Below are 52,751 nucleotides of genomic sequence, written 5' to 3' on the forward strand. Positions count from 1 at the left end.
CATCCACTGGAACACGAGAAGGAGGCAGGTTAAACTAAAGGGACTGACCCCGGAGGAGTTCCGGAATCAGTCCCTATGTGCGGCGTAGGCCGCTAATTAGCCCGTCCAAGAATTGGGATGCAGTTCAAATTGAACCTGGGGCTTACTAGCAGGCGTCAGACGCTCAGAGATAGGACTCTAGGCGTTGAACAGCTCGATGGAATCGCCTTCCTTGAGCGTGACCATGGCCTTCTTCCACGTACGGGTACGGCCAGCCGCACCGCGCATGCGCTTCGGCTTGGATTTCACGTTCAGGGTGTTCACCTTGGTCACCGTCACGTTGAAGATGGCCTCAACTGCCTGACGGATCTCAACCTTGTTGGAGGTCTTTGCGACCTCGAAGGTGTAGGTGTTCTTCTCCATCATGTCGTAGCTGTGCTCCGTGATGACGGGGCGGATGATAACCTCGCGAGGATCCTTCATTTATGCAAGCACCTCCTCGATGCGGGCCAGGGTGGACTCAGTCAGCACGAGCGTCTTGTTATCCAAGAAGTCGTAGGTGTTGATCATGCACACCGGGACGATGGTGACAGTCGGGATGTTGCGGAAGGACTTGTAGGTGTTGATGTCCTCATTGCCGATCACGAGCGTCGCACGACCTTCGATGCCGAGCGCCTTCAGGGCAGCAACGGCGTCCTTGGTGCAGGGCTTCTCGAAGTTCCAATCAGCGACAACCATGAGCTGGTTGTCGGCGAGCTTCGCGGAAAGCGCAGAGCGCATCGCGAGCTTGATCTCCTTCTTGTTCACCTTCATCTCGTAGGAGCGGGGGTGCGGACCGAACACGGTGCCGCCGCCAGCCCATTGAGGTGCGCGGATGGTGCCCTGACGAGCGCGGCCGGTGCCCTTCTGGCGCCACGGCTTCTTGCCGCCGCCACGAACCTCGCCGCGGGTCTTGGTGTCATGCGTGCCCTGGCGCCACGAAGCGCGCTGCGCGCGGACCGCAAGGTGCATGACCGGGACGTTCGGCTCGATGCCGAACACGGAAGGATTGAGCTCGGCAGTGCCGGTCTTCTCACCCTTCGCGTCCTTGATATCAATCGTTGCCATATGTAATGCAGCTCCTAATCTTCGTTACTAACTACGCCATGCGCACGCGCACGATGCCGTTCTTGCCGCCCGGGATACCACCCTTGACGAGGATGAGGTTCTGCTCCTCATCGATGCGAACGACCTCGAGGTTGCGGACGGTCACCGTATCGCAGCCCATGTGACCCGGCATGCGAACGCCCTTGAAGACGCGGGACGGGGTTGCGCACTGGCCAACCGAACCGGGGGCGCGATGGAAGTGCGCACCATGTCCGCCAGGACCACCGGCAAAGCCGTAGCGCTTGATGACGCCCGCGAAGCCCTTGCCTTTGGAAGTGCCGGTGACGTCGACCTTCTTCACGTCGGCAAATGCCGCGACGGTCTGCAGGTCGCCCGTCTTGTACTCGCTCGCGTCCTCGACGCGAACCTCGCGCAGGTAACGAACAGGCTCGGTGCCGAGCTTCTCGAAATGGCCCGCCATCGGCTTGTTGACCTTCTTCGGCTTGATTGCGCCGAAGCCCAACTGAACAGCTTCGTAACCGTCCGTAGCCTTCGTCTTCACCTGGCAGACCTTGTTCGGCTCAGCCTGGATAACGGTAACGGGAACGACGGTTTCGTTCTCAGCGAAGATCTGCGTCATGCCGATCTTCTTGCCAAAGATTGCATTAATCATTTAAAAGAGCCCCCTTACAGCTTGATCTCGATGTCGACGCCGGCCGGGAGATCGAGACGCATCAGGGAATCGACCGTGTTCGGGGTCGGCTCCAGGATGTCGATGAGGCGCTTGTGAGTGCGCATCTCGAACTGCTCGCGGGAATCCTTGTCGACGTGCGGGCCCTTGACGACGCAATACATGTTGCGCTCCGTCGGCAGCGGAATAGGACCGGACACCTTGGCACCCGTCTTCTGCGCGGTATCGACGATGAGCTTGGTGGACTGATCCACGATCTCATGATCGTACCCCTTCAAGCGGATGCGAATCTTCTGATTAGCCACTTATCTTACCTCCATTAAGCTTGTCGCAGCCGCGCTCTACGCGTTGCCGCCAGCCTTGCTGATAATCTCTTCGGACACGCTCTTCGGAACCGGCTCGTAGGACGCGAACTGCATCGTGTACGTCGCACGGCCCTGGGTGCCGGAGCGCAGGTCGGTTGCATAGCCGAACATCTCGCCCAGCGGAACCTTCGCGGAGATGACGACGGCGTTGCCACGTGCTTCCTGGCCGCAGATCATGCCGCGGCGGCTCGGGATGTCGCCCATGACGAAGCCCATGTACTCCTCGGGGGTTTCAACCTCGACGGACATGACCGGCTCGAGGATGACCGGGTCAGACTTGCGCAGCGCGTCCTTGATCGCCATGGAGCCTGCAACCTTGAATGCAGCCTCGGAAGAGTCGACGTCGTGGTAAGAACCATCGATGAGCTCGACGCGAACGTCCTCGACGGGATAGCCAGCCAGAACGCCCGTGTTGAGAGCTTCCTGGATGCCCTTGTCGATGGAAGGAATGTACTCCTTCGGCACGACGCCGCCGACGATCTTGTTCTCGAACTCGTAGCCCTTGCCGGCTTCCTGCGGATACATGTTGATGACCGCATGGCCGTACTGGCCGCGACCACCGGACTGGCGGACGAACTTGCCTTCGGCGTTGAGCACTTCGTGGCCCGGACGCTCGCGGTAGGCAACCTGCGGCTTACCAACGTTCGCCTCGACCTTGAACTCGCGCAGAAGACGGTCGACGATGATCTCGAGGTGAAGCTCGCCCATGCCGGCGATGATGGTCTGGCCGGTCTCATGGTTGGTCGACACACGGAACGTCGGGTCCTCTTCGGCCAGCTTCTGGAGTGCGATCTCCATCTTGGTCTGGTCGGCCTTGGTCTTCGGCTCGACAGCAACGTCGATGACGGGGTCGGCGAATTCCATGGACTCGAGGATGATCGGCGCGTCTTCCTCGCACAGCGTGTCGCCCGTGGTCGTGTTCTTCAGGCCAACGACGGCGACGATGTCGCCAGCGGAGCAGGCATCGATGTCGACGCGCTGGTTGGAGTGCATCTGAAGCAGGCGGCCGATGCGCTCTTTCTTATCCTTGGTGGCGTTGGACACGTAGGAACCAGCGTCCAGATGGCCGGAGTACACACGCAGGTAGGTGAGCTTGCCGACGAACGGGTCGGTCATGATCTTGAACGCGAGGGCCGCAAACGGGGCCTTCGGATCGCTCGGGCGCTCATCTTCCTCGCCGGTCTCGGGGTTGGTGCCCTTGATGGCGGGAACGTCGATCGGAGCCGGGAGGTAGTCGACAACGGCGTCGAGGAGTTCCTGCACGCCCTTGTTCTTGTAGGCGGAGCCCACGAACACGGGGTTGATCTTACAGGCGATGACGCCCTTGCGCAGGGCAGCCTTCAGCTCTTCGACGGAGACTTCCTCTTCCATGAGGACCTTCTCCATGAGGTCGTCGTCGCAGTCGGCGGCAGCCTCGAGGAGCTCCTGATGGTAAAGCTCGGCGTCCTCTTTGAACTCGGCGGGGATCTCGTCCATGGGCTCAGGGTAGGTCATGCCCTTGTCGTCGGCCTTGAAGTCCCATGCGGTCATGGTGACAAGGTCGATGACGCCCCAGAAGTTGTCCTCGGCGCCCATCGGGAGCTGTGCCGCGACGGCCTTGGCACCCAGGCGATCTTTCATGGTCTGAATCGCATGGAGGAAGTCAGCGCCAACGCGGTCGTACTTGTTGATGAAGGCGATGCGGGGAACGCCGTAGCGCTCCGCCTGACGCCAAACAGTCTCGGACTGCGGCTGGACGCCGGCAACGGCGTCGAACACGGCGACGGTGCCGTCGAGAACGCGCAGGGAGCGCTCAACCTCGGCGGTGAAGTCCACGTGGCCCGGGGTGTCGATAATCTGGAAGCGGTAGGTCTCGTCGTCCTTCTTCCAGAAGCAGGTGGTAGCAGCAGCGGTGATGGTCACGCCGCGCTCCTGCTCCTGCACCATCCAGTCCATCGTCGCGGCGCCATCATGCACCTCGCCGATCTTGTGGGTCTTGCCAGTGTAGTAAAGGATTCGCTCGGTAGTGGTCGTCTTACCGGCATCGATGTGGGCCATGATGCCGAAGTTACGGGTGAGCTTCAGGTCGTTAGTCTTAGCCATGTTCCCTCACGACCTAGAAGCGGTAGTGCGAGAACGCACGGTTGGACTCGGCCATCTTGTAGAGATCCTCACGCTTCTTGACGGAAGCGCCGGTGTTCTCGGCTGCGTCCATGATCTCGGCAGCGAGGCGCTGCTTCATGGTGTGCTCCTTGCGCTTGCGCGAGAAGTCGACGATCCAGCGGATGGCGAGCGTGGTGGCACGACGGGAGTTGACCTCCATCGGCACCTGGTAGGTTGCGCCGCCGACACGCTTCGGCTTGACTTCGAGCGTGGGGCGAACGTTGTCCATGGCCTTCTTGAAGACGGACAGGGGATCCTGGCCAGACTTCTCCTCGACAATGTCGAAAGCACCATAAACGATGCCCTCGGCGATGGACTTCTTGCCATCGAGCATGATCTTGTTGATCAGCTGGGTGACGAGACGATTGTTGAACTTTGCGTCCGGCTGAGTTTCACGACGGACTGCTGCTGCACGACGCGGCATTGGGTAACTCCTTCTTTCCTGCGCGCTTCGAGGGGGCTTTCCTAACCTCCCATTAGGCCTTTCTTTTCTGGCCCGCGCGACTTAGCGGTTTACTTATTTCGGGCGCTTGGCACCGTAGCGGCTGCGAGCCTGCTTGCGCTTGTCGACTGCAGCGCAGTCGAGAGCAGCGCGGATGACCTTGTAACGGACACCAGGAAGGTCCTTAACACGACCACCGCGGATAAGCACCATGGAGTGCTCCTGGAGGTTGTGACCTTCGCCGGGGATGTAGGCCGTTACTTCCATGCCGTTGACGAGGCGGACACGGCAAACCTTACGAAGAGCCGAGTTCGGCTTCTTCGGCGTGGTGGTGTACACACGGGTGCACACGCCACGCTTCTGCGGGTTGCCCTTGAGCGCCGGCGTCTTGGACTTGGCGACAGCCGTCTTGCGGCCCTTGCGGACCAACTGATTAATAGTAGGCAAGTTCCTTCTCCTTCTTTACTACCTGGCTTCGCGCAACCTGACCATGTGGCTGCGAAAACCATATGCCTGCTGGGATTGCCCCGCGTGCGAGGCGCTCCCCCATTTTCATGTACGCTCAGCTGGTGCGCACACGAAAATACACGCCGCAATGCGGCGCGAGTTGGTACTATACGGCTCGAACACCAGCTTGTCAAACGCCACGCACCCGGGTGTGTCTATTCCTTAAGGTAAACGGCGCACAGGGGTGGGACATCATGCGGATAGGTTGCTGTGAGCTGGCAAAACGCAACTTGAAGAAGCTGTCTCGCTGCCGCTTTCAGGGCGATCGCTGCACCGGTGACTCCTCGCTTGGGAGTCGTCTCCTTCTCTTCTCCACAATTAAGCAGCGCAACTTCTGGCGAGGCGGCACCTTTCTGCTTTTCTCGAGCAGCCCGGCAAAACTCGGACCCTTATGCGGAAAAGGGCGCCTGAGGGAAGGCGCCCTGTGAAATCGCGAGCCGTGATAGGGATGGAAGCAGCGACTCGCTGGAAGTATGCAGTTGGTTCGGGCGCGTACGCTCGCTCCAGAAAGGGCCTCGGCGCCTGCGTTACTGGCGGCCTGCTGCACGAACCCCTTCGATGTAGCCGTTTTCCGCGGCCGCCACCGCACGATCGCGGCTTGCGCGGCGTTCCTTGAGCGATTCGGCGGCATCGATGACGCCGCGCTCCTCGTCAAGCTTGCGATTGCGGAAATACACCGCCCAATTCACCGCAATGCACACCACGTTGATGAAGTACACGATGAGCACCCAGTTGATCGTGCCCGATACGAACTTCGCAGCGATGCCGGCAAAGTAGCCGAGCGTGATGAGCAGGATGAACTGCCAGCTCGTGCCCGCCGCCGTACGCGCCTTGTAATTCTTGTACGCATTCATCGGCCACGACAAGCCGAAACAAATGAGCATGACAGCTTCAAGCACTTCCGCCACGGTAATACCATCTCCCGAATCGAGCATTTTACAACTTGATTCATGGTAGGCTTTCTCTTGATAATGTCCAATATATCTTTAAGATGAAACCGATAAGTAATCCATTATCGAATTGGAGCACCCATGGAACTGCTTCAGCTGAAATACTTCCTCGCCGTAGCCGAAAGTGAGCACATGACCAACACGGCGAAGCAGCTCCACATCGCCCAGCCTGCGCTCACGCAGTCAATCCACCGCCTCGAGCAGGAGCTCGGCGTGAGCCTGTTCGAGCGTGCGGGGCGCGGCATCCGCCTCTCCCCCGCCGGCGCCTACGTTCGAGACCGCGTGAAGCCCGCGATGGAAACCCTCGAGAATGTGGTGCGCGACGTGCAGCTTTTCCAACAGGGCGAGCAGGGCGTAGTCCGCGTCGGCGTCCATGCGGCATCCGGGGTGGCCATTGACGGCATCGCCGCCTATAGCGAGCTCAACCCGCATGTCTCGTTCGAGATCACACAGGACGAGCGCGAGCGGCATCGCGATGTCATCGTGACGACCATCACGCCGCGCGGCTCGAGCACGGTGGAAAACGCCGTCGAGAAAACGCCCTTCTCCGAGCGCATCGGCATCGCCGTTCCCGCAGGCAGCGCGCTTGGGGAAACCGCCTCGCTTTCCGATTTCGCAAGCGAGCGGTTCATCGCGCTCGCCGGCTCACGCCGCTTCCGCGAGGTGTGCGACACCTTCTGCGCGCGCCGCGCCTTCACCCCGCACATCGCCTTCGAAAGCGACAACCCCCTCGTCGTGAAGAAGATGATTGGCCTCGGGCTTGGTGTGGGGTTTTGGCCCGACCACAGCTGGGGCGACCTCGACCCGAAGTCCTGCCGCCTCGTCCATCTGCAGGAAACCGAATTCACGCGCGATGTCATCGTGGCGAAAACGAGCCGCTGCACCCCAGATTCCGAAGCGCAACGATTCTACGAGTTCCTGCTCGACTACGTGGCGAAACGCTGGGAGGAGTAGCGCGAAAGCACTCGGCGGAGAAGCGGCGCGGCTATCCCTGCAGGTAGGGAGAGGGCGCACGTCCAGCGCACCTCTTCCACGACGGCTATCCCACAACAGGGACAACTTCAACAGCGCAGAAATCGCTCGAGCACGAAAAAGGCCCCGACGCCTGCGGATAAATCTCCGCAAAGCAACGGGGCCTTGATTGTTCGGGTGCGGCGAGAGTCCGCCTTCGCAGACGAGCTTGCCGATCTAGGCAGCGAGGATAGGCGCCGCGACCTGCTTCTTGCGGGAAAGAACGCCGGGCATCCAAGCACTTTCGCCATCGTTCAAGTTCACGCCGAACACGTCGGAGACGAACTGCGTATCGCCCTCGCAAATGAACTGCGAGCCCTCAGCGAGGATGTCAGTCGCGAAGAACAGCACGAACTGGTAGCCCTTTTCAGCGACGAGCGCTTTGATAGCCTCACGAATCTCGGCTTCGCGGCCGAGGACCGCCTTCAAGTCGACGGTCTCGAACTGGCCGATGTAGACCTTGTTGCCATTCTTGAGTTCGAATTCCTTCGCGTCGGCGTTCACCAGCTTGTCGATAGGAAGCTCGGCGGGGTTCGAACGGCACTTGAAGATGTCCATTCCGTATTCGACCGGATCGACGCCCAGGGTCTTGGCCGTACGCGCAATCATGTCGCGGTCGAAATCAGTCGTGGTGGGCGACTTCATGATGACGGTGTCGGTGAGCATCGCACCGAGCAGCAGTGCGGCGATGGACTCGGGAAGCTCCACACCCTCGATCTCGAATTCGCGCGCGACGATGGCGGCGGTGGAGCCGACGGGCTTCACGTTCACGCGAATCGGCTGCGCGGTGGTAAGGCCGCCCAGGCGGTGATGGTCGACAACTTCGACAAGGTCGTCAGTGTTCAAGCCGTCCACGGACTGGAGCATCTCGTTATGATCGACGAGGATGACCTTAGCGCCCTCGGGAACCGACTCGATAAGGCGGGGCTGCTCGATGCCGCGCTCGCCCATGATCCACTCGGTCTCGGGAGGAAGCGGCCCCAGGCGCACCGGCTCGAAGACGGCCTCCTCGCCCGCGCGGCGCGCGAGCTCGTTTTTCAGGTATGCATACCCGACAGCCGCGCTTATGGCGTCGTTATCAGGGTTTTTGTGACCGACGACGATGATCGATGACATGTTCTCTCTCCTTGTTTCTCCGCCGTGCAGCTCAAAGCGGCAGCGTACATCGTGATGCGCAACTAACCTGAGCGATCTCGGCGGGATGTTGAAAATGCCCGAACAGTATAACGCACGCCCCGCATCGCGCGAGCTCGGAAACGCAATCGCGCTAGGCATCGGCGTGAAAGGGATTGCAGGTCGCGAAGCCTCTGCGCTTGCGAGCTCGTGCCTTCCATCCCCTTTGCCCCAACGCAACTGATATATAGTGTTGATGGAATCGGCACGGCGATGCGCGACTCGAAACGGAAGTTGAGGATGCTTGTCGTGCGCATTATCTACGCAGCGTGCGCCATTGCACATATCGCGTATGCCACGAGCGGCTTCGCACACGCTGCGCGCAATGTGAGCGCATTCCGCGAGACGCGCGCGACAGCATCAAACTGAGGAGAAACAGGAGCGCATTCCCATGAAAACGCTTGGACTTCGCGATATCATCGGCCCGATCATGGTCGGACCTTCCTCCTCGCATACCGCAGGCGCGCTGCGCATCGCGCTTATGGCGAGAAACCTGTGCGGCTCGGCACCCCAAAAAGCGGTGTTTCGTCTTCTCGGATCGTTCGCGCACACCTACCAGGGGCACGGCACTGACAAGGCACTCGTTGCTGGCATGCTTGGGTTTGCCGCTGACGACCTGCGCGTTCGCGACTCCTTCCGCTGGGCCTCCGCAAAGGGGCTCGCATTCTCCTTCACCCCCGACCCTCAGGCCGACGATTTCGCGCACCCCAACACGATCGACGTCACCGTGACTGATGAATCAGGTTGCACGGTTTGCGTGCGCGGCGAGAGCATCGGCGGCGGCGCAGCCGTGATCACGCGCCTCGACGGCATCGACGTGCACATCACCGGCGAGCACACGAGCGTCGTCGTGCGGCAGCGAGACGAGGCAGGCGTGCTCGCCCATATCGCAAGGTGCCTATCGAACGAGGGCGTGAACATCGCAACGACTCGCATGTTCCGCGAAAGACGCGGCCAGGTGGCCTACACCGTGCTCGAATGCGACCAACGGGTGAGCGACAAGGTGCGCCGTGCGATCGCCGAGCACCCCGGCATCTTCGACGTGCGCGTGATTCCCGCCGACAGCACAGCTTCCGAGGGCGAAGGCGCGAAAGGCTGTCCCATCGACGAGGAGCAGGCGCTTATAAGCTTCGAAGCGCTCGATTTTGCGAGCGGGAAAGAGCTTTTGAACTGGTGCGACGCCCATGATTCAGCCATCTCGCAAGCCTTCTGCGCCCGAGAGGAGGCCCTGTGCGCGTCGCAAGGATGCATCGCCGACACGCAGGAATACCTCAAGCGCGCGCTCGATGTGATGCGCGCCTCGACGCTGCGACCGATCGAGGAGCCGGCCGAGTCCATGGGCGGCCTTCTGGGCAGCGAGGCGCAGCGGATGCGCACGTTCCATGCGTCGGGGAGAAGCGTCTGCGGCGATTTGACGGCGAAGGCGGCGACCTATGCGATGGCTGTGCTCGAAACGAACGCTTCGATGGGTCGAATCGTCGCCGCACCCACCGCGGGCAGCGCGGGCGTCGTCCCCGGCGTGCTCATGGCTCTCGGAGAAGAGCACGGGTTCACCGATGAAGACTTGGCTCGCGGGCTTTCCTGCGCGGCCGCCGTGGGATTCCTCATCACGAGAAACGCCACCGTGTCGGGCGCCGAGGGCGGCTGCCAGGCGGAGGTGGGCGCCGCATGCGCCATGGCGGCTGCGGCGACGTGCGAGCTTGCCGGGGGCACGCCCGCGCAGTGCCTGAACGCTGCCGCGAACGCGCTCACTAGCCTGATGGGGCTCGTCTGCGACCCCGTGGCAGGGCTTGTGGAAGTGCCTTGCCAGAAGCGCAACGCGGCAGGCGCCGCCGTGGCGCTCGTGAGCGCGGAGATTGCCCTTGCGGGCATCGGGAACCTCGTCGACTTCGACCAGACGGTCGATGCGATGTTCGCTGTGGGCAAAAGCCTCCCCTTCGAGCTGCGCGAAAGCGCCCTCGGGGGCCTCGCCGCCACCCCCGCCGCCTGCGCCTACTGCGAAAGCTGCATGAGCAGGAGCTAGAGGGCATTCCGCCGAATGCCAGATTCGGGATAGCGCCTTCAGATTCGCTTTCCCAAATCTGAAGGTGCACAGGCAAAATGCGAAGTTGGCCGCGGACAAGAGCGCCGCCGAAAGCAAGGCGCCAGAAAGCTAAGCCTATTTGTCCGAATAATGGCTTCTTGCCGAGTAAATGCGGATTGTATTTCCTTGCACGTCGTAGATAAGTCGATCTTTCTCATTGATTCTTCTAGACCACAAGCCAGACAAGCTGCCCTTAAGTTTTTCAGGCTTCCCCAGCCCCTCATAAGGGTTTTGCAGCGCATCTTCTATCAACTTGTTAATGCGTTTGAGCGTCCGCTTATCCTCGGCTTGCCACCAAAGATAATCTTCCCAGGCATCGTCGGACCACAGTTTAGGCATCCTCTACCTCGATGAGCTCGTGGTTTGCACCTCGTTCTTCGGCAAACTGCTTCATCCCTCGCTCAATCTTGCTCATCAGTCGCGCATTTGATTGGACTTCCAGGTTTTCAATGAGATTATCGTAGTCCATCGCATTCATGACGACCACGTTCGCGCTTGGATCTTTGCTCGTGACCAGCAGCGGAGTCGCGTCATCGCGCGTCTTATCCAAGTATGCCCGTAAATCCTTGCGAAACGTCGAGTACGCAACCGCTTCCATGGCGAGACCTCCATACTTGTACAGATTCTTGTACGATAATTATATTCTACGAAAGTACACAAACGATTGCAAGCGCAGAGACTTCATCTGGCGTTTTCCCAGAATACAAATGCACAACATACCAAGACGAATACTGCAAGGGAAGTCGGCAATCGGGGCAAAATCACTTCTTCCGCATGTATGCACCTCCACATCCGAGAAAAACTGCAATGCCATCACCGATAAAGCTTATTCAACATAACAAGAAAGGATCACCGTGGAAGCAATTAGATGCTAACTATGCGGCAGCATCTTTGAGATCCTTTATCGGAATGCAAACACTCATTTGCGTCGGTTTCCCTTTGCCTTAGTCCTGTTTCTTGAACTCCGGAATCTTGTCTGCCCCAAGCCCGTTGCAAGGCGATTTCCATTTCGGCATCATGGCCGAAGGCGGGAAAGCGAAGGCGGGCATGGCTCGGCATCGCTCAAGTACGTTGCCGAGCCTTTTCGGGCTTTTGCGTTTGGAGCGCATTGCCGCCCGCAAAGGCTACAACCCCAAGTTCTGCGCATCGTGCATATTCTACTTATGAAAGTTCTGCGCATCGTGCATAATGGGGGCATGGAAGTTCTGCGCATCGTGTTAGGAAAGCCATGCTCAAAAGAAAAGCATACGAAAAGCTCCTTGAGTGGAAACAACAACAGGCTGGGAAAACAGCCGTTCTCATAGAAGGCGCCCGCCGCGTCGGGAAAAGCACGCTTGCTAAGGAATTCGGCCTAAACGAATATAAATCATGTCTCGTGATCGACTTCTTCCAAGCCCCCGACGAGGTCAAGCAGTACTTTCGCGATTACAGCAACGATTTCGACGCCTTGTTCCTGTATCTTTCCGCCTATTATTCCGTCGAGCTGTTCGACCGCGAGAGCCTCGTCGTTTTCGATGAAGTGCAGATGTTCCCCTTCGCGCGGGGGCTTGTGAAGTACCTTGTCGCTGACGGCCGGTACGACTATGTTGAAACCGGGTCGCTCCTATCGATCAAACAGAATATCCAGGACATCGTCGTTCCGTCCGAGGAGCAGACGCTTGAGCTCGCGCCGTTCGATTTCGAGGAATTTCTCTGGGCTATGGGCGAGAAGCCCCTAGCGCAGCTCATCGGGTCAAGCTTTGACTCCCTCAAGCCCCTTCCCGACAACCTGCATCGTAAGGCGTCGGCCCTGTTCCGCGAATACATGCTGGTGGGAGGCATGCCCGAGCCTGTGAGGATATACACCGAGCAGCGAAAGTTCCAGCCAGTCGAGCAGGCGAAGCGGCAGATCATCGAGCTGTATCGCAACGACGTGGCGCGCTTCGCCCGCGGTTACGAATTCAAGGTCGTTTCGGTTTTGGACGGTATACCCGGGCAGCTATCCAAGCATGAAAAGAAGTTCACGCTCAGCTCCATCAGCAAAAATGCTCGCATGCGCACGTACGAAGAGGCGTTTTTCTGGCTTTCCGATGCGCGCATAGCGAACATTTGCTACGCCTCCACCGACCCGAGCGTCGGCCTGGGGTTGAGTGTGGAACAAACTTCCCTGAAGTGCTATATGGCAGACACGGGGTTGCTCGCGACGCTTGCACTGTCGACGGGAGCGACGGACGAAGAGGGCGTGTACCGGGCGGTGCTCAGGGGCGACGTGGGCCTCAACGAGGGAATGCTTGTCGAAAACGTGGTCGCGCAATGCCTTGTCGCCAATGGGCGCAAGCTGTTTTTCTATTCGCAGTCGGGGAAGAAGGAAAACCAGCAGCGCATGGAAATCGATTTCCTTATTGTACGACCGTACGTGAACGCGGCAGGAAAACCGCGGATAAGCCCTATCGAAGTGAAGTCGCCGCGGCAGTATGGCACCGTTTCGCTAGACAGGCTCAAAGAGACGTTCGATAAGAAAATCGGCACGCAGTACGTGTTGCACCCGAAACAGATGAAAATCGAAGGCGACCGGGTTTATCTGCCGCTGTATATGGCAGGGTGCTTGTAGCCGAGATGAACTAATCAAGCTCATCGAGTAAATCTTACCCTCATCACCATTATGAGCATACTTTTCCAAAAGCACCCCATTTCTCGTATCCAAGAAATGGGGTGCGGTTCAGCCTTCCCTAGCAGCCTCTTTGCTCGCGCTACCCAATCTTCACGATGGGGGCGTAGTCCTTTAAAAGCTTCTTCGTCTGGCCGGTTTTCGCGAAGCGGATATGGAGCGTGTCGCCGTCGACTTTCACGACCTTGCCGCGGCCGAACGTCTTATGGTCAACTGCGTCGCCGACGGAGAAGGTGACGCCCGCGGCCTCCTTCTTCCCCGCCTTCGGGTTGACGTAGCCGCCTGAACCGTGAACACTCGAGCCCGTATGCCCGCTTCGGCCTGCGCGGTCGCGGTCGCCGCGGCCCGCACTTCCCGATGCGCTCGAGCGCCCGAACACGCGACCGCCGCCCGCTTCCGTACCGCTTCCCGCGATACCGCGACGGCTTCCGCGTTTCTCCCAACCAGTGCCGGAAAAGCCCGCAGAGCCCAGCCCCGAGGTTTGGCGCAGCTCGGCAGGAATCTCGTGGATGAAGCGCGATACCGGGTTCGCCGACGTCTGGCCGAAAATCTGGCGCTGCTGCGCGCACGTGAGGTAGAGCACCTTTCGCGCACGGGTGATCGCAACGTAGGCAAGCCTGCGCTCCTCCTCGATTCCCGCAGCATCGTTCACGCTGTTCATATGCGGGAAAAGCGTCTCCTCCATGCCCGCCGTGAACACGCAGTCGAACTCGAGGCCCTTTGACGAGTGCACGGTCATGAGCGTGACAGCCTTGCCGTCTTCCCCCATGGTGTCCAAATCGGTGCGCAGGCGCACCCACTCGATGAAGTCAGCAAGGGAATCCCCGCGAAGCACGCGGACAGGTTCCGCGTCGCCGGCAACCGCGTCCCCTTCCGTCGGCGCAGCAAACTCCGCGTCGTCTTCCTCATGCGTCTGCGAGAACTCGTCGACGACGCCCATGAACTCCTGGATGTTCTCGATGCGCCCGCGCGCCTCATCGGTGTTCTCGTTGGTGAGCGCCGAGATGAGCCCCGCGCGATCGACGATCATCTCCACCACGCGGCGCAGCTCGCCTGAGTACTCCTGAGCCTCCTTGATAAGCTCCACGAACTCGCCCACCGCGCGGCGGGTCGAGGCGCGCAGCTCGGGGTCAAGCACGACAAGCTCAGCCCCCTGCATGAACGTCATGCCCATCTCGCGTGCAAACTGCTCGATGCGCTCGATGGTGGTCTTGCCGATTCCGCGGCGCGGCACGTTGATGACGCGCTTCGCGGCAATGTCGTCGGAGGGGTTCACGACCAGCGTGAGGTATGCCATGACGTCGCGAATCTCCGCGCGATCGAAGAACTTCGTGCCGCCGACGATGCGGTAGGGCACGCCCGCGCGCAAAAGCATGTCTTCAAGCATGCGCGATTGGGCGTTCGTGCGGTAAAAAACGGCAATCTGGTTGTACGACATGCCCGCCGAGCGGCGCTTCTCGATCTCGCCCGCGATCCAACGGCCCTCGTCGCGCTCGTCGGTTGCCATATAGACGTGGATCTTCTCGCCATCCTCGGCGGAGGTAAAGAGCTTTTTCGCCTTGCGGTGCTGGTTGTTCGCGATGACCGCGTTCGCGGCGGCGAGCACATTGCCCACGCTGCGGTAGTTCTGCTCGAGCTTCACCGTGTGGCAGTTGGGATAGTCCTGCTCGAACTCGAGGATGTTGCGGATGTCGGCACCGCGCCACGAATAAATGGACTGGTCGTCGTCGCCCACGACCATGATGTTTTTGTACTTCTGCGCCAAAAGCCCGGTGATAGCATACTGCGCATGGTTCGTGTCCTGATATTCATCCACCATGATGTAACGGAAGCGCTCCTGGTATGCCTCGAGCACATCGGGGTGGTTCTTCAGCAGCAGATACGCGTACACGAGCAGGTCATCGAAGTCGAAAGCGTTCGCGGCGCGCAGACGCTCCTGCAGTCGCGTGTAGATTCGGGCGGCCACCTTCCCCACCGGGTCGATCGCCTGCTTCTCGAAATCACCCGGCACAATGAGCTCGTTTTTCGCCTGGGAGATGCGCCCCATAAGGGCGTTTACGGGAAAGCGCTTCGGGTCGATGTCGAGCTCGGCCATGATTTCCTTGTACAGGCGCTTCTGATCGTCGGCATCGTAGATGGTGAAGCTCTTCGAGAAGCCGAGGCGCTCGGCGTCGGCGCGCAGCATGCGCACACACATGCTGTGGAAGGTAGAGACCCACATGCCGCGGCACCGCGGCCCGATGATGCCCTGAAGGCGCTCGCGCATCTCAGCGGCGGCCTTGTTGGTGAAGGTGATCGCAAGTATTTCCCACGGCGCCACGTCCAAGTCCTCCACGAGATGGGCGATGCGATAGGTGAGCACGCGCGTCTTACCCGAGCCTGCGCCCGCGAGTACCAAAAGCGGGCCTTCCGTGCACTGGACAGCTTCGGCCTGAGGGCCATTCAACGTGGCGATGTCTACGGGCATAGGTATCTTCTCCTGCGTACTGCGAACGGGAAATGCGCGGATGCGCAACGCGGCCGCGCAAGAAAAGCCTCGCGCGGCCGGCATCGATTCATGTGTCGTTCCGCATTGTATCGCAGTGCGACAAGACCCGTCTCGCTTACCGCAGTCGCTGCGCGAAAGCCACAGCATTTGTTCGATTACGGACGGTTTCGCATGGAGATAGCCGCGAGCAAAGCACCTTTGGAGTAAAGTGGGCGGTAGCAAACAAAAAGCAATCAAGCTAACTGCAAAGGAGCGCTTCATGGAAGAAGAAAAGCCAATCAAAATTATCCTGCTCACCGGGTATCTCGGAGCAGGTAAGACGACGCTGTTGAACCACATCCTCGCAAACGAGGAGGGCATCCGTGCCGCGGTCATCGTGAACGACATCGGCGAGGTGAACGTCGATGCCGCGCTCGTCGACTCGAACGGGTTCTCCGAAATGGACGGCGACCTTATCCCGCTCACGAACGGCTGTCTGTGCTGCACGCTTTCCGATGATCTGGCCAACCAGCTGACCGACATCGCGAACGCGGGCAAGTACGACTACATCATCATCGAGGCATCGGGCATCTGTGAGCCCATCCCCATCGCGTATATCATCTCAGACTTCTGCGACCAGACGAAAAACGAGGGCCACGCTCCGCTCGATTTGGACAACATCGTCGCTGTCGTGGATTGCGCGCGCATGTACGACGAGTTCAATGGCGGACGCGATCTTTTGGAGGAGGATATCGACGAAGACGATATTGAAAGCCTGCTCATCCAGCAGATTGAGTTCTGCTCGACGCTCATCCTGAACAAGGCCGACAAGGTAACGCCCGAACAGATGAGCGAGCTGAAGGCAATCGTTCACAGCTTGCAGAAAGAAGCGGTCATCGTGGAGGCGACGCGCGGCGACGTTCCCATGAGCGAGCTTCTCGACACGAACCGCTTCGACTTCGAGAAGGCGTACAACTCCGCCGCCTGGGTAGATGCGATGGAACATCCCGAGGAACATGACGACCCCGAGGTCCTCGAGTACGACATCGAGACCTTCATCTACAAGCGTCGCAAGCCCTTCGATCTCGACAAACTCAATGAATATGCGGAAGGATGGCCTACGAGCATCATCCGCGCGAAGGGAATCATGTGGGTGACCGAACATCCCGACACCGCATACGTGTTCGAGCAGGCGGGCCGCCAGATGACGATGGATGAAAGCAGCATGTTCGTCGACGCCGCCACTGAAGAAGAGCGCGAGCAGGCTATCAGCGAGTACCCCGAAATCATGGAAGACTGGGATCCGGAGGTAGGCGACCGCATGAACAAGATCTGCTTCATCGGACGACACATGGACAAGGAGGCCCTTATCGCTGGCCTCGATTCCTGCCTCGTCGATTGGCATAAGTAAACGAACAAAAAGGCCGACCCCCTCATCGGGAGTCGGCCTTTCCTTTTCAAGTGATGGCTGCGATAAGCCTACTTCACAGCACCAACAGCCTTGAGCTGAAGATCGTACCACTCCAGCTTGGTGCGGTGCGTTTCCAGCAGAGCCGTCGATTGGTCATCGCCCTTGCCCTCGAGCTGAGCGATAGCCTCACGAAGCTTCGCCGCTTTAGCGGTGAGTTCCTCGACATCGATGCTGTCGACGTCCTTGCCCATACGGGCGAGAACCGACAGGTTGTTGTCGAGCACCTGGGCGAATCCGCCGTACGTCACAAAGTAGCGCTTATCCTTGCCGGCCTCATCGAGCGTCAGCGTCAACACGCCAGGGCGGTTGGTACACACGAACATCTCATGACCGGCCATAACGCCGAGGTCGCCCTCACTGCCCGGGATCTGAGCGTACTCGATCTCGCCGTGGAACAACTCGCGGGTCGGAATAGCCACCGTGCAACGGAATTTAGGCATCGGCTTTTTCCTTCGACTCGTTGTAAGCAGCGTACACCTCGTCGATGGAGCCCTTCAAGCGGAAGAACTGCTCAGGGATCTCGTCGCACTTGCCGTCGAGGATGTCACCGAACGAACGGATGGTGTCCTCGAGCTTGACGTACTTGCCGTCGAGGCCGGTGAACTGCTTGGCCACGTGGAAGCACTGGCCGAAGAACTGCTGCGCCTTACGGGCACGGTTCACGATCAGCTTCTGCTCTTCGGAAAGCTCGTCCATACCGAGGATGGCGATGATGTCCTGGAGGTCCTTGTAGTTCTGCAGAAGCTCCTGGATGCCGACAGCCACGCGGTAGTGCTCCTCGCCGACGATCTGCGGGTCGAGCGCGCGGGAGGTGGACTCCAGCGGGTCGACAGCCGGGTAGATGCCGAGCTCAGCGATGGAACGGGAAAGAACCGTCTTCGCGTCGAGGTGCGTGAACGTGGTGGCCGGAGCCGGGTCGGTCAAGTCGTCAGCAGGAACGTAAACGGCCTGCACCGAAGTGATGGAACCGGTCGAGGTCGAGGTAATGCGCTCCTGAAGGTCGCCCATCTCAGTAGCCAGCGTCGGCTGATAGCCTACAGCAGAAGGCATACGGCCGAGAAGTGCGGAAACCTCAGAACCAGCCTGGGTGAAGCGGAAGATATTGTCCACGAACAGAAGCACGTCCTGGCCCTGATCGCGGAAGTACTCAGCTTCAGTCAGACCAGCGAGGCCGACGCGCAGACGCGCTCCCGGCGGTTCGTTCATCTGGCCGTAAACCAAGCAGGTCTTGTTGATAACGCCGGAGTCGCTCATCTCGAGGAACAGGTCGGTACCCTCACGGGTACGCTCGCCTACGCCGGTGAACACGGACGTGCCGCCGTGCTCCTGAGCGAGGTTGTTGATAAGCTCCTGGATGATAACGGTCTTGCCGACGCCTGCGCCGCCGAACAGGCCGGTCTTGCCGCCCTTGATGAACGGCTCGATGAGGTCGATGGCCTTGATGCCGGTCTCGAAGATCTCCGTCTTGGTGGACAGCTGATCATATTCGGGAGCCGGACGGTGAATCGGCATGTAGCCGGTCACATCGGGCATCGGCTTCTCGTCAACAGGCTCGCCCATGACGTTCCAGATGCGGCCCAGGGTCTCGTTGCCAACGGGCATCATGATCGGATGACCGGTGTCGAGCACCTCGAGGCCACGAACCAGACCGTCAGTCGAGCTCATAGCGACGGAGCGAACGAGGTTGCCAGGAAGATGCGTTTCAACTTCGAGAACGACATGCATGTCACCCGCGAGCGTCTTCGCGTCAACCGTAAGAGCGTTGTAGATTCCCGGCATGGATTCCGCGGGGAATTCCACGTCGACAACAGGACCGACGATACGCACAATGCGGCCGGTAGCGCCCTTGCTGGCCTCGAGCTCCTCTCTTGTAAGCAAATGTTCACTCATATTTAATCCTCCAAAGCCGCTGCGCCACCGACGATTTCCGAAATCTCGGTCGTAATGGCGCCCTGACGGACGCGGTTGTACAGTCTGGTCAACGTTTCGGCCATCTCGGTAGCGTTGTCGGTCGCCGACTTCATAGCCGTACGACGAGCGCCCTGCTCTGCTGCGGCCGAATCAATCAGCGCGTAGTAGAACGTGTTGCGCAGGTACGCCACCATGAGCTGGTGCATAACGGTTGCAGCATCGGGCTCGAAGTCCACATCGCCGGGGATCTTCTTCTCCCCATCACGATAAGGCTCGAGGACATCCTCTTCCTTCGGCTCCAAACCGAGAACATCGGCAAAGCTCATCATGTTGATCGGCAGAACCTGCTGCACGATGAGCGTCTGCTCGGCACCGTTTTTGGCATGATTGAACACGAGGGTAACCTCGTCAATCTGCCCGTTCTCGTAGCCGTGGTTGTAGCCTTCCCCGATGTAGGCGGAAATCTCTGCAGCCTCTTCGTAGGTAGGATCTGCAGACAGATCGCGGAACTCGAAGATCGGCTTAACGCCACGGTAGTTGAAGTAGCCGATGGCCTTCTTACCGCAAGCGATGACCTCAACCTCGATGCCCTGCTTTTCCTTCGCCTTGATAAGCTTCTCGGCTTCGCGGAGCACATTGCTGTTGAAACCGCCTGCAAGCCCACGATCCGACGTGACCACAACGACGACGGCACGCTTCACCTCGTCATGCGTGATCAGCAGAGGCTCGGAATCGAGCGGGGCGTATTTCGCCGTGCTGATCAGCATGTCGGAGATGCAGTTAGCCCAAGGAAGCGCATTGAACACACGGTCGGTGGCGCGACGGATTTTCGCCGCCGCGACCATCTCCATCGTGCGCGTAATCTGCTTCGTCGAGGTGACGGAGTTGATTCGCCTTTCTATGTCGTGAAGGTTGGGCATATGATACCTACCTTACACCGAAGGCGAAAACTGGGTCTTGAACGCCTCGATAGCGGCATTCAGCTCGGTCTTGGTCTCGTCGGTGAACTTCTTCTCGGTCTTGACGCTCTCAACGATGGCAGGCTTAGACGCATGCAGGTACTCGATGAGCTCGCCACGGAAGCGAACAACATCGGCAACCGGGATATCGTCGAGATAGCCGTTACCGCCAGCATAGATGGCGATAGCCTGATCGTAGAAGGGCATCGGGACGTAACGACCCTGCTTCAGAAGCTCGGTCATGTGAGCGCCGCGGTTCAGCTGATCCTGGGTCGCCTTGTCGAGGTCGCTGCCGAACTGCGTGAATGCCTGCAGCTCGCGGTAAGCGGCCAAGTCGAGGCGCAGGGTGCCTGCGACGGACTTCATAGCCTTGGTCTGAGCGGAGCCGCCAACGCGGGAAACCGAGATACCAACGTTGACTGCCGGTCGCTGGCCCTGGAAGAACAGGTCCGTGGACAGGAAGATCTGACCGTCGGTAATGGAAATCACGTTGGTCGGAATGTAAGCGGAGACGTCGCCAGCCTGGGTCTCGATGATCGGCAGAGCCGTCATGGAGCCGCAGCCGTACTCGTCGGACATCTTGACTGCACGCTCGAGCAGGCGAGAATGCAGGTAGAAGATGTCGCCAGGATATGCTTCGCGTCCCGGCGGGCGACGGAGGGTCAGCGACATCTGTCGGTAGGCCACCGCCTGCTTGGACAAGTCATCGTAGATGATGAGCACATGACGTCCCGGGTTCTCCGGGCCTGCGGGCTTGCCGTCTTCGCCGTTGTAGACGAAGTACTCGCCCATTGCAGCACCGGCCATAGGCGCGATGTACTGCAGCGGAGCGGAATCGGCAGCCGTTGCGGACACGATGATCGTGTATTTCATGGCGTCGTAGCGCTCGAGGGTCTCCATAACGCCAGCAACCGTGGAAGCCTTCTGACCGATCGCAACATAGATGCAGATCATGTCTTCGTCTTTTTGGTTGATGATGGCGTCGATGGCGATAGCAGTCTTACCGGTCTGGCGGTCGCCAATGATAAGTTCGCGCTGGCCACGTCCGATAGGAATCATGGAGTCGATAGCCATGATACCGGTCTGCATCGGCTCGTGAACAGGCTTGCGGCTGATAACGCCAGGAGCCTTGAACTCAACCGGGCGGGTGCCTTCGGCCTCGATCTCGCCCTTGCCGTCGATCGGCATGCCGAGCGGGTTCACGACGCGGCCGAGCAGGCCTTTGCCGGACGGAACCTCCATGATGCGGCCCGTGGTACGGACCTGATCATTTTCCTTGATTGCGGTGACGTCACCGAGAAGAACGGCGCCGACCTCATCCTCTTCGAGGTTCTGGGCCAAGCCGAACACGGTCTTACCGTTGGATCCGACGAACTCGAGAAGCTCGCCAGCCATCGCGTTCTTCAGACCGTCAACACGAGCGATGCCGTCGCCGACCTGGATGACGGTACCGACCTCGCGGGAATCAACGCTCACTTCAAGGGAGGCCAACTGCTTACGCAGCGCTTCGTCAATGGACTGTGCGGTAATTTCAGTCACTAGCATTCACCTCCATCTGTTTTCTTCTTCAGCACGATGCGCGCATTGTTGAGCTGGCTAGCCACGCTCGCGTCGATGCGCTTGTCGCCCGCGCTCATGATGATGCCGCCCAAAATGGACTTGTCGATGCGCTCGCGAAGAACGACCTTCATGCCCAGCTCGGATTCGGCTTTTTGCTTGATGATGTCGCGCAGATGGTCATCGAGCTCAACAACCGTAGTCACATCGAGGATGCACAGGTTGAGCTTGGTTTCCACCTGGTTTTCGTAGCTTGCACGGACCTGCGGGAGCAACTTGATCTCACCGCGCTCGGCCATGACGGCCAGAACCTCGGTGAAAGCAGGGTTGCACTGCGCAAAAGCCGCACGTGCAATCTGGGCCCTCTGTTCGGGCGTGTACGCCGCGTCTTCCAGGGCGCCTGAAAGATCGACATTCGTCCGCATCACGGAGACGATCTTCTCCGCCTGTTCGCGCACTTCGAGAACAGCGTCTTGGCCGCCGGAAGTGTTCGCGGCATCGAGGAGTACCGATGCGTACGCGGCGATCTTCTCTTTGGTGATGAGGCGGTTATTAGGCATTGAAACTGCCCGCCTCGGTCACGTAATGCTCGATGATCTTGCGGTGCTCATCGTCGTTCAGGTCGTGGCCGACAAGGCGAGAAGCCACGTCGACGGACAGATCGGCGATAGAACCCTGCAGCTCGGCGACAGCGGCCTTCTTCTCGGCCTCGATCGCTCCGCGAGCCTTTTCGATCATCTGGGCAGACTCAGCCTGGGCCTTGTTGGTGATGTCGGCCTTGACAGCCTCGCCCGTAGCCTTCGCATCCGCGATGATCTTCGCGGACTGAGCCTTAGCTTCCTCGAGCTGGCGCTTGTACTCGGCAAGCGTGCGCTCGGCTTCTGCCTGGGCTTCCTCAGACTTCTTAAGGGCTTCCTTGATGGCGCTCTCGCGCTTCGTGATGATGTTGTCAACCACGGGCCAACCGAACTTGGCCAGCACGATGAGAATGATGATGAAGGCAACGAGCATCGGAATGAACTCATTCATATCGGGAATGAGCACCGCGATGCCTTCTTTCTCCTCAGAGGCGAACGCGAGGGTGGGGAAAGCACATGCAAGGCTTGCTGCAGATGCAGCTGCGACACCGGCCTTTGCCAACTTCGTCTTCAGTTTTGCTTTCACTCATCCACCTTCTCTCTCAGCGTGTATTTCTAAAACGATACAGCCGATTTAGAAGATGAAGGTAAGAACGAAGCCGATAAGGGCGAGTGCCTCAGCCAGAGCGCCGAAGATAAGCGCGTTGGTGAAGAGCTTGCCGGCGAGCTCGGGCTGGCGAGCAGAGCCAACGCACAGGCCATAGCCGCAAAGACCAAGACCGATGCCTGGGCCGATGGTGCCGAGGCCGTAGCCGACAACCTTCAGGGCTGCGATAACGAGAGTAGCTTCCACTTTTCCTCCTTTTTTCGTTTCTGAGCCTTTTCTCAAAAACTGCTTTACTTATGTCTCTCGGCGTTTCTAACGGAAACGTCGTTGAAACCGAATTGGTGCGCCTTTCGGCGCGATGCGGGCGCGGCCCGCGCGGTTCTAGTGCTCGCTCTGAGCGAGGCCCACGTACACGGCCGTCAGCACGGAGAACACGTATGCCTGCAGGAAGGCAACGAGGCATTCGAGCGCGTACATGGCGACGAGGAACACGGCCCATGCAATCGCGGCGACGCCTGCGGGATTGGCGAACGAGATCAGATCGAGGATGAAGAACTGGGTCATGATCGCGAAGATGCCAAGGATCATGTGGCCGGCGAACATGTTGCCGTAAAGTCGAACGGCAAGGGTAAGCAGGCGGATGACCAGGGAGAAGAACTCGAAGAACCAGATAATCGGAACCATCGGCTTAGGAAGGCCCGACGGAGCGATGGACTTGATGTAGCCCCAGCCGCCCTTGGCCTTGATGCCGTAGAAGTTGAAGTACAGGAAAGAGAGCAATGCAAGTGCGAACGTGACGGACAGGGTGCCGGTCGGCGTCTTCGCGCCCGGGATAAGGCCGATCACGTTGGAGATGAGGATGAAGAAAAACATGGTCGCGATGAACGGGATGTGCTTCTTGTAGCCATGGCCGATAGCGCCCTCACCCATGTTGCGGCGAACTGCGTCGTAACCCCACTCCACAAGGCCCGCGAACTTGCCCTCGGGGACGACCTTGATCTTGCGCACGCCCACGAGCACGCCCACGAGCACGATCGCGCAGATGATGATCATCCAAAAGGTGTACTGGGTGATTCCGACGCCATTGCCGAAATCGAAGACGAGCGTCGAGTTGAACGACTCGCTGAGCTCCTCAATAGGAGCGGAGATATCGTTCAGGGGATTGCCCGTTAGTTCAAAAGCCATGTACCTCTCCTTTTTCCTTCTCTATCGACGCTTCGACAAAAACACGCCGAAGACAATAACCCCGACCACGAATGCGACAAGTTCCGCAACCGCATACGCGAGCGCGACGTCAGGCGCAACGAGCTTGCACACGACCATACCCGCGACGAGGATGACAAACGACGCGGCAATGGTCAAAAGGAAAGAGCCGAGAAGATTCAAAGACTTGGTCGGATCGACCGCGCGGATTTTCTTGATAGCCACGTTGAACGGGATGACGCTCACCAGTCCAACGAGCACCGCGACGATGATTGCTACTACCATGTCCTTCTTTCCTTGACCCTCTGCGCGCACTGCGCCCTTCTTAAAGCCTTCCGTATAATAGCCGAATGTGAAGGAGTCGCGAAGGCGCCGTAGGAAACACGTCCTTTTTTCGGGTGAGCGGTCATTTGCGCGCGCTTGGCCGAAAAGAGGGACCGCTCACTCTTGTGCCGCCTTGCCGAGACGCTTCGTGTGACTCGTATTTTGCGAGGTCAGTCCTTTACTTGTTCGCCGGCTCGAACACCCTAAGCTTGATTCCTGCCTCTTCGAGCATCGACATGGCGAGCTCGTCGGGATAGGGATTTTGGTAGATGATCTCCTCGATATCGGCGTTGATGATCATCTTCGCGCACACGACGCAGGGCTGGGTGTTGATGTAGATCGAGGCGCCCGCGATGTTGATTCCGTAGCGCGCTGCCTGGATGATAGCGTTCTGCTCGGCATGGAGTCCGCGGCAGATCTCATGGCGCTGCCCCGAGGGAACGCCGAGCTGCTGGCGTAAGCATCCGGTCTCGGCACAGTGCGCAAGTCCCGCCGGCACGCCGTTGTACCCCGTCGCAAGGATGCGGCGCTCCTTCACGATGACGGCCCCCACCCCGCGCCGCATGCACGTCGTGCGCGTGGCGACCTGGTTGGCAAGCGTCATGAAGTATTCGTCCCAGCTGGGTCTCTTATCTTGAGTCATTGGAAATCTATCCCTCATATGGCGAGAGCGCGGCAACGCTCAGTCGCTCGGCAGTCCTGCTCGACTTCCCTGTCCCCGACCGACGCTTCGCGCGTTCGGGGACGCGCCCGCTCGGGCGCATAGACAGGGAAATAACAGTCCACAGGACTGTTATTTAGTTCCGAAGATGCGGTCGCCGGCGTCGCCGAGGCCGGGGACGATGTAGGCCGCGGAGTTCAGCCCCTCGTCAATGGCGCACGTGTAGATGTGCACGTTGTCGTCGGCGGCGAGGACGGCGTCGATGCCCTCCGGCGCGGCGACGAGGACCATAAGCTTGATCTCGCCGGTGACGCCACGCGAGCGCAGATAGGTGACGGCCGAGATGATCGAACCGCCCGTCGCGAGCATCGGGTCGACCACAAGCACCGTGCGGTTGGCGATATCCTCGGGCATCTTGTCATAGTAGGGAACCGGCTCGTGAGTCTCCTCGTTGCGGTACATGCCCAGATGTCCCACGCGCGCCGCGGGAATCAAGTCGAGCACGCCGTCAACCATACCGAGGCCCGCGCGGAGGATGGGCACCACCGCGAGTTTCTTGCCCGACACCTGCTTGCAGCGCGCCGTGCAGATGGGGGTTTCGACGTCCACGTCGGCCAGCGGCAGATCGCGCGTCGCCTCGTAGCCCTCGAACAGGGCAAGCTCGCGCACGAGCTCGCGGAATTGCTTGCAGGAAGTCGCCTTGTCGCGCAGGATGGAAAGCTTATGCTGCACCATAGGGTGATCGACGAGGGTGACGCGGCTGTTGTCCATGGTTCCTTCTTTCGGCCGAAGTTCGCTTCCATAAAGAAAAGGGCCCGCGGTAAGCCGCGAGCCCTTCACCGTTTCATGCGATTCTACCAGCATTGGGTTGCCACGTGAGCCACAACCGATGTTTGCACAGGACAAGAATTCAAGAAAGCACCATCTCCCCCGCCCGCTTCGAAGGATCGAATCGCACATTCGCAATCATCCCCGCAACAGGGTCGAGAACTCATCGACCTGACGCACCGTAGCGCCCACCTGGCAAAAATCTCTAGTACTCCAAACCCGGGTAGAGCGGATGGGCCTCGAGCATCGCGTCGACCTTCTTCTTGATGTCGGCGAGCTTTGCGTCATCATCGGCGTTGAACACGGTGCCGGCAATGCACAGGCCGACCTCGTAGAAGTCGTCCTTTGTGAAGCCGCGCGTGGTGGCCGCAGCGGACCCGACGCGAATGCCGCTCGCCACGAAGGGGCTGCGCTGCTCGTTGGGGATGGTGTTCTTGTTCACCGTAAGGCCAACGCGCTCGAGCAGCTTCTCGGCGTCCTTGCCGGTGACGTCGGCGGGCGTGAGGTCCACGAGGCACAGGTGGTTGTCCGTGCCGCCCGACACCAGGCGCAGGCCGCCGTCGGTCATTCCCTGGCCGAGCGCCTTCGCGTTCTCGACGACATGGTCGATGTAGGTTTTGAACTCAGGCTTGAGCGCCTCACCGAACGCGACCGCCTTGCCGGCGATGACGTGCATGAGCGGGCCGCCCTGCGAGCCGGGGAACACCGCGGAGTTGATCTTCTTGAAGAGCTCCTCGGAGTTCGTCAGGATGAAGCCGCCGCGTGGGCCGCGCAGCGTCTTGTGGCTGGTCGACGTCGTGATGTCGGCATACGGCACGGGGCTGGGGTGCGCACCCGTGGCGACGAGGCCGGCGATGTGGGCCATGTCCACCATAAGGTAGGCGCCCACCTCATGCGCGATCTCGGCCATGCGCGGGAAGTCGATCGTGCGGGGATAGGCGGAAGCGCCGCCGACGATGACCTTCGGGCGAACCTCCTTCGCCTTTTCGAGAAGCGCGTCGTAGTCGATGACCTCGGTCTCGGGATCGACGCCGTAGGATTCCGCATGGTAGAGCTTGCCCGAAAAGTTCGCCGGGCTGCCGTGGGTAAGATGGCCGCCGTTGTCGAGGCCCATGCCCAAAATGGTGTCACCGGGCTTGATCAGCGCGAAGTACGCCGCCAGGTTCGCGTTCGCGCCGGAATGGGGCTGAACGTTCGCGAACTGCGCGCCGTAGAGTTTGCAGGCGCGATTGCGCGCGAGATCCTCCACGATGTCGACCTTCTCACAGCCGCCGTAGTAGCGCTTGCCGGGATAACCTTCCGCATACTTGTTGGTGAGCACGCTGCCCATGGCCTCCATGACAGCCGGGCTAGTGAAGTTCTCCGAAGCGATGAGTTCGACACTCGTGCGCTGACGTCCCAGCTCAGCGCGAAGAACGTCGGCGACCTCGGGATCGCTTTCACTTACATATTGCAACGTCATATAATTCGCCCCTTCCAGAGCCCGAAAAAAGTATGCGCCCACTCTAGCACAATGAGCAGGCGCAATTGTTACAACTTGGTTAGGGGAAGCTTGCGTTGGTCAAGGGAAATTTGACTCGGCTGGGAAGCGCGACCGCTACGCCGAGGGCGTCTCGAGCGCCATAATCTTCTCGACGCGGCCCGCGTGGCGGCCGCCGCCGAAATCGGTGGACAGGAACACGTCGAGGATGCGCTTGTTTTCCTCCACGTCGACGAAGCGACCCGACAGCGTCACGATGTTGGCGTCGTTGTGCTCGCGGCACAGCTCGGCGAACTGGGTGTTGATGGCGTTCACCGCGCGGATGCCGTTGATCTTGTTGGCGGCGACGGCCATGCCGATTCCCGTGCCGCACACGAGAACGCCGTACGTCGCCACGCCGCCTGCCACCTCGTGGGCGACCTTGGCGGCGAAGTCGGGGTAATCGACTCGGTCGTCGGAGTCGGGGCCCAGGTCGTGCACCTCGTAGCCCTTCTCTTCAAGATAGGCAGCCAAAAGTTGCTTCTGCTCGAAACCCGCGTGATCGCTTGCGATGCTGATAATCATGTTCCTACTCTCCCTTATGTCGTGAACTTGTCCTGTTTCGTCTTCGTATGCCCCACCGCGCGCCGCCATCCTTCCAAAAGCTCGGCGTGGCGCGTGTGGTCCATCTGCGGCTCGTAGATGTCGTCGGTCGCGCGCAACCCGCGCAGCTGGTCGGTGCTCTCCCAAAAGCCCGTCGACAAACCGGCCAGATACGCGGCGCCGGCGGCAGTGGTCTCCGCGTTCTGCGGACGATGAAGCGACGTGCGAAGCATATCGCATTGGAACTGCATGAGGAAGTCGTTTTTCGACGCGCCGCCGTCGACGTTGAGCTCGGAGAGCTTCACGCCCGAGTCGGCCTCCATCGCTACCACCAGGTCATGCACCTGGTAAGCGAGCGATTCGAGCGCCGCGCGGACGAAATGGGCGCGGGTCGAGCCGCGCGTGAGGCCGACGACCGTGCCGCGCGCCTCGGCGTCCCAATAGGGGGCGCCGAGGCCGGTGAAGGCGGGCACGATGTAGACGCCCTCCGTGCTATCGACGCTGCGGGCGATCTCGCAGGTGTCGGCCACGTCATCGATAAGGCCCATCTCGTCGCGCAGCCACTGCAGAAGAGCACCCGCCATAAACACGCTTCCCTCGAGCGCATATTCAGGACCCTTTGCATCAGGCGCACTCGCGGCAACGGTAGTGACCAGACCATTTTTCGACTCGCACGCCTCGTGTCCCGTGTTCATCAGAAGGAAGCAGCCCGTGCCGTAGGTGTTTTTCGCCTGGCCGGGCGAAAAACAGCACTGCCCGAACAGCGCCGCCTGCTGGTCACCCGCAATACCGCGGATGGGCACGCCGGGGAAGACGGCGGGATTTCTCGTCACGCCGAAGTCGCCCGACGAGGGGCGTACCTCGGGAAGCATCGAAGCGGGGATGTCGAACAGGTCAAGCAGCCACGGGTCCCATTTCATGTCGTGGATGTTGAAGAGCATGGTGCGGCTCGCGTTGGTGACGTCGGTGGCGTGCACCTCGCCCTGCGTGAGCGCCCATAAAAGCCACGAGTCGACCGTGCCGAACGCGAGCTTTCCCTGGAGCGCATCCTCGCGAGCGCCGGGGACGTTGTCGAGGATCCAGCGGATCTTGCTGGCAGAGAAGTACGCATCGGGCACAAGGCCCGTGCGACGCGTGACCTCCGCAGCGATTTCCGGGACCCCGCACAGCTCCTCGACGAGAGGCGCCGTTCGGCGGCACTGCCACACGATGGCATTCGCTACCGGCTGCCCGGTCTCGCGGTTCCACACGACCGTGGTCTCGCGCTGGTTGGTGATGCCGATGGAGTCGATGTCACGAGGTCCCAAATCGTTCGATACCAAAAGTTCCGTCAGCGCCCCGAGCTGCGACGAGAGGATATCGCGCGGATCGTGCTCGACCCAGCCCGGCTTGGGGAAAATCTGCGGGAAGGGGTTTTGCACCACGTCCGCGACGCGCCCCTCGCGGTCGATGAGCATCGCCCGGGAAGACGTAGTCCCCTGGTCAAGCGCGACAACGTAGGTTTTCGACATACTTATCTCCTCGAAGGGATATTTCCGGTGTTTCCAGCGCTTCCGGTGTTTCCAGCGCTTCCAATGCTGCCAGCCAACTGAGGAAACGCGAAATCAGCTGATATGGCGGTCGATCCAAGCGAGCACGTCGTCGTAGACCTGCTGCTTGCCGGGCTCGTTCAAGATCTCGTGGCGCATGCCCTGGTAGAGCTTCACCTCGACGTCTTTGATCCCCGCCTTCTTGAACAGGGCGGCCGTGCTTTTCACGCCGCGCCCCTTGTTCCCCACCGGGTCGAGCGCGCCGGCGACGAGCAGGATAGGCAGCTCGGAGGGAATCGCGAGCGCCGAATCGAGCGTTGCAACCTCGGCGGTAAGGCTCGTGAGCGTCGCGTAGGCGCCAGCCGTAAACGTCTGGCCGCACAGGTCGTCGGCAATATAGGCATCGACGATGGCGGGGTCAGTGGAAAGCCAATCGAAAGGTGTGCGCGCATCTTTGACGGCCTTCGAGAAGGCTCCGTCCGCAAGGTTATGGAGCAGCTTGCTGCGCGTGCGTTCCCCCTGCTTGGCGGCGACTCGGCAGGCAAGCGAGTGTCCCATCTTCAACTTCACGACGGGCTCGTTGCCTGTGCCGCAAATCACGGCGCCCGAAAGGCCTTCCGCATGGCGGGACAGGTACGCCCGTGTGACGAAGCTTCCCATGGAATGCCCAAAGATGAAGTAGGGCGTCTTGCGCGAGAAGCGGGCGCTCACCGTTTTCCGCATCTCGTGAACGTCCTCGATGAGGGCGTCCTTCCCGCAATCGAGGGGCATGTGTCCCAAATCCATCGGGTCGGCGACCGAGCGGCCGTGCCCAATGTGGTCGTGGGCGCATACCGCGAAACCGGCGCTCACGAGGAAGCGAGCGAAATCCTCGTAGCGACCGATGTGCTCGGACATGCCGTGGACGATCTGCACGATTGCGCGAGGAGTGGCACCCGATGAGCCATGCGAGGCAACAGGCTGCCACAACACCCCTTTTATCTGGGAAGACTTGTCGAACGACCTGAACCCTACCGATGATTTCTCAACTGGTTTGGACACGAGACTCCCCCTTATGCCAAAGCGATTTTCCCGTCGCACCTCAGTATAGCGGGAAAGCCCCGCGCGCGGACAGGCAACCCTACGAAAGTGACTTGATGTCCGCGATGGTGATGGCACCTTCGCGTACGATCACGGGATGGTCCTGCGTGCAATCGACGACCGTTGAGGCGACGCCGCTCTTGGCGCCGTCTTCCCCGTCCGAAAGCACCGCGGAAACCTGGGAGCAAAGGCCCTCGTCGAGGTCGCCGAAGGAGCCAGCTGGGCGCTTTCCCGATACGTTTGCCGAGGTCGTTGCAAGGGGACACCCTACTGCGTCGATCAGCTCGAGCGCGCAGGCGTTGTTCGGCATGCGAAGTCCGATCGTGTCGGTGCTCGAGCGAAACGCCTCGGGTACCTCGTCCGACGCCTTGACGATCAGCGTAAGGGGGCCCGGCCAAAACGTCCGGGCGAGCACAAAGGCGAACTCGGGGACGCAGCGGCCGAAGCGCGCGAGGTCGTCTTGCTGGGAGACGAGCCACGAGATGGGCTTTGCCTTCTCGCGGCGCTTCAAGCTGTACAGAATATCGGGAGACGCGGCGTGGCGAATAGAAACGCCCAGGCCATACACCGTTTCCGTGGGGAAGATCACGGGCTGTCCCTTTTTGAGGACAGACGCCGTGACCGCAATCGAATCGGAAAGACGCGCCATGGAACCACCTTTTCAAGCACTTGTCGTTCGCCGTGCGCGCGGTGTGCGCAGCGACGTGCCGTAAATTGTAGCACTCACAGCACGGCAAGGGCGCGAGCAGGCCGCCGAGCGCAGGGCCGAGATGGCAACGAGCCGCGGACACGTGCGAGCGAGCAGGTGCGGGCGCGGGAGGCAAGGTTGGCAGCGGACCGCAAGCACGAGGGGCGCTAGCGGGAAGAGAACTCGGCCGCAATCGCCTCGGCGACGCGCAGGCCATCGACGGCGGCGCTCATGATACCGCCCGCATAACCCGCGCCTTCGCCGCACGGATAGACGCGAGTGGCCGGCTCCTCGTCCGAATCGGGCAAATCGCTTGCCAGTCGCGCCTGAAAGTTCTGCCCACGAACCATTCGGATGGGGCTTGAGCTGCGCGTTTCGGGGCCGGTAAGCACAGCGCCGGGATCGGCGAACCCATGCAGCTTCGCATCGAGCAACGGTAAACCCTGCGCGAGCGCGTCGCAGATGAATTCGGGAAGACACTCGCGCAGATCGCACCAAACAACGCCGCGCGGATAGCTCGGGCGCACGACCAGGCGGCTATGCGATTCAGGCGCACCAACGCGGCGATGAGACCCGGGGACGACCGTGCGGCAGCGAGCCTCGGACGCAGCCGCAACCGTATCGCTCGGCTGCCTGCCTTCAGGTTGCCCACTCGAAGATGTAGCACCTGCGAGGAAATCCCCCACCGTCTGCGCGGGTGCGGCATAGGGCGCCCCGCCGTTGCGGCAAGCAAGCTCGAACGCTGCACGCTCGACCTCGCGTTGCAGGCGGACACCTTCCATGACGTCGTCCCCCGGCAAATCGTCGGGCCGCACGTCGGCAAGCAGCGCGCTGTTGGAATTCTCGCCATCGCGCGCGAAGCGGCTCATGCCGTTCACGACGACACCGCCCTCCTCGCTTGCCGCCGCGACGACTTCCCCACCTGGGCACATGCAGAAGGTGTATACACCACGGGTCGCGTTCTCGCTTGTAGCATCCGTGCGAATGCCGTTCGCGCGAGCGGGGACGCGCACCGCCATCTTGTAATCGGCGGCGCCGAGCGCCGTGTGCTTCGCAGCCGCACCGTATTGCGCACGGTTGATGAGCGTCTGGGGATGTTCGATGCGCACGCCCATCGAGAAGGGCTTGCGTTCGAGCGCGAACCCCCGATCGCGGGCGAGCTCGAAGACGTCGCGCGCCGAGTGCCCGCACGCGACAATGACGCGCGAGGCCTTGACCGCTTCGCGAGCGCCCGTGCGGGAGTCCTCCAGCACGGCCGAGCAGACCGCACCGCCCGACAGCTCGATATCAGCCAAGCGGGTAAGGAAACGCACCTCGCCACCTGCGGAGATAATACGCTCGCGAATGCTCTTCACGACGGCGGGCAGCTTGTCGGTACCGATATGGGGCTTCGCCTGCCAAAGAATCTCGTCAGGCGCACCCGCCTGGACGAACGCCTCGAGCACGTGGCGGATATGCGGGCTTTTCGTGCCCGTAGTCAGCTTGCCGTCGGAAAACGTGCCAGCGCCGCCTTCCCCGAACTGCACGTTCGCCGCCGCATCGAGCGGGCCGCCCGCGTCGAATGACTCGATAGCCGCCGTGCGCTCATCAACTGCGGCCCCGCGCTCGACCACGAGCGGGCGCAGCCCCGCTTCCGCCAGGAACAATGCGCAGAACAGCCCCGCCGGGCCCGTTCCTGCGACCACGATGCGCCCATCCGACGATGTCGCGAGCGAGCGCAAATCGGGAATCGTAAGCGGCGCAGGCGGGTCGTACGCACGAACATTTACCCCGCGAGCGGGGGAAAGCGCGTCGTAGACCACGCCTTGCGCAAGGCGGACGGCATAGGTGGCGTTGAAATGCACGTTCGACTTCTTCCGCGCATCGACGCTACGCTTCACAAGGGAAAACGAGGCAATATCCTCGGGCGCAACCCCGAGCGCGGAGGCGATGGCGGTGCGCGAGAGGCTCTCCGCATGGGAACCCTCCGCGGGCGCGGGGGAGGCTGCGGGCGTGGCGGGGGCCGGGTGATTTGTCTCAGTCGAAAGTGGGACAGGGGTCAGGCGATTTACCTCGCTCGCGGGGCTCTCCAATCCCGCATCGAGCAGAAGTGCGACGTTCGACACCTCGATGAACTTCGCTCCCTCGAGCGCACTTGCGTCGAAGGAGGCGCCACGATGCGAGGGGCGACCGGTACGTTGGCGGGAAGAGGCTTGCGATTTGGTCTTTCCCCCGCGATGGGGACGGCCTGCCGCCTTCTTGCCACCGCCTGGCCCCTTGCTGCCGGTGGACAGCTTGGCACCGCTCATCTTCTTGTTGCCGCCTACCCTCTTGCCAGTGCTCGCGCCCTTGTCGCCGCGAGCATCCTTCGAGCTCATTCGCCTTCCCCTTCCCCATCGGCCGACACGACACTGCGAGCAGCAGACACGCCCGCGAGCAGGCCAGATGACCATGCCCAATGCAAGTTGTAGCCCCCGCAGGGAGCATCCACGTCAAGCGCCTCGCCAGCTGCGAACAGGCCCGACGCGCACACGGCTTCCATCGTTTGCGAATCGAACGCCGCAACCGAAAGCCCGCCACGCGAGACCTGGCACTGCTTCGCGTCGCCGATGCCTCGAACCGTCAGGCACAAGCCGCCGATGACACGCGAGAGCGCAAGGACATCCTTCTTGGAGAGCGGGCGCGCAGGATCGATTCCCGCGCACTTGCAAAGCACCTGTGCCACCTGAGGAAGCATCGCGCCGCGCAGCACGTTCTCGGCTGTAATCTGGCCGTTCTCGCCCAGGCGGGCCGAGAGGTGCTTGCGCCGCGCGAACAGCCACGCATCTCGCTCGGCGGCGGGCATATGCGGCAGGAAGTCGATCGAGAGCACGTCCCCCTCGCAGGCCAGACGTGACAGGTTGAACACGCACACGCCCGACACGCCGTAGTCGCGGAACAAAAGCTCGCCTTCCTCGCGCGCGACGAGGCTTCCCGAGCGCTCGAGCGAGACGGCGCACTTCACGCGGATGTTGTTCAGCTGCCGCGTGATGCGCGAATCGGTGGCAAGCGGCCCTAGGACTGGACGCGTCGGCTCAACGTGAATGCCCGCGGGGAAATCGACGCCCGACACCGCGCGTCCACCAACGCAGACGACGACGGCATCGGCATGCTCGATGGAGCCGTCGGAAAAGCGCAGGTGAAGGAGGCCTTTTGCACGGGTCGGCGCATCGATGCGCGACAGCGTGCGGCCGAAGGCGAACCGCACCTGCGCGGCCGCGGCGCCAGCGCGCAGCACATCGAGCACCGAGGACGCCTTGTTGGCTGCTGGGTACATGCGACCCTCGCCCTCTTCGCGCCACATAAGGCCCAAGTCGGAGAAGAATCGCTGCACGGGCGCTTCGAAAGCGCCCGCAGGTTGGGCGCGCCCTTGCGCGGAGGCTCCGTAGGCTCCTACAGGTTGAACGCTCCCCCACTCGGAGACCTCAGAAAGGCGCGCGAGCGAGCGCAGCGCAGCCTCCACGAAGTCGGCGTTGCGGTAGCACGCAGGGTCGATGTGGGCGTTCGAGAAGTTGCAACGGCCGTTCCCCGTCGCGAGGATCGAGCGGCCCACGCGCTCGGGGTCGGCCTCGAAGAGCACGATTTCGCACTCGTCCGCCGCGCCGAGCCGCGCAAGTTCGTTTCCAGCGGCGATGGCTGCAGCCAATCCGGCCGCGCCACCGCCTATGATGGCAATCTTTTTCATGATGTAAGAGTATAGGCGATGCGGGGCGCCGCTTTCCGCTGACTTCTCTTCGCCTCGCAAACAACAAGGGCACCCGACGGCGCCCCTGGGAAAATCTATCAACGCGTTTGCAGCCGCGCCTACTTCGAGGAGATCATGGGAATTTCCCGCGTGTCTTCTTCCTCGATGTTGCCCTCGTAGACGTAGTGTTTCGTCTCGCGGCAGATCAACCCCGAAAGCAGCAGTATAGCGATGATGTTGGGAATGGCCATGAGCGCGTTGCCAATGTCGGAGATGGTCCACACCACGTTGCCCACGCCGATCGCGCCGAGGAACGCGACGAGAACGTACACGATGTGGTACGGCAGGATGGCGCGCTTACCGAACAGGTAGGCGGCGCAGCGGTTGCCGTAGTATGACCAGCCAAGGATCGTGGAGTACGAGAACGACACCATGCCGATGACGAGAATCGGCGTTCCGACATAGGGAATGGTGGCGAACGCAGTGGAGGCGAGCTGCGCGCCGGTGTAGAACGTCGGATCGGCGAGCACCTCCGCCTGGATTTCGGGGTGCGCGATCATCGTCGACACGAGCACGATGCCCGTGAGCGCGCAGATGACGACCGTGGACCAAAACGTGCCGGTCATGGCGATAAGCGCCTGCTCGGCAGGGTTTTTCGTCTTGGCAGCCGCCGCGATGATGGGGGCGGAGCCAAGGCCCGACTCGTTGGAGAACAGGCCGCGGGCGCAGCCGAATTGCAGCGCCATCAGAAGACCGGAGCCGACCGCGCCGCCGAACGCGGCCTTCGGCGTGAAGGCGCACTCGAAGATGAGGCCGATCGCGCTGCCGAGGGCAGGCGCGTTCATCAGCAGAATCACGATGCACCCGCCGGCGTAGGCGACCGCCATGACGGGAACGAGCTTCTCGCACACATGCGAGATGGACTGCACGCCGCCGAAGATGACGATGCCCACCAGCACGACGATGGCGATGCCGACCGCCCAGTCGGGGATGCCGGGAATCGAGGACGTGATGATGCCGGTCATGGACGTCGCCTGCACCGCCGAGCCCGTGCCGATGGTGGCGACGACGGCGAACGCGGCGAACGCAATGCCGCCGAGCTTCGCCCACCAAGGGCGCGTGCCGTCTTTGCGCGTGAAGGCGCGTTCCCACACGTACATGGCGCCGCCGAGCATATTGCCCGCATGGTCGCGCACGCGGTAGCGCACCGAGGCGTAGACCTCTACATACTTCGTGGCCATGCCGAACACGCCCGTGATCCACATCCAGAAGACGGCGCCCGGGCCGCCTGCCAGGATTGCCGTGGCGACGCCGACAATCGACCCCGTGCCGATGGTCGCGGCAAGCGCCGTCGCAAGCGCGCCGAAGTTGGAGATATCGCCCTCGCCCTTCGACGTGCCGCCACCCCACGACATGCGAAGCGCCTGAGGCAGCTTGCGCTGGATGAAGCCCGTGCGAACGGTGAGGAAGATATGGGTGCCGAGCAGAAGCGCAATCATCGCAGGCCCCCACACGACTGAGTCAATGGTGTTCAAGATTTCAATCATAGTGAGTTGGTATTGTAAGGGAAATGCATACGCTCGCGCAGGCGCATCCCCCGAACGGCAAAGAGAAAACATCGCAAGGCACGCGATAATTACCCACGCGACACTATCGGGCGCCCTGCGATTCTCGTCATCCGCTACAAGCACAGGAGCGAAGGCCCGCACACCTCCGCTCCGTCCTCGCTACCAAAACGCTAAGTTCCTCCTCATTACCACCCGAAGTCGTCAACGGGGGCAAACGCCACTTCGATGCGATACTTCTCGCGCCATACCTGAACACCCGAGCTCTTATCACGCGCTACCAGATAATATGCTTCCTTCGAGTTAAACGAGCAGCCCGCCTTCAAGCTGAAGCGCACCTTGATCACGCGGTCCTGCGGGTTGTCGGAAGTAAGATCGGCGTGAGCCTTCACCACATCAGACACTTCGTTTCCTGATGAATCGAGGAAAACGAGCTCATATTCGCACGGCAAAACCTTGCCCGCAGCAGGCTCCTCCTGCAAAAGGCTCACGTTAAAGAGCGAATTGGTTATGCGCCGCGATTCCGAAAGCACACGAATCGTCGCGGCTTGGGTATCCTGGAAGCCCTTCGCACCCGAACGAACTCGACGGAACGATAGCACGGGAACGCACAGCTCTTGCAGCGTCAGCCCCCCGTGCACGTAGTTGCGCGTACCACCCGGCTGCTTGATGCGGATAGCGCGATGCGGCGCAAGCCCCGTGTATCTGCCGCCCGAAACGTCGCTCATGTTCATTTCCACAAACAGCGTGCTTGCCGGATCCCCTATCGAGTCAGCCCATTCGGCGTCGTCCGCGTGAGCCACGATATGGCGCTTACCTGCAACGACAGGCGACAGCGGCATATCGCCCTTGTCGAGACTTCCGCATTCGCGCAGTTCACCGCGCGTATACAAGAAGCCATGATCGGCCGTTATCGTCACCTGGCAGCCCTGCACTTCAGACGTGAGGCGCCTTGCAAGCGCGCAAAGAGAATCTATCTCGTCGGCACACGCCTTGAACACGTCGTCTTCCGTCGCGATTTTTTCGCCTGTGGAATCGATCTTGTTGTGGTACAGGTACACCACGGATGCACCTTTGACGAGCGCCTTTCGCTCCTCGGCAGGCAAATCGAGGAAGTCCTCGACGCGCAGGGCCCGTGCATCGGCAGCAGTGGCGCGCAGAACCGCCTCGCGCTGCGAGGTGGTGGCGGTGGGCATGCCGTTCGCGAACACCGTCCCCGTCTCCCAATCGAGCGACAAGTCTCGCTGCGGCAACAGCGCCGCCATGCCGAATTCGGTAACCGAGGGGAACACTGCCTGCATGCTGGATAGCGCGACGACGCTGCCCCTTTCACGCTCGAGCACACGTGCCATCTGAGCCGCGACCTCAAATCGCAGCGCATCGGAAATGACAACGACCGCATTTTTCGCACTGCCCTTGCACGAAGGGAGCACCTCCCAGTAAAACCGCCGTTCACGAGGCACGCCTTCGATGTAGCCCGCGCTTGCCCATTGCGAGGACGCTGCGTTCTCCCAGCACGCGTTCACACCTTCGATGTACCAATTTGAGTACAGGTTCTCCGCCCAGCCGACCACGCTGCGCAGCGGCCCTTCGAGCGCAGGGCGCGGCTTGGTTTTGCACAGCTCGAAGGAATGGCACAGGTGGCGATAGAAGCTGTCGGCGCGGTACCAGTCGGTCTCGTAGGCGCGCCACACTTCCTTCGCCTGAGCTACATGGAAACCTCCCGCATGCTCGCGCCGAAAATCGCATAGGCTCGCAGCAGCATCAAGCGCATCGAAATAGCACGCCACGTAGTTATGCCAGGCCAAATCCTTGCGGCGGGCGCACACTCGATGCGCCTCTTCAGCGCGGTCGGCACCATCCGCCAGCGAAACCATGAGGCCACCAAGAATCGCCTCATTTATGCAAGGAAACACGTCACAATCGACGATGTCGTCAAGCGGCAGACCCGCAAAACGCGCCGGCAAGCCGCACGACTCCTCTACGATTCGCGCCACTTCATAGAGATCGGCCGCACCCTCGCTTCTGTCCCAGTCCCTCACGATGGACAAACAGAACGGCGCATGCTGTTTCGATATACAGCGCTCAAGCCCCGAAAGCGCACCATCGGGAAGCACGAACGACGCCGCCGATACGAGAACGTGCGAAGCAAGCGCCTCGAGCGAAGATGTTTCGTCAAGCGCCCCCGTAAAACCCGTCTTGCGCGCAACAAAATTTGAAAGAGCCTCGTCAGCACCATATTTAGCGAAGGGATCGAACGCGTCTGCCGGGTTTTCCCTGCACTTCAGCAGCGAGCGCATATATCCGCGCACGATAAATCCGACCGAAGCATCCTCAGGACCCGCCGCGCCAAGCAACGCCGCAAGCACACCCACCTCGACGTCTTCAGCCGACGAAGGCTCGGGCATGCAGTCGTGAAACTTCTTAATGCGCACCTTCGAGGCGAAATAGCCTTGGAATCCCCGCAGGGCATCGCGCACCGCGTCGGCATTCGACGCCCCGAGCTCTGTGGCCAAAAGCGAGAAGCGGTCGGCCTGGAACGACTCCGCGTACAACTCGACGTCGGCCAGCCAATCGCCCTCGACTTTGCCCTTGCCCCGTTTCCGGTACAGCAAGATGTCGTTCTCCGCATCGTCGCGGGCGATGAGCTTCTTGACAAGAAACATAACACCCTCTTCGGCCTTGAGAAACCGAAGATTGCGCGGGAAACCGCCCCCGGCAGGCATGACCCCGTCCGCAACGCCCGCGCCGTCGAAGCCCTCCGCTGCCAGCTTGTTGAAGTCTTCCTCGAACTCGCCGTCGGGGTCGTGCCACACCACCACGCGCCGCGCGTCGAAATCGCCCAAAGGACGCGCGAACCGCAGCTTCAACTGTTCGTTTATATCTAACTGATTCATCGTTCCATCTCGTGTTTTAAAGGGACTCGTCGTTTATGCCTGGCGCAATTTCGCAAATTCGGCTTTCGCTTCTTCATGCTCAGCGCGCACCGAATCAATCAAAGCCGCCTGACTGCGGCAACTTTCAAGCTGAGCCTGGCATTGAGCCAGCTCCGCCTTTCTCGCCTTCTTCTTGCTAAAGGAGAAGAAGCTCATTTTATCTATCTCGCTGGAAAGCATCTTCGCCTGCTGCTCAAGTCCGGGGATCTTCGCCCTCGCATTTTCCAATTCCTGAATTTTTGCTTCAAGAGCATCAATTTCCTGCTCTTTTTCATTTTTTGCGGCCAAACGAGCAACAGCGTCATCGAGTTGCCTCAATTGCTGCTTGAATTCCGATATCCCTGCGGGTAGCGCCACACCCCGCAGCGTGCCGATGCTCTGATTGTTCGTCTCGATACTATCGCTCATCAGCTCTAAGATATCGTTTATCTCAACCAAAAATCTCTTCGAACCCTCGAGCGCTTCTTTGGGAATCATCCTTTCAAGAATAGTCTTATAGCGAGAAGCCAGCTCAAAGAGGATGACATTGTACCTACCGGCCTCCTCGCGAATTGCCTCAAGAGTAGATGCGCTATCGGAAGACATCCCGATCAGCGCATCGATTTGCTCCTGCCGCGATCGAAGAATTGAGGGGACAACACATTCCTTCCCTCGGTCGACAAGCTCGCGCGCAACGCCATCGTTGGGAATAAAGTCTATTCCCCATTTTTTTATATCGTCAATGTACCCACGGGGGACTACGTCCTCCAAACGAAGCAGCTTCGCTTCCCCTTTAGGGAAAAGCGCTTCAAGACGGTCTCGTAGTGCTGTTTTTTCGGGCATGTCGTCGAGAATACCTTCTTCGGTCACTATTTTCGCTTCATCGTCGGCGAAAAGAGCTGCGCTTGGGAAAGCACCCTCGAAGATGTTCTTCAACACATCATATGCCTCATGACCGGTCGCTTCTGTCTCTCCGAAGCAATCGTTGGCCGCATAAATATCGAGCAACTTGCCGTAGTACGGGACAAACTTCTCGCCATATTCCGCAAGCATGCGTGCGCCGGCTATCGTCGCATCGCGCGCATCAACCTCTTCGCCATCGAGTTGGAAGACATATCTATTCTGACCAGCGGTAAATAACTTCTGGAAGAAGTTTGGGATGGGCGAAGCAATTCGACTCGCCAAATCCGTGAATTCATCTTTGGTGAGCTTCTCCCCGAAAGCCGCCTTGAGACCCCTTTCCGCATCTGATTCAAAAGGCTTGTCCAACTCGACAGTTGCCGCTATGTGTTTCACCACTTCGCGAATAGCATCAATGTCGATATTTTCATCCATGGAGAGGCAGACACGTAGATAGTCGGAATGATCAAGAGAGTACGGGCGAATATTGAACTCGAGTCCATTTATGCCCGTGCCGGAATTGTACTGGACAATGAAACATTTGGTGTTTTGAGCATCGACTTCGCAATCCCACATAGTTTTTTGCGCAAAAGCAGCAAAGGGCGAAGTGGGGTCAGTCATCTGATTGGCCATTTCGACATAATGCGCCTGGCAGAACATAGCCCACCGCAATGGTGCCGTCATAAAGGCGGATGTCTGACCGAGCTTGGCGGCGCGATCGCCCGAGTCAACGTAAATAATGCGGTTTGAAAGCTCAATGTCGTCGTTGGAAACGTGTTCAGGGACGGCTACGAACGGGCGCTTCTGCCCAAAGAGGCCGTCGCGCTCGTAGTTTTCGACCACGTGCCACCCATCAGGGATGGCAACGTCAAAATGCTTGCCCCGTGCCACCCGGCCCTCGTCAAAAGTTAGCGAAGCGGCATCGACCGAATGCTCGTCGGGCGTCATGTCGTTGATTGCCTTCAACAGATCATCCGGGTCAATGCTCATGTCGCCTTGTTCTGCCCGTTCGAGCTTGTCGAGAAATTCCTGAGGGAACGTGGCTACGCCCACGAGCTGCGCCGCCGTTACCGCAAGACGCGCAAGGGAAAGCTTATCTTCGCGAGTTGGCCCGTCCGACTCGGGCTCGGGAGCAGGCTCGGAAGCAGACTCTATCTCGGGCTCGGATTCGGAAGCAGGCTCGATCTCGGGTTTGGAATCGGGCTCGAGCTCGGATTCGGGCTCGGGAGCAGGCTCAATCTCGGACTCAGATTTGAGCTCGGACTCGGATTCGAGCTCGGGAACAGAGCCAGACGTCGAGTCGTCCCCTGAATCTTCCACAAGCGCGGCACCTTCGAAAGAAAGCTTCTCGTATTCGCGTTTGCGCCAATCGTCACCGCCGAGCATGTCATCGTCAGTAAGCACACCGTTTTTATAGAGCAGGTTGATCATGGTTTGCGTGGTGAGCTTATGCGGATAATCGAACCGGACGCAGATGAGCACACACCCATAATAATCTTGCGAAATGCTTTCAATCCATGCACCGACAAGGCCAGCAACGGGAGAGTCTTTCCATGCGTCTTCCCCGTAATCAGCATATTCGTCAAAGGGACTTGGGTCAGAATCCCTCCAACGCAGATTTCCCACTCTTCGATTAATCAGCCGATATCCGTCTGGCGTCCCAAACGCTATAAAGGGATCCGACGCCGAGCAACTCAGCGACGTCCCCGCTTTCACTGCATGCTGCTCAAGTTCGCTCTTGTGGATCATTGCGTGAAAATATGACTTGCGAATTTCAACCGCGTAATCAGCATCGATCGCCGCTACGCGTTCGGGCAACACAAGTTGTTCCTCGTTTTCGCGCGTTAGAGTCTTCGGCCCACCGACCTTTTTCCATAGCGATACAAGTTCTTTCAACTTGGCATTGCGCACGCAGAAAGGAGCAGTTTCCTTAAGTTGATTGCGCAAAGCAGTTTCGCTCATCTTGATCACGCCATTTTGTTTAAGACAGGAAAGAAATGTCTCCTCGTGATTGGCTTTCCACTTCCTTTGAGCTTCTTTTAATTCAGTGCTTTTATCTGGATTTGCAGCTATCAGTTCATCGACCGAAGCCGGCTTTTCGTCATTAGGAAGCGAAGAGTATGTTTCTTTGAGCCAGGATAGAATTTCGTCTTGGTTGACGCCGGGTGTACCCGATTGAACAAGAATGCCTCGTTCCTGCAACAGTTTTCGAGGCGTGAGACCATACCAATCACCGCTCACTCTACCCAAAAACGTAAGGGCATCCGAATAGTCGGGATAGGTTTTTTGCAATGAAGCCATCGTCTTCGCGAAGATCCCGTCTTCCTTGATTCTCCCCGCAAGTTCCTCGAGCGCTTCATCCATCTCGTCACGCGTGAATTTTCGCGCAGCTTCCCGTTTTTCGCCCGCTAGCAAGCCTTCGCCGATAAGAACATTCTTGAACACATCCCCAAAATCCCTCTGAGAATTGTTTTGGAGCGTTTTCAACTTGCCTTTTAAGTCAGGGTTTTCTTCTATGAGCTGAGAGGGATTAGCACAAAGAGTCTTCCCATCGTAGCGGCGATGGAGCTCGGCAAGCACTTCTTTGGCATCAGTTGTGAAAGGATGGCCAGCCTTATTCGCCTCGAAACCGTAAGCAGTAAAAAAGTCATCACGAGACTGATAGCCTATTTCCTTATACGCCTTCCCTATGCGTTCTGACAATTTTTTGTGGTCGTTAGTAATTCGGACAACCTTGCCATCGGGATAATATTCCTTGAGCTGCTCTATGATGCGATCCACTTTGGCCGCAAGCTTCGGGTCCTCAATTTTAATGGGCTCCATGGTTAATCCTCCTCGCTCACAGCACTGCTCAGCGAACGCTTTTCGGGGTCGAGCTTCAAAAGGGATCGCATTTCTTCCAAAACAGCGGGAAGGTCGATTGGATCTAACTCCAGTCGAACATCAAGATGAGCCTGCTTTCGCCAATCCCCTCGCGAACTTTGCGTTTCCACATTCACCACGGTTGCACGAATATGGGGTAGCAAGCATGCAAATACCGCCCGCTTGTCCTCCGACGGGTTCCGATAGCCTCCGACGTTTCCAAGCGACCTTCCCTCTTTATCGAAAAGCTCAATCCCCGCATACTTGAAATAGGGACTATTCCAATCAGATTTCAGGCATACTTCAGAGCCGGAAATACAGTGCTCAATATTTTGATTACGTCCGAGGTACTTGGCCCCCGTCACTTCGCATTTGAAGGGAAATGTCGAAAGGACACCGATGACGTAATCGCTAATTTTCTCAAATTCATCTTCATTCGGATTGTCCCAATTGAACAGGGGTGCATTCAATTTCTCAAGCCAGCTGTCGACGTCATCATAGTCATCTTCATAGGGCTCTTCCCACGACCCCCAATCGTTCCACTGGGAAACGGCACAGTTGAACGCAAGGTGCGCTAAACCATCAATCTCATCTCTGTTTTCCGCACGACCTTTTTTTAAAAGCTCCCACAGTTCATGGCTATCAATGCTGTCGTCCTCCCCTTCTTCCGCGGCATCATGCAAAAGCGCCCGGCCATGATGGACGCCGCTGAAAACGGAAATAGTTTCATAGCCATCGTATTCGTCTGCATCAAGGAAGGCGACGCCGTACTCACCTTCGGGAAGGCCCAGAAAGAAGGAATCAATGTCGCTAGAATTCGGTTCCCATGCCGTGCTGTAGTAAAGTTGAATTACCCATCTATCGCCATATCGGGAAAGTTCGACGCTCGCTTCTTCGCTCATTGGTCGACCCGAAGGACGAACTCCAAACTTAAAATCAGCATCCTGAAAGCGAGAAGAAAAGACCCTTTCTAGTGCTTCAACCTGAGAAGCGTAGCCTGAGGCGGAACTCGTCGACGATTCCCATCCAAGCGAATTATCTGAAGAAAGGTCCTCATCTACGGGCGCGCCCGAAAAGGCGAGCCAATAATAGCAAGTGAGCGCTGATTCAATAGCTTGATACATTCCTTCGGCAGATCGCAACCCCAGAATGTCATGGAAATCAAGCCCCGTCTCTTCCGAATTCGCCGCAAGGTTCGCCGCAAAGTTCAGGAGCACCTTTTTCATGTTTTCGGTATCAGCGGCAATCGCGAGATCGTTGGTATGATAATTCGCCATAGTCAGCCCCTCCTTTTCCGATAAATCAGCTACTTGATTTTCGCTAGCACGTCCTGGAACTTCGCGTAGTTCACTTTCACGCCATCGTCGAGGTCTATCTCGATCATCTGATCGGCGAGATGGTGCACCTTCTCCTCGAACTCGCTTGCCTCGCGCAACTGGTCGTTCAGCTTGGAGATGCGTTTCTCCAGCTTCACACGGTTGCCCTTTTCCGCCGTGGCAAGCGCATCTTCCGCATACGACACCTGCGCACGGTAGCGTTCCTGCTGCTGATGCACGTAATCGGTGCGCACGCGCGCGAGCAGGTCGGGCTGATAGCGGTGCATGTAGATGAGCGCCTTGAAGCCGTTCTTCTTGCCCGAGTCGAACTGCCAGTAAATCGGACGTTTTTTGTATGTCTGGCAGTGGTCCTTGAAGAATTCCTTCAGAAAATACGAGCGAATGACATCACGCGACGTGCCCTTGCCGCCGAGCGCATCGGCCACAAACCGCAGGTTCTCCTCAAGCGTCTCGGCGCCGTAGGCAACACGCATGAATTCCACGAAGCGGCCCACGATGTCGTCTTCGAAGTACTCCTCGTCGGTGATGGGGATGACGTTGTCGGCGTCGGGCATGAAGGAAACGCTCGCCGGGTCGGGCATCTTCTGCAGGTAGTCCTCAACCGTGTCGCCCTGATCCGCCAGCACCAGCCCGTCCACGTCGAGCGAATAGCGCCCGAACATGCAGCCGACCGCGTAACTGATCAGGCTGGTTATCTCGTCGCGCTTGGTGCGCACGTACTTGTTGCCCTTGTAGCTTTCGGGAATCTCCTCCGCCGTGTCGAAGATGCGCGCCACCGAGACGTATTTGTCCTCGACTTCAATAGGAACCTCACCGACCATGTTGTATATCTCGGCGAAGATGCGGTTGAGCTCCTCCTCATTCGCACGCAACTGCTCGAACCGTTCGTTGACCTCGGCTTTTCGCGCCGCGTACTTATCTGCCAAAAGTGTCGCCATCAGTGATTGCCTCCTCTTTATGCTGCCAGTTTACATTGAATTTCGAACATTTGTTTGTTACAATTACGACTTGAAAGGAAGTGCTCGGCATGGTATAAAATAAGCGGTTTCCTCGAATAGAGGGACCTCCGAGCGTCGGGGGGTTTCCCCCCCGACATTTTTATTTTAAAGGGGGTCGGCTCATGAGGGAGCTGTCTATTTTCATAGACGAATCTGGCGATGCGGCATTTCGATCCGATTTTTACCTTGTCACTTTGGTGTTCCATAGGCAGGATGAGCCCATTCAGCCCAATATCGCCCAGTACGAATGCACCCTCACGAAAGAGTTGCTCGATACAATCCCCTTTCATTTCAACCCACTGCTTAATGGGCAGGACGACTACAAATGGAAAGACATTCGCAGCAGGAAGCGTCAACTTCATGCATTCAGAATATTCGCGGAACATCTTCCCATCGCTTACGCCGCATTCGTTTTCGAGAAGCGCAGTCGCGTCACAAATACTGCCCAACTGACGCGAGCAATAGAAGCCGACGTGAAGGGCCTCCTTCGATCGAAGCAAGCCTATCTGCAAGACTTTGACCAGGTGAAAATCTACTACGATGACGGGCAGAGCATCGTAACGAAGGCGCTTCACCTCGCTATCGAGGGCGCCATCTCGAGTCAGGCGGCCGTATACAAAGACGCCTCCCCCAAACTGTACCGGCTCGCGCAGGTCGCCGATTATCTGTGCGGAATCGAGTTGACGGCTGCCAAGTACGAGCGGCACCTGGAAACGCGAACCGACGTCGAGTTTTTCGGAAGTATCCGAAATTTCAAGAAGAACTACCTCAAAAAGATTCGCAGAAAGCGACTCAACTGAGGTTTTCGCTTCTTTATAGAGAAGTGTCGTCATCGGTGATTGCCCTTCTATCCCATTCTCTCTTCATATCGCTCTCGACGTATCAGATAATCGCGATACTCCGACTGACAAGCTTTCCTTATCGCCTTCAGCTCTCCTTCGATTGCGGGGAGAGCGTCACGCTTCGCATGCGCGTCTTTGAGAAGCCCCTCCTTTTGCGAAAGCTCGCTTTCAATTACCGACAAGCGCTCCTTCAGGGGTTTTCTCGCTTTGAAATCGAACAATCCCAGTTGTTTGATCTGCTTTTGCAGTTCTTCCTTCTCCACAAGAAACGAACGCCTCTCCTTTTCGAACTGCTCAATGCGCCCCGACTTTTCCTTGGCGTCGGCAAGCGCGGCACTCGCGTTGAGCAGTCTTTGACCCCAATCGACGCCATCCTGGCACCAAAGGAACCACATGCCGTTATCCGATTTGATTGTCTTTTGCTCATCCAGCAGCTCGGCCATCTGCGCAGCCTCACCCATCGGAAGATATCTTTGGTACTCATTCGTAATCGTCCGCGAAGGATCCGACATGAGCTGAAGCATTTTGTCGTATTTTACGGAGCCTCCATTCGAGTTGGGCTGCCGCCATTTCGCGTTACGCGTGCGGTTTAGATCATCAAAAATCTCCTGCTCCGTGAGGCCGCCTCCGCGCTCGAGAAGGTGATAGCAAACCCGTTCCCTCGGCCCGCCATCGAATGTTGTGCTTTTATCCCCTTTTCGACCCTTCTCAAACTGTTCTACGACTTTTTCATGCTGATCAAGCGCATACTGCTCAGCTCCCGCCTCGACCGCGGCCTGGCGCGCCGCTTCGCGCGCTTCCTCGTCCTTCCGCCTGTCTTCTTCGGTATACGTCTTCTTTTCCGCAATCTGCAGTGCGAGTTTCTGAAGCAGCGCCCGATTGGGCTCCACTTGGACGCTCGGTTTTCCCTTACTTGACGAGGCATCTTTGGCGGCCAACTTGTCTGCCGCCTTCTTTTTCTTCAGTTCCTCCTCAATCTCGTAAGGCAGCCAGACCGGAGGGCAGTGGCGCACGCGCTTCAGCAAAGGATTCTTCTGCCTCCCTGCAACGTGGCCAACCACTCTCGGGAAATACATGTCAGCGTCCATGCTCTTGCGTTCCGAGAAGGCAATGGTAAAGGGTTTGCCAGCAAGCGACCGACTGAGCTGGCGCATGTCCCAAATCAGTCTCGCCACCAAGTTGTAGAAGCAGGGGATCCCCGCGGTGAGGCGGTTGTCGCAGCGAACCGCGTAATCGCCGTCATTTGCGTTGCAAATGGTAATGGCCTGAGCGTATGCAGCAAGATTGGCCAGCGTGATTCCCGTCAAGTCGCCTTCCGGCAAAGCTTTGCTGATTCCAGGAGCTATCGCGATGCGCGGAATGATAAGGCCCTCGTCTTCTTCAACCTTGGCCAAAAGCGCAGCGAAATGGTTCGCCAAGTCGGAGGTGTCGCTGAACTCCCCTTCTTCGACCACTGTTTTCAGATCATCCAGCTTCGGCTCATTTGCATGAATGCCCTGGATGGAGTGGTGCTTACCGTCCCAAGCGATATCGTCCTCTTGGAAGAACAGCAGGTCGTCGGAGAGCAGCGACATCATCAAAACCGGCAGATCTTGCGTGTCAGTACTTCTTTCGAAGTCCAACTTGCCCTCTTTGCGTTTCTCTGGAGCATGTCGCTCGGCCTTCGCTTCAGAATCGGCGCCCTGCTTTTCAGAAAGGCTGGGCGCACTCTCACTTGCCGGCGTGTTAGGCGATCCACTGGGAAGATTGATCGAGGGACATTGGTCCACCGTCATCGAAAGGGGGTTCTCCTGCCTTCCCGCCACGCTGCTGACCGTCATCGGAAAAAGAACGTCCGCATCGAAGTTTCGGCTCCCTACGAAAGCGACGGTGAAGGGCTTGCCGGCGAGCGACAAGCTGAGCTGCCGCATGTCCCAAATGAGTCGCGCCATCAAGTTGAAGAAGCAGGGGATTCCCACGGCGAGGCGGCTATCATAGAGAACTCCATAATTGCCATCATCGGTATTGCGAACGATGATGGCGCGCGCGAATGCGGCCAGGTTGGCCAGCGTGATCCCCGTCAAGTCGCCTTCCGACAGGCTGTTGCTGATTTCCGGGGCGATTGCGCCGCGCGGGACGACAAGTCCCTCGTCGTCCTCAAGCTTGACGAGGAACGCGACGAAGTGCTTTACCAGGTCGGAGATGTCGTCGAACCCCCCTTCCTCGGCCACCGCACTCAGCTCATCAAGCTTTGGCGCGTTCGCCTGGATACCCCGTATGGAGTGGCGTTTACCGTCCCAAGCGATTTCGCCCTCCCGGAAGAACAGGTAGTCATCGGAGAGCAGCGACAACATCAAAACTGGCAGATCCTGCACGATGGATCCCCTTTCTTGTTATCCTCGTAGCCTGAATTTTGCAGTTGATTAGGCCCGTTTACCCCTTCTGAGCTGGGGAAACGGGCCTTTTTCTCTTACATTTTCTTGTTCGGACTGGGAATCTGCAGCTTTGCCTGCGAGAGCGCGGCCTTGATATCCTTCAGCCGCATGTTCTGCCGGGTCAGGTCGACCCCGGCCATCCTGCACAGGTCGTCGCTGGCGTCGGTCCTATGGTCGAAGCGCCACCAGTTGCCCTCGAGGTGCGTGCCGCACATGGCGGCCAGCTCGTCGGCGATCACCCGGGCTGAGTACTTCCCGCCCGTCGCGGCCTGGATGATCCTCAGGATGCAGAGTGCGACGTAGCAGGTGAGGAAGTGCGCCTCGATGTGCTCCTCGCGTGAGACGTACACCGGCCGAGTCTCGAGATCGCTCTTCGTGACCTTGAAGGACTCCTCGATCTTCCAAAGGCCCCTGTAGGCCTCGATAATTTCACCGTCGCTCATGTCGGTCTCGCTGGTGACGATGCAGTAGTAGCCGTCGCAGGCCTCCTCGGCCGCCAGGCGCTCCTCGTCGAACTCCAGCACGTCTGCTGCCCCGACGAGCTCGCCGGTCTTGGCGTCGACCCTCATCCCCTTGACGTACTTGGCCGCGCCGAAGTGGGTGGCCGCGGTGTAGGCGCCGGGATTCGACACCAGCTTCCTCGCCTTGTCGATCGCCGCCTGGCGCTCCTTGCGGGCGCGCCTCTGGTACTTCTCGGACCAGAAGGCGACGTACTTGACGTCGACCCTGACTTTCTTCTTTTTGCCGTCGTCTCCCTCGACGGTCACAGTCTTGTAGCCCTGCTTGCTCTTGACCTTGTAGGTGACGCGGCCCTCCCCGTCGCAGGTGCAGGCGTAGCCGGCCTCCGAGAGCACCCACTTCTTGAGCTTGGCGCCGGACTTGGTGCCGCGGATCGACTGCGAGTAGACGAAGCCGTCGCCGCGGGCGGTCAGGGCGGCGATGTTGGTCGAGCAGTTGTTGCCCTTGTCGCCGACGGCGACGACGCGCTGGCACCTGTAGTCGCGCTTCATGCCCTCGAGGACGTCGAGCATCGTGCAGGCGTCGGGGGTGTTGCCGGGGAAGAGCTTGTAGCCGATCGGGATGCCACCCGAGTCCTGGAGCAGGCCCATCTGCACGATGGGGCTCTTGCGATGCTCCTTGGACACCCCCTTCTGGCGCAGCCCGTCCGGCTCGTCGACCTCGAAGTAGTAGTTGGTGACGTCGTAGAACACGCAGGTGGTGTCGCGGATCCCCATCTTGTCCACGGCGCGGTTGACAGCCGAGACGATCCTGCCGCGGCAGGCGCGCAGCACGTCGAGGGCGCGGTAGGTGTCGCCGAGCTCGAACTCCGTCCTGAAGAAGTAGCGGTCTTTGTTCTCCCAGGCGTGCTTCTTCGATCCTGGGCCCAGGATGCGCTCGACGACGAGCAGCCTCATGACGGCGTTGGCGTCGTAGTCGGCCTTGGACCCCCTGGTGGCGTTGCGGATGACGGTCTCGACGCCCAGGGCGCTGTAGACGGCCAGCAGCACCGCCGAGCCGATATTCTTCCTGGCCTCGGCCCGCTTGTCGATCTTCTGCTGAGGGTGGATCTCGATGGTGACGGTCTGGGCCTCGGCCTTCTTGGCGGCGTTGCGCTCCCTGCAGACCTGCTTGAAGTGGGCGACGGGGTCCGGCCCGTACTCGCCCACCAGGTCGTCGACGTAGCCCAGGGACTCGACGGTCCTGTGCCTGACCTTGCCGCCCTCGCGGTAGCCCTCGACGATCGAGAGATAGGTCCCTCCCTTGCGCCCCGACTTGTGCAGATACACCCTCTGACCTGGCCTTTCGCTGTTTTTGCAGATACCAGATTCTACCACAAACAACAACAGACAGCAACAAAAAAAGATTATCAAACTTGACACAAAAATAGCCGCTGAGCTGCGGCTTTGATCAGGAAACGGCTAGGAGTGCTGCAAAATTATGGAGGTCGGAGATGTCGTCGAACCCCCCTTCCTCGGCCACCGCACTCAGCTCATCAAGCTTTGGCGCGTTCGCCTGGATACCCCGTATGGAGTGGCGTTTACCGTCCCAAGCGATTTCGCCCTCCCGGAAGAACAGGTAGTCATCGGAGAGCAGCGACAACATCAAAACTGGCAGATCCTGCACGATGGATCCCCTTTCTTGTTATCCTCGTAGCCCTTTAACATCGAACGTTTGTTTGCTATAATTTCATCTTGAAAGAGCGCCCTGGCCTGTGATATAAACTAGATAGCGTTCCGCAATGGAAGGCTGTCGAAGTAGCCGGGGGCTGTCCCCCGGCATTTTTTTATTTCGGCAGAAGGGCTCACAATGAACGAACTCTCTATCTTCATCGACGAGTCCGGTGATGTTGGACCTGGATCCGAACGTTATCTGGTCACCCTCGTTTTCCATAATCAGGCTGTCGATATCTATGAGAATATTGAACGATACGAGCAATCCATCAGAAACTCCGGGCTTGCGAAGACTGCATTTCACTTCACGCCCATCATAAGAGGACATGACCAGTATTCGCTGATGGAATATCGAACCAGAAGAAAGCTCTTCACTGCGTTTGCTATCTTTACTGAGAAAATTGACTTCAAATATGGAACATTTGCTTACTTGAAGCGCGAATTCCCGACCCAGGAGACCCTTGAAAACAAAATACGTCGAGATATCAATCTGGCAATACGCAACAATCTCGAATTCTTCCAATCGTTCGACGCCGTTAAGATTTACTACGACAACGGCCAAAAAATAGTCAAACGCGCGATTCACAGCGCAATCGAGGGCACGATTTCCAAAGAAGCCATCGTCTACCGCGACATCTCGCCGGCATCGTATTACTTGTCCCAAGTCGCCGATTACGTATGCGGCATTGAATTGACAGCGATCAGATATCAAACGCATGCAGCAGGCAATACCGAAGAGCGTTTCTTCGGCGAATGGATTAACTTCAAGAAAAACTATTTGAAGAAGATTCGCAGAAAACGAATCGGCTAGATTCCGATGGACGCAGCTTGTGATATAAGACCTTTGGCGAGCCCGCAAGGGGGAGCTATCAAACGTCGGAGGTATTTTCTCTGGCATTAGACCTTGCCTGGTCATGCATGCAAGGCCGAGATACCTAGCATGCCATTTGGGTATGGCTGTACTGTAAGGGGCAGCTTCCAAGAGCTGGGGGCTGCCCCCCAGCAGGGGCTGGCGCACAAGCCCTAGCGTCAAGCGCCGAGCAGCATGCGCAGCGCGCTTGGTGCGGATTGCGCCCCTATAATTCATCGCAACAATGACAGCATAATAACGCTTGCTCACTTCAGCATTAAGAGCCTTCGATTCGTCGATCGTAGAAGAATTGACAGCAAAAATAGTCATAGCGAAAACCTCACACCCACCAAGGCTTTTCGTAGTATTTAGCGACAGTGGAATTTGTCGCAGACGCAAAATCTGATAGCAATTCAAATAAACTCCGAGCGAATGCGTTTTCACCGCGAATGGCATTAACATCTAAATTGATCCACTGCTTTTGAACCCCCAAGAAACACACAAGCAATTCGCTATAGCCTGATTGATTGCAATCAAATAACCGAACTTGCCCAAACACTGGCTCAAGTTTGGATTCAATTTCAGCTTTGCTCTCTTTAATCTCCTTAATGCAGCGCCTTTTGCGTACGCTAGGACAATTGGAGAAAACAGGGATTCGGCTAAAGCAATCGAACAAATAAGAAAAACACTCGATTTCATCATCAAAACGAGGACCCATTTCCCGAAAAGATCTATCGCAGCCCCTATAAGTATTTGCCACTTCTAACAGGTTTTTTTCGAATCGCGCGATGTATCTCGATGAAGAAGACCCAGGATTATTCGCATAGAGATCGCATTTCCCTTCATCGCAGTGTTCAATCGCGCAGATTAAAGTATTTCTTGCGACATGAGACGCGGGAAAAACCGAAGAGGCGCTTTTGCCAAGAAGCTCATTCGACTCTTTTTCCTCGAAATATGCAACCAACAAACTAGGGACATTGACACCGTCTCCGATTCTCTCAATATTACATTGTTTAAGCTCAGCTACAGCTGAGATAAGAGGCTCAGCCGTTATCAGCAATCTATTTGGCTAGTAGCCTTTTGCGGTACCGTCAGTCAGCGAAAGACGGTACCGCAAATCGGCTAATCACGGTACTGGCTAGCCGCTCTCCTCGTCCTTCTTACGCTTCGCGAAGTACTCGCGCATGTTCGGC

Annotated in this window: 46 protein-coding genes; 7 read left to right on the forward strand and 39 right to left on the reverse strand. The window is 58.9% G+C overall.

Annotated features, from left to right (window positions below):
- Positions 1-88: IS3 family transposase (locus F8C90_RS06775; protein ID WP_158049762.1), on the forward strand; the 88-nt coding region annotated here is incomplete at its 5' end.
- Positions 89-177: 89 nt separating this feature from the next.
- On the opposite strand, the gene rplW is transcribed toward F8C90_RS06775, so the two are convergent.
- From rplW to F8C90_RS06815, 8 genes are all read right to left on the reverse strand, one after another.
- Positions 178-462, reverse strand: a complete 285-nt coding sequence (rplW, locus tag F8C90_RS06780) for a 50S ribosomal protein L23 (RefSeq protein ID WP_158049763.1) — start codon at positions 460-462, stop codon at positions 178-180.
- Positions 463-1,086, reverse strand: coding sequence for a 50S ribosomal protein L4 (gene rplD / locus F8C90_RS06785; protein WP_158049764.1), 624 nt, complete (start codon positions 1,084-1,086; stop codon positions 463-465).
- A 31-nt stretch (positions 1,087-1,117) separates the two neighbouring features.
- On the reverse strand, positions 1,118-1,738 hold the full coding sequence (rplC, locus tag F8C90_RS06790; RefSeq protein WP_158049765.1) for a 50S ribosomal protein L3: 621 nt from the start codon (positions 1,736-1,738) through the stop codon (positions 1,118-1,120).
- A 14-nt stretch (positions 1,739-1,752) separates the two neighbouring features.
- On the reverse strand, positions 1,753-2,061 hold the full coding sequence (gene rpsJ / locus F8C90_RS06795) for a 30S ribosomal protein S10 (RefSeq protein ID WP_158049766.1): 309 nt from the start codon (positions 2,059-2,061) through the stop codon (positions 1,753-1,755).
- A gap of 36 nt (positions 2,062-2,097) precedes the next feature.
- Positions 2,098-4,203 carry an elongation factor G gene (gene fusA / locus F8C90_RS06800; protein ID WP_158049767.1) on the reverse strand — a complete coding sequence of 702 codons (2,106 nt, stop codon included), beginning with the start codon at positions 4,201-4,203 and terminating at the stop codon, positions 2,098-2,100.
- A 13-nt stretch (positions 4,204-4,216) separates the two neighbouring features.
- Positions 4,217-4,687: a 30S ribosomal protein S7 gene (rpsG, locus tag F8C90_RS06805; RefSeq protein WP_158049768.1), complete on the reverse strand. Its 471-nt coding sequence runs from the start codon at positions 4,685-4,687 to the stop codon at positions 4,217-4,219.
- 93 nt (positions 4,688-4,780) lie between these two features.
- Positions 4,781-5,152, reverse strand: coding sequence for a 30S ribosomal protein S12 (gene rpsL, locus F8C90_RS06810; RefSeq protein WP_158049769.1), 372 nt, complete (start codon positions 5,150-5,152; stop codon positions 4,781-4,783).
- Between the two features lie 587 nt (positions 5,153-5,739).
- Positions 5,740-6,147, reverse strand: a complete 408-nt coding sequence (locus F8C90_RS06815) for a hypothetical protein (RefSeq protein WP_246155838.1) — start codon at positions 6,145-6,147, stop codon at positions 5,740-5,742.
- Between the two features lie 96 nt (positions 6,148-6,243).
- Here F8C90_RS06815 and F8C90_RS06820 point away from each other — a divergent pair, with 96 nt between their 5' ends.
- Complete coding sequence (locus F8C90_RS06820; protein WP_158049770.1) at positions 6,244-7,116, forward strand: LysR family transcriptional regulator; 873 nt, start codon at positions 6,244-6,246, stop codon at positions 7,114-7,116.
- A gap of 234 nt (positions 7,117-7,350) precedes the next feature.
- Here F8C90_RS06820 and F8C90_RS06825 read toward each other — a convergent pair whose 3' ends face one another.
- Positions 7,351-8,289 (reverse strand): manganese-dependent inorganic pyrophosphatase, encoded by a 939-nt coding sequence (locus tag F8C90_RS06825; protein ID WP_158049771.1) that lies wholly within the window; start codon positions 8,287-8,289, stop codon positions 7,351-7,353.
- Between the two features lie 448 nt (positions 8,290-8,737).
- On the opposite strand from F8C90_RS06825, the gene sdaAA reads away from it, so the two are divergent.
- Positions 8,738-10,369, forward strand: a complete 1,632-nt coding sequence (gene sdaAA, locus F8C90_RS06830; protein ID WP_158049772.1) for an L-serine ammonia-lyase, iron-sulfur-dependent, subunit alpha — start codon at positions 8,738-8,740, stop codon at positions 10,367-10,369.
- 135 nt (positions 10,370-10,504) lie between these two features.
- Here the strand turns inward: sdaAA and F8C90_RS06835 are convergent, their stop codons facing one another.
- On the reverse strand, positions 10,505-10,768 hold the full coding sequence (locus F8C90_RS06835) for a Txe/YoeB family addiction module toxin (RefSeq protein WP_158049773.1): 264 nt from the start codon (positions 10,766-10,768) through the stop codon (positions 10,505-10,507).
- Positions 10,761-11,027 carry a type II toxin-antitoxin system Phd/YefM family antitoxin gene (locus F8C90_RS06840; RefSeq protein ID WP_158049774.1) on the reverse strand — a complete coding sequence of 89 codons (267 nt, stop codon included), beginning with the start codon at positions 11,025-11,027 and terminating at the stop codon, positions 10,761-10,763. Before F8C90_RS06840 ends, F8C90_RS06835 begins: the two co-directional genes overlap by 8 nt.
- 630 nt (positions 11,028-11,657) lie before the next feature.
- Here F8C90_RS06840 and F8C90_RS06845 point away from each other — a divergent pair.
- On the forward strand, positions 11,658-13,019 hold the full coding sequence (locus F8C90_RS06845) for an ATP-binding protein (protein WP_158049775.1): 1,362 nt from the start codon (positions 11,658-11,660) through the stop codon (positions 13,017-13,019).
- A gap of 139 nt (positions 13,020-13,158) precedes the next feature.
- On the opposite strand, the gene F8C90_RS06850 is transcribed toward F8C90_RS06845, so the two are convergent.
- Positions 13,159-15,543, reverse strand: coding sequence for an ATP-dependent helicase (locus F8C90_RS06850; RefSeq protein WP_158049776.1), 2,385 nt, complete (start codon positions 15,541-15,543; stop codon positions 13,159-13,161).
- A gap of 280 nt (positions 15,544-15,823) precedes the next feature.
- Here F8C90_RS06850 and F8C90_RS06855 point away from each other — a divergent pair, with 280 nt between their 5' ends.
- Positions 15,824-16,954 (forward strand): CobW family GTP-binding protein, encoded by a 1,131-nt coding sequence (locus F8C90_RS06855; RefSeq protein ID WP_158049777.1) that lies wholly within the window; start codon positions 15,824-15,826, stop codon positions 16,952-16,954.
- A 68-nt stretch (positions 16,955-17,022) separates the two neighbouring features.
- Here F8C90_RS06855 and F8C90_RS06860 read toward each other — a convergent pair whose 3' ends face one another.
- From F8C90_RS06860 to F8C90_RS06970, 23 genes are all read right to left on the reverse strand, one after another.
- A complete protein-coding gene (locus F8C90_RS06860) occupies positions 17,023-17,454 on the reverse strand; it encodes a F0F1 ATP synthase subunit delta/epsilon (protein ID WP_158049778.1) in 432 nt (143 codons plus the stop codon).
- Complete coding sequence (gene atpD / locus F8C90_RS06865; protein WP_158049779.1) at positions 17,447-18,904, reverse strand: F0F1 ATP synthase subunit beta; 1,458 nt, start codon at positions 18,902-18,904, stop codon at positions 17,447-17,449. The genes F8C90_RS06860 and atpD overlap by 8 nt, the downstream gene beginning before the upstream one ends.
- 2 nt (positions 18,905-18,906) lie before the next feature.
- A complete protein-coding gene (gene atpG, locus F8C90_RS06870; protein ID WP_158049780.1) occupies positions 18,907-19,845 on the reverse strand; it encodes an ATP synthase F1 subunit gamma in 939 nt (312 codons plus the stop codon).
- A 12-nt stretch (positions 19,846-19,857) separates the two neighbouring features.
- Positions 19,858-21,429 carry a F0F1 ATP synthase subunit alpha gene (gene atpA / locus F8C90_RS06875; protein ID WP_211361052.1) on the reverse strand — a complete coding sequence of 524 codons (1,572 nt, stop codon included), beginning with the start codon at positions 21,427-21,429 and terminating at the stop codon, positions 19,858-19,860.
- Entirely contained in the window at positions 21,423-22,001 is a 579-nt protein-coding gene (gene atpH, locus F8C90_RS06880) for an ATP synthase F1 subunit delta (protein WP_158049782.1), read from the reverse strand. The genes atpA and atpH overlap by 7 nt, the downstream gene beginning before the upstream one ends.
- On the reverse strand, positions 21,994-22,605 hold the full coding sequence (atpF, locus tag F8C90_RS06885; protein ID WP_158049783.1) for a F0F1 ATP synthase subunit B: 612 nt from the start codon (positions 22,603-22,605) through the stop codon (positions 21,994-21,996). The genes atpH and atpF overlap by 8 nt, the downstream gene beginning before the upstream one ends.
- 48 nt (positions 22,606-22,653) lie before the next feature.
- Complete coding sequence (locus F8C90_RS06890) at positions 22,654-22,872, reverse strand: ATP synthase subunit c family protein (protein WP_158049784.1); 219 nt, start codon at positions 22,870-22,872, stop codon at positions 22,654-22,656.
- A 135-nt stretch (positions 22,873-23,007) separates the two neighbouring features.
- Complete coding sequence (gene atpB, locus F8C90_RS06895; protein WP_158049785.1) at positions 23,008-23,811, reverse strand: F0F1 ATP synthase subunit A; 804 nt, start codon at positions 23,809-23,811, stop codon at positions 23,008-23,010.
- Between the two features lie 21 nt (positions 23,812-23,832).
- Positions 23,833-24,114 carry a hypothetical protein gene (locus F8C90_RS06900; protein WP_158049786.1) on the reverse strand — a complete coding sequence of 94 codons (282 nt, stop codon included), beginning with the start codon at positions 24,112-24,114 and terminating at the stop codon, positions 23,833-23,835.
- Between the two features lie 217 nt (positions 24,115-24,331).
- On the reverse strand, positions 24,332-24,796 hold the full coding sequence (locus F8C90_RS06905) for a deoxycytidylate deaminase (RefSeq protein WP_158049787.1): 465 nt from the start codon (positions 24,794-24,796) through the stop codon (positions 24,332-24,334).
- A 150-nt stretch (positions 24,797-24,946) separates the two neighbouring features.
- Positions 24,947-25,585 (reverse strand): uracil phosphoribosyltransferase, encoded by a 639-nt coding sequence (gene upp, locus F8C90_RS06910; RefSeq protein ID WP_158049788.1) that lies wholly within the window; start codon positions 25,583-25,585, stop codon positions 24,947-24,949.
- A 262-nt stretch (positions 25,586-25,847) separates the two neighbouring features.
- A complete protein-coding gene (glyA, locus tag F8C90_RS06915) occupies positions 25,848-27,104 on the reverse strand; it encodes a serine hydroxymethyltransferase (RefSeq protein ID WP_158049789.1) in 1,257 nt (418 codons plus the stop codon).
- Between the two features lie 135 nt (positions 27,105-27,239).
- Positions 27,240-27,686 (reverse strand): ribose 5-phosphate isomerase B, encoded by a 447-nt coding sequence (gene rpiB, locus F8C90_RS06920; RefSeq protein WP_158049790.1) that lies wholly within the window; start codon positions 27,684-27,686, stop codon positions 27,240-27,242.
- Positions 27,687-27,700: 14 nt separating this feature from the next.
- Complete coding sequence (gene glpK, locus F8C90_RS06925; RefSeq protein ID WP_158049791.1) at positions 27,701-29,215, reverse strand: glycerol kinase GlpK; 1,515 nt, start codon at positions 29,213-29,215, stop codon at positions 27,701-27,703.
- A gap of 93 nt (positions 29,216-29,308) precedes the next feature.
- Positions 29,309-30,274, reverse strand: a complete 966-nt coding sequence (locus tag F8C90_RS06930; protein ID WP_158049792.1) for an alpha/beta hydrolase — start codon at positions 30,272-30,274, stop codon at positions 29,309-29,311.
- A gap of 79 nt (positions 30,275-30,353) precedes the next feature.
- Entirely contained in the window at positions 30,354-30,962 is a 609-nt protein-coding gene (locus F8C90_RS06935) for an L-threonylcarbamoyladenylate synthase (RefSeq protein WP_158049793.1), read from the reverse strand.
- Positions 30,963-31,168: 206 nt separating this feature from the next.
- The gene (locus F8C90_RS06940) at positions 31,169-33,358 is read right to left on the reverse strand and encodes an NAD(P)/FAD-dependent oxidoreductase (protein WP_246155839.1); all 2,190 of its coding nucleotides are present in this window, start codon (positions 33,356-33,358) and stop codon (positions 31,169-31,171) included.
- Positions 33,355-34,704, reverse strand: a complete 1,350-nt coding sequence (locus tag F8C90_RS06945; RefSeq protein ID WP_158049794.1) for an aminoacetone oxidase family FAD-binding enzyme — start codon at positions 34,702-34,704, stop codon at positions 33,355-33,357. The genes F8C90_RS06940 and F8C90_RS06945 overlap by 4 nt, the downstream gene beginning before the upstream one ends.
- Positions 34,705-34,823: 119 nt before the next feature.
- Positions 34,824-36,251, reverse strand: coding sequence for an alanine/glycine:cation symporter family protein (locus tag F8C90_RS06950; protein ID WP_158049795.1), 1,428 nt, complete (start codon positions 36,249-36,251; stop codon positions 34,824-34,826).
- Positions 36,252-36,457: 206 nt separating this feature from the next.
- A complete protein-coding gene (pglZ, locus tag F8C90_RS06955; RefSeq protein WP_158049796.1) occupies positions 36,458-39,166 on the reverse strand; it encodes a BREX-1 system phosphatase PglZ type A in 2,709 nt (902 codons plus the stop codon).
- A gap of 33 nt (positions 39,167-39,199) precedes the next feature.
- A complete protein-coding gene (locus F8C90_RS06960) occupies positions 39,200-42,907 on the reverse strand; it encodes a hypothetical protein (RefSeq protein WP_158049797.1) in 3,708 nt (1,235 codons plus the stop codon).
- A gap of 2 nt (positions 42,908-42,909) precedes the next feature.
- Positions 42,910-44,223, reverse strand: coding sequence for a hypothetical protein (locus F8C90_RS06965; protein ID WP_158049798.1), 1,314 nt, complete (start codon positions 44,221-44,223; stop codon positions 42,910-42,912).
- Positions 44,224-44,252: 29 nt separating this feature from the next.
- A complete protein-coding gene (locus F8C90_RS06970; RefSeq protein ID WP_158049799.1) occupies positions 44,253-45,221 on the reverse strand; it encodes a BREX-1 system adenine-specific DNA-methyltransferase PglX in 969 nt (322 codons plus the stop codon).
- Positions 45,222-45,403: 182 nt separating this feature from the next.
- Between F8C90_RS06970 and F8C90_RS11420 the strand changes: the two genes are divergently transcribed.
- Positions 45,404-46,081, forward strand: coding sequence for a DUF3800 domain-containing protein (locus tag F8C90_RS11420; RefSeq protein ID WP_158049800.1), 678 nt, complete (start codon positions 45,404-45,406; stop codon positions 46,079-46,081).
- 47 nt (positions 46,082-46,128) lie between these two features.
- Here the strand turns inward: F8C90_RS11420 and F8C90_RS06980 are convergent, their stop codons facing one another.
- The 3 genes from F8C90_RS06980 to F8C90_RS06995 all read right to left on the reverse strand — a co-directional run bounded on the left by F8C90_RS06980 (position 46,129) and on the right by F8C90_RS06995 (position 50,661).
- On the reverse strand, positions 46,129-48,186 hold the full coding sequence (locus F8C90_RS06980; RefSeq protein ID WP_158049801.1) for a hypothetical protein: 2,058 nt from the start codon (positions 48,184-48,186) through the stop codon (positions 46,129-46,131).
- 386 nt (positions 48,187-48,572) lie between these two features.
- Positions 48,573-50,372, reverse strand: coding sequence for an IS1634 family transposase (locus tag F8C90_RS06990; protein WP_211361053.1), 1,800 nt, complete (start codon positions 50,370-50,372; stop codon positions 48,573-48,575).
- A gap of 73 nt (positions 50,373-50,445) precedes the next feature.
- A complete protein-coding gene (locus F8C90_RS06995; protein WP_158049804.1) occupies positions 50,446-50,661 on the reverse strand; it encodes a hypothetical protein in 216 nt (71 codons plus the stop codon).
- A gap of 183 nt (positions 50,662-50,844) precedes the next feature.
- Between F8C90_RS06995 and F8C90_RS07000 the strand changes: the two genes are divergently transcribed.
- Entirely contained in the window at positions 50,845-51,519 is a 675-nt protein-coding gene (locus F8C90_RS07000; protein ID WP_158049805.1) for a DUF3800 domain-containing protein, read from the forward strand.
- A 379-nt stretch (positions 51,520-51,898) separates the two neighbouring features.
- Here F8C90_RS07000 and F8C90_RS07005 read toward each other — a convergent pair whose 3' ends face one another.
- Positions 51,899-52,522: a hypothetical protein gene (locus F8C90_RS07005; protein ID WP_170264581.1), complete on the reverse strand. Its 624-nt coding sequence runs from the start codon at positions 52,520-52,522 to the stop codon at positions 51,899-51,901.
- Between the last annotated feature and the right edge of the window lie 229 nt (positions 52,523-52,751).

This window comes from Ellagibacter isourolithinifaciens (assembly GCF_008831035.1).
GTDB lineage: Bacteria > Actinomycetota > Coriobacteriia > Coriobacteriales > Eggerthellaceae > Ellagibacter > Ellagibacter isourolithinifaciens.

What these genes read in the sequence shown, in the direction of transcription:
- rplW (WP_158049763.1), bottom strand. Translation starts at nt 462, where the DNA reads ATGAAGGATCCTCGCGAGGTTATCATCCGCCCCGTCATCACGGAGCAC.
- rplD (WP_158049764.1), bottom strand. Translation starts at nt 1,086, where the DNA reads ATGGCAACGATTGATATCAAGGACGCGAAGGGTGAGAAGACCGGCACT.
- rplC (WP_158049765.1), bottom strand. Translation starts at nt 1,738, where the DNA reads ATGATTAATGCAATCTTTGGCAAGAAGATCGGCATGACGCAGATCTTC.
- fusA (WP_158049767.1), bottom strand. Translation starts at nt 4,203, where the DNA reads ATGGCTAAGACTAACGACCTGAAGCTCACCCGTAACTTCGGCATCATG.
- rpsG (WP_158049768.1), bottom strand. Translation starts at nt 4,687, where the DNA reads ATGCCGCGTCGTGCAGCAGCAGTCCGTCGTGAAACTCAGCCGGACGCA.
- F8C90_RS06815 (WP_246155838.1), bottom strand. Translation starts at nt 6,147, where the DNA reads ATGCTCGATTCGGGAGATGGTATTACCGTGGCGGAAGTGCTTGAAGCT.
- F8C90_RS06820 (WP_158049770.1), top strand. Translation starts at nt 6,244, where the DNA reads ATGGAACTGCTTCAGCTGAAATACTTCCTCGCCGTAGCCGAAAGTGAG.
- F8C90_RS06825 (WP_158049771.1), bottom strand. Translation starts at nt 8,289, where the DNA reads ATGTCATCGATCATCGTCGTCGGTCACAAAAACCCTGATAACGACGCC.
- sdaAA (WP_158049772.1), top strand. Translation starts at nt 8,738, where the DNA reads ATGAAAACGCTTGGACTTCGCGATATCATCGGCCCGATCATGGTCGGA.
- F8C90_RS06835 (WP_158049773.1), bottom strand. Translation starts at nt 10,768, where the DNA reads ATGCCTAAACTGTGGTCCGACGATGCCTGGGAAGATTATCTTTGGTGG.
- F8C90_RS06840 (WP_158049774.1), bottom strand. Translation starts at nt 11,027, where the DNA reads ATGGAAGCGGTTGCGTACTCGACGTTTCGCAAGGATTTACGGGCATAC.
- F8C90_RS06845 (WP_158049775.1), top strand. Translation starts at nt 11,658, where the DNA reads ATGCTCAAAAGAAAAGCATACGAAAAGCTCCTTGAGTGGAAACAACAA.
- F8C90_RS06850 (WP_158049776.1), bottom strand. Translation starts at nt 15,543, where the DNA reads ATGCCCGTAGACATCGCCACGTTGAATGGCCCTCAGGCCGAAGCTGTC.
- F8C90_RS06855 (WP_158049777.1), top strand. Translation starts at nt 15,824, where the DNA reads ATGGAAGAAGAAAAGCCAATCAAAATTATCCTGCTCACCGGGTATCTC.
- F8C90_RS06860 (WP_158049778.1), bottom strand. Translation starts at nt 17,454, where the DNA reads ATGCCTAAATTCCGTTGCACGGTGGCTATTCCGACCCGCGAGTTGTTC.
- atpD (WP_158049779.1), bottom strand. Translation starts at nt 18,904, where the DNA reads ATGAGTGAACATTTGCTTACAAGAGAGGAGCTCGAGGCCAGCAAGGGC.
- atpG (WP_158049780.1), bottom strand. Translation starts at nt 19,845, where the DNA reads ATGCCCAACCTTCACGACATAGAAAGGCGAATCAACTCCGTCACCTCG.
- atpA (WP_211361052.1), bottom strand. Translation starts at nt 21,429, where the DNA reads ATGCTAGTGACTGAAATTACCGCACAGTCCATTGACGAAGCGCTGCGT.
- atpH (WP_158049782.1), bottom strand. Translation starts at nt 22,001, where the DNA reads ATGCCTAATAACCGCCTCATCACCAAAGAGAAGATCGCCGCGTACGCA.
- atpB (WP_158049785.1), bottom strand. Translation starts at nt 23,811, where the DNA reads ATGGCTTTTGAACTAACGGGCAATCCCCTGAACGATATCTCCGCTCCT.
- F8C90_RS06900 (WP_158049786.1), bottom strand. Translation starts at nt 24,114, where the DNA reads ATGGTAGTAGCAATCATCGTCGCGGTGCTCGTTGGACTGGTGAGCGTC.
- F8C90_RS06905 (WP_158049787.1), bottom strand. Translation starts at nt 24,796, where the DNA reads ATGACTCAAGATAAGAGACCCAGCTGGGACGAATACTTCATGACGCTT.
- upp (WP_158049788.1), bottom strand. Translation starts at nt 25,585, where the DNA reads ATGGACAACAGCCGCGTCACCCTCGTCGATCACCCTATGGTGCAGCAT.
- glyA (WP_158049789.1), bottom strand. Translation starts at nt 27,104, where the DNA reads ATGACGTTGCAATATGTAAGTGAAAGCGATCCCGAGGTCGCCGACGTT.
- rpiB (WP_158049790.1), bottom strand. Translation starts at nt 27,686, where the DNA reads ATGATTATCAGCATCGCAAGCGATCACGCGGGTTTCGAGCAGAAGCAA.
- glpK (WP_158049791.1), bottom strand. Translation starts at nt 29,215, where the DNA reads ATGTCGAAAACCTACGTTGTCGCGCTTGACCAGGGGACTACGTCTTCC.
- F8C90_RS06935 (WP_158049793.1), bottom strand. Translation starts at nt 30,962, where the DNA reads ATGGCGCGTCTTTCCGATTCGATTGCGGTCACGGCGTCTGTCCTCAAA.
- F8C90_RS06940 (WP_246155839.1), bottom strand. Translation starts at nt 33,358, where the DNA reads ATGAGCTCGAAGGATGCTCGCGGCGACAAGGGCGCGAGCACTGGCAAG.
- F8C90_RS06945 (WP_158049794.1), bottom strand. Translation starts at nt 34,704, where the DNA reads ATGAAAAAGATTGCCATCATAGGCGGTGGCGCGGCCGGATTGGCTGCA.
- F8C90_RS06950 (WP_158049795.1), bottom strand. Translation starts at nt 36,251, where the DNA reads ATGATTGAAATCTTGAACACCATTGACTCAGTCGTGTGGGGGCCTGCG.
- pglZ (WP_158049796.1), bottom strand. Translation starts at nt 39,166, where the DNA reads ATGAATCAGTTAGATATAAACGAACAGTTGAAGCTGCGGTTCGCGCGT.
- F8C90_RS06960 (WP_158049797.1), bottom strand. Translation starts at nt 42,907, where the DNA reads ATGGAGCCCATTAAAATTGAGGACCCGAAGCTTGCGGCCAAAGTGGAT.
- F8C90_RS06965 (WP_158049798.1), bottom strand. Translation starts at nt 44,223, where the DNA reads ATGGCGAATTATCATACCAACGATCTCGCGATTGCCGCTGATACCGAA.
- F8C90_RS06970 (WP_158049799.1), bottom strand. Translation starts at nt 45,221, where the DNA reads ATGGCGACACTTTTGGCAGATAAGTACGCGGCGCGAAAAGCCGAGGTC.
- F8C90_RS11420 (WP_158049800.1), top strand. Translation starts at nt 45,404, where the DNA reads ATGAGGGAGCTGTCTATTTTCATAGACGAATCTGGCGATGCGGCATTT.
- F8C90_RS07000 (WP_158049805.1), top strand. Translation starts at nt 50,845, where the DNA reads ATGAACGAACTCTCTATCTTCATCGACGAGTCCGGTGATGTTGGACCT.